The sequence below is a fragment of the Streptomyces sp. NPDC051133 genome (assembly GCF_040682635.1).
Lineage (GTDB): Bacteria > Actinomycetota > Actinomycetes > Streptomycetales > Streptomycetaceae > Streptomyces.
This window is the reverse complement of the sequence record NZ_JBFBBK010000053.1, coordinates 1-56628: the sequence shown is the minus strand read 5'-3', so window position 1 is coordinate 56628 and position 56628 is coordinate 1. Positions and strand designations below refer to the sequence as shown.

Genomic DNA, 56628 nt, shown 5'->3' with positions numbered 1-56628 from the left:
GCGGCCCGAGCCCGCTCCTGCAGACTGGCTCCGGCCATCACGTGCGCCAGCGCAGCGTTGACCGCGAGCAGGGTGATCACCCGAGCGATGCCCTGACCGATCTCCGCCCCGATCAGCTGCCGCGTCGCGCTCCGGTCAGCGGTCCACGCCAGCCGCATCACCTGCGCCAACTGCGCGGGCAGCTGCTTGATCATGCTTCGCAAGTCGACATGCGATCGGGCCTCCTCGTGCCGTGACCAGCCCTGGTCGTAGCGCAGGGGCCCGCCGAACAGGAGCTTCTCGGACTCGGAAACAACCGGCTCGGGATCATCCGCGAGGGCCTTGCTGCTCTTGGCCGCGCCGATCACCAAACCACCCCCGTCAGCGCAGACAGCAGGCTGTGGAACATGGTCGGCAGGGTCCTCACGGTGGTGCACCTTTCTCATCACAACCCGACACCTGAGTGATCGATTGGACACTCAGGGTTATGCAAGGTCGGCAGGATGCCAGCAGGCACTGACAATCGACGGTGACCTGGGGCAGCACCGGCAGCGCCGCCGCTGCCCCCGTCGACCGCACTGAACGGCGCTCTCGGCGTCAGCTCAGCGTGATGCTCCTTGCGATACGGGCAGCGCCGGAGTGCTGTTCCTTGGATGGCTCGGATTCAGGAACCAACGCCTGGCCGAGACGAGCCACCAGGTCCCGGAGAACACGAGCACCACGCCCACTGCGATCGGCGCGTAGTTGAACGTCTCGATGGTCACCGGAGAAGCCTGCGGCAGCATGAACAGCACGGTGATCACAGCGACCCAGGCCACGGCGATCACGCCGACCGGCACAGACCAGCGGCCCAGGTGCCAGGGGCCCCGCCGGAACGCGTCCCCCTGCCGTAGTCGCAGCAGCGTCGGGATGACGTAGGCGATGTACAGGCCGATCGTCGCGATCGACGTGACGGCCGCGTATGCGGTCGAGTTGAACAGGTAGGGCAGGCCCAGGATGAAGGCGCCGCCGGCGGCCAGCCAGACAGCATTGGTAGGCGTGCGGGTTCCCGGGTGCAGCTTGTGCCACGTCTTGGAGAAGGGGAGGGCTCCGTCGCGGGAGAAGGCGTAGATCATGCGACTGTTGGCTGTCACGCTGGCCATGCCGCAGAAGAGTTGGGCACCGATGACGATGAGCAGCATCATCTTGCCTGTGGTTTCGCCGAGGGCGTCCAGGAAGATCTGCGCGGGCGGAACCCCGGTTTCCGATTCGAGGGAGCCGCTGTAGGACTGGATGGCGAAGGTGAGTCCGAAGAGGAGTACGAAGCCGGCGGCCCAGGAGACCAGGATGGAGCGTATGATCCCGCGGGGGCCTTCGACGGATGCGTTCTTGGTCTCCTCGGTCATATGCGCGGAGGCGTCGTAGCCTGTGAAGGTGTACTGCGCCATCAGCAATCCGATGAGCGCGACGTACACAGCGGATCCCCAGCCAGTGTTGTTGACGAACTCGCCGAATACGAACGAGGGGGACTGGTGGTGGTCCGGGATCGTCAGAAGGGCGCCGACGATCACCACGACGCCGATCAGGTGCCACCACACCGAGACGGTGTTGAAGAAGCCGACGATTCGGACTCTGAAGGTGTTCACCAGGGCGTGGAGCAGCAGGATGATTCCGAACAGAGTGATGGTGTGGCCCGGCGTGGCGGCGTAGCCGAACTCAAGGTTCAAGTAGGCGTTGAGGAAGCTGGCGGCGCCGAAGTCGATGCCGGCGGTTACGGCCACCTGCCCGAGCGTGTTGAACCAGCCGGTGAACCATGCCCAGGCAGGCGCGGACTTCCGCGGGGCCAGCTTGTGTGCCCAGAAATAGAGGCCAGCCGAGGTCGGGTATGAGGAGCAGACCTCCGCCATGGCCAGTCCGACGAACAGGGTCATCAGGCCGACAAGCACCCAGCCCCACATGATCAGTGCGGGGCCGCCGGTGTTCATGCCGAACGCGTACATGGTCAGGCAGCCACTCAGAACGCTGATGATCGTGAAGCTGACCGCGAAGTTCTGCCTCCCGCTCATGCTGCGGTCGAGTGTCTGGGTAATGCCCAGCTCGGCGAGGCGCTCCTCTTCCGACTGCGTGATGCTCGGAATCTCTAAGGGCATAGGGATGCTTCCTCCATCGTGAATACGTCTAACTCGTGAGGTGGCACGCTCGGTTGGCGCTCGGAACATCGGCCTTGTGCTCAGGGCTCGGCGACTTTCATCGCCCAGCCGCGATGGCGGAGGAATAACTTCGTGGCGTCGCCGCAGTAGCCCCACGGCACATCAGTTGCGTATGGGCCGATGGCGTCGAAGACATCTGCGGCTTCCAGATGCCGGCCCGCGAACGACAAGGCGTGCGCCAGGTAGTTGGCGTCCTCGTGGAAGGCGGCGTGCGGTCGCTTGGGCGCCCGGCAGTCCCACCAGTTCTCCCACGCTTGCCAGGTCGAAGGATTGTCCGTCCATGGATGAACGGTCAGTCCGTAGCGGTCTCCGTCCACCTCCATGCGCAGGCGGTGGGATTCAGCGAGTGCGACCAGCGGCAGCACGTGCAGCGGCAGCCCTCGGGGGGTGTGGGCGCACCGTTCCTGCGCCCAGTGGAAGACTTCGCCGCCTTTGCCGTGCCAGGAGGGGAAGAGGTAGGTGAGCAGTTCGTGGTGCGCTTCCCGATTCCAGGGATCGCACTCAAGTGCCTGCTTCCACACTTGCTTCACCGTCGCGCGCCATTCGCGGTCTCGGGGCGGCGAATGGAAGCGCGTCAACGCGAGCATGACAACGTATGGGGCTGGGTCGTTCGGCAGTACGTCGGCGGCGGCACCGCAGGTGTTCCACGCCTGCTGCATCCCCTCGGTGGGCCCCCGCCCCGGGCCGTCGGCCATCGACCTCAAGGCCAATACATTGGCCAGCAGAGCCAGAGCGTGAGGGGAGCGAGGTTCTGCCTGCGCCCATGTGTCGGCGAACGTCAACCGCACTCCGATACGGGCGAGGACCTGCAGGCGGAAGATCCGCCTGTCCCAGTCGGCCCCCGTCGAGGCCAGGAGCTCGCGAGCTCCTTCCCAGCGACCCATCGCAGCATCCTCGATCACCCTACGAAGGGCGGAGTCGTCCCGGGCCGGATGCCGGTCGAGGGCAGGTCTGTGCCTACCCATGGCCCGCCCGCCTCGCGTGCTCGACAGATGGGGCGAGCTCCTGAGTCCCGACGAGCGCGGCTTCCCCTCGTGCTTGAACTGCGCTCTTGCCGTCCAGCGTGGGCAGTGAGAGGCGTTGGGCCCCCAGCGGCGCCGCAGCGGTGGCCAGGATCACCGCCCGGCGCGCAGGCACATCGGGTATCGGCATCATCGAAAGTCCTCGGGTCACGTCCGGTGGTGGAAAGACCGTCAGGGCATGGGGGTGAAGGGAGGGGAGCCAACAACCGCGCCTATGCCCCGACGGTCGGCCTAGAAGTCGATCTTTGCGATCAGCTCGACCGCGCCCTGCACGCCCTCTTTGATGCTCGGGGCCGCAGAGCTGCTGGCCAGGAAGAAGCCGAACAGGATGCACACGATGCCGTGCGCGACGTTCAGGCCCGCCTTCTTTATGAGGAGGAAAACGAGCACGCCCAGGAGCACGACGGCGGAGAAGCTAACGACCACAACGGGCCTCCAAGCGGCGGCGCCTGCCGCGGCACGATTGCTGCACCGCCAGATGCCGCTGGGGCATCCGCGTCATGGGCTGATCCATCCGTACGTGTAGGGCCGAAAGCACCTTGGACTCCGGTGGCCGAGATCAGGGATAGCTGAGTCCACAGCGCGAGCGTCGCGTGCTGGGCCCGAAAGATCCGTTCCCGGATGGTTCGTCGGTGCTACGCACTGCGGGAGACCCCAGAGTGGTGGGAAAACTCGCGGCGCGCACATTGCCCAGGTGATATCACTGGAGTGATTTCGGTTTCACCAGGGGCAGTTGGGGCGACACGCCCACGTTCAACCGGGGAGGCAGGAGTGCTTGCGCAGTCGCCGCGACGCTGTGAACGGTGCGGCTGCCAACTAAGCCAGTACAACTCTGGAACGCTGTGCTCGGCCTGCCTCCGCTCCCACAGCCCGACCCCAGCCACTCCCTCCGTTCCAGAACACGTGTGGCGAAACATCGATGTTCAACAAGCCTTAGCGGCATGGGACTTCAGCCAAGTAACCCGCCTAATCCGCCAGCACGGATCTCTGCGCCAAGACGACGTTGCTCAACTAACCGGCCTCAGCCAAGCGTTCCTCTCCATGCTCGAAGCGGGACGCCGACGCCTCACCAACATCGACAAGATCGTCGAGTTCCTTACCGGTCTCGGCGTCCCACCTGAGCTCGCTCCCCTCCCGCGTCCCGCCGTTCAACATTCTCCAGTCGTCAAAGTTGAGTGGGAAAGCCCGCTGGAGATCGCCAAGCGGCTGAATACCCTCACGTCATCCCATGTGGATCCTGGGACGCTGTGCATACTTGAGCAGCAGATCACGGACATCGTGGATCGCTATGAACAAGAAGGTCCACACCAGTTGGTGTCGGTCACGACTGAACTGCGCACGTTCGTCCAACCGTTGTTGGAGGTACAGCAGCCACCCAGGCAGTGTGAAGCCCTATTCCGGCTGGCCGCGCAGGCCTCTGGACTTCTTGGCTACATGGCCGTGAACGCCGGACGCGAGGCTTTGGCGGAGGCGTACTGCACAGAGGCCCACGCGCTCGCGGCCGAGATCGAGGACCAGGATCTGATGATGTGGGCCTTGGGCACTCGATCGTTGAGCGCCTACTATGCGGGTCGCTTCGCCGATGCGCTCACCTGGGCCGAGGCGGGCATAGACATCAATCCTCATAACCCCCAAGCCATTCGCCTCCTGGCAAACGGAAGCGCCCGTGCCCTGGGAAAGCTCGGGGACGCCACGGGCGCCCAGCGCGCCCTCGCCCGGGCAGAAGAGCTCAGCGGACAGCACGTGCTGCCCGACGGGCTCACCTCGTGCATATCCTTCGCCCCCTACAGCTTGGCCCGCACCCTGGCGAACGCCGCCACCGCCCACGTTGCGCTCGGCGACACACCCAAAGTCATTGCGTACGCCGAGCAGATCGACGGGCTCGTAGCGCAGTCCGACTCCGCCTGGAGCCAAGCCTTGGTCCGTCTCGATGTCGCCACCGCCCAGCTGACCGGGTCGCGACCTGACGTTGAGCACGCCATGGTTCTCGGACGGCAGGTTCTCGACGCCGGCGGTGGGCCGCCTATCCGGTCTGTGGTCCAGCGCGCCGGAGAACTCGCTGACCGCGCCACCCAGTGGCGCGACCTGCCGGCCGTACGCAACTACACGGAAGCCCTGCGCGTGTGGCGTTCCTCCCCGCTGACCCGCGCCGTGGCCGATTCTGCCAAGATGACACGCCCAGACGGACAGCCGCGAGCGAGAGGGGCCGCCAGTGCTCTTGACCGCCAGCCCCACGGCGTTTCCCGCCGTCCCTCCGCCCAGCACTGATGATCCCCACATCATCGCCGCGCACGACTGGGAGGCCTTCGGCACCGTTGATCAAATGAACAACCACTGGGACCGGCCAGGCTGGCACGCATCCACGCGCGCTTACTACTGGATGCTCACGTTCGCCGATGCCGTCCCCCTTGCCGAGCAGACGCGAACCTGCCAGCAGCAGCTCGCTTCCCTCGGCTTCGACCTCATCGACGAGGACGGGCTACATCTGACCCTGGGGCGGATCGGCCTGGCCAACGAGGTCAGCGAAGCCCAGCTTCACACACTCCGCGCCCGCGCGTCAGAGCTCCTTCCCGACGCCTTCACCATCAGTGCAGTCCCGATGGCTGCCTCCCGCGGGGCCATCCGCTACAGCGTCGCCCCCTGGACCCCGCTGATCAACCTGCACAGTGCCCTCTCGCTTACGAGCGATCAGTGCGGACTGCCGCTGAAGAAGCCGACCTCTGTGCTGCGCCCGCACATCGGCATTGCCTACTGCAACCGGACTCTGGACGCGCACAAGGTGAGGGAGGCGATCAGGCCGCTGCGTGACCTCCCCGCCATCACAGTGCCGATCGGACATGTTGAACTGGTGGAACTACGGCGCGAAGATCGCGCCTACCGATGGCGCACCCTCGCTGAACTGCCTTTGCGCTGACAGCCAAGACCCAATTGCGCGAGCGACTCCGATCTTGCGCAAACAGGTAGCGGTCAGGCGTCATGGCCGAAGTCTTCGCTGGTGACGCCTGGCACCAGGGTCGTTGAAGCTCACAAGGCCGTGCTCAGCAGCGCGGCAGCGGGGTCTCCGTATTCGTCGCCCCGCTGCGAACAGCGAGGCTGCCAGTAAATGGGAGCAAGGAATTGAAGGACATTGGAGAGCAGCAGACTCTGATCCTCTGGGACATCGACCGCACGCTGCTCTACGTCGGGGACATCGACCGCCAGGTGTACCGCGAGACGTTCGCTGAAGTGGTAGGCCGCCCCGCCGAGCGTCTCCCGGCGCGCGGAACCGGCGTGACCATGCCCCTCGCCATCCGGTCCCTGCTCCTCGACAACGGCGTACCGGAGCACGCGGTCCCAGACCTACTTCCGCGCATGGTGGAGCTGCTGCCGAAGCGGCATGCCGCCCACGCAGACGATCTCCGCGGCCAACGCGTCCTCATGCCCGGCGCGGAGGCTGCCCTCCAGGCCATACACGAGCACGAGAACTGGGTAGCGACAGCAGTCACCGGCAACCTCAAGCCGAACGCTTTGCTGAAGCTTGCAGCCTTCAAACTCGATGCCTACCTCGATACGGAGATCGGAGGGTATGCGTCGGACGATGACCACCGTCCCGCACTCGTCGGCGTTGCGCAGAATCGCGCTCAGGCCAAGCACGGCACCGCCTTCACCCGCACCAACACCGTGATTATCGGCGATTCCCTCGAAGACGTACGCACCGGCTTGCAGGGCGGCGCTGCCGTTATCGGCGTGCCCTCAGGCAAGACCTCCGCCCGGGATCTCAAGGAAGCCGGGGCAGATGTTGTTCTCCAGAGCCTGGAAGACGTAGGGCAGCTACTGGACGCAATCACGTCCCTCGCAGCCTGAACGTTCTACGAACCTCGGCTCGGCTGGCGTGGCGCCGTACCGGCGACATCCCGAGGTCTGATCTCCGCTGCGCCGCCCGACGCAGAGACATGCAGCGTTCTCGGTATGCCTCCGGGCTCAGTCACCTGACCAGCGGAATCCCGCGGGCGCACATCGACAGCGCGAGTGATCGTGAGGTATGCGCCCGGGGCAGTGGCACCTCACTGAAGATGTCGACGGCTTTCTCGGCCGAGCCGGAGACTTTCTACAGTCACGCCCCGCGTTGCACACACTCCCTCTGACGGTAACCGAATCCGTACGTAAGCGTGGGGCGGGCGCGTATGGCGCCGAGGCGCCGATCTTCGGCTGGCTGGAGCGAGGAGGCGAGGTCCGCGGGGCTCTCTTCCGCACCCCGCCCCACCGTCTCGTCCTCACCTCCCTCACCCCCGAGGAGGCCGACGCCCTCGCCGCTCGTCTGGCCAGCCTTGGGCGCTCTCTTCCCGGGGTCAGTGGAGACGGCGACACCGCTGCTTCCTTCGCTGAGGCCTGGCAGCGGTATACGGGTGCGACGCCGTCGCTCCACGAGCGGCAGCGTCTCTACAGACTCGATGCGCTTACCCCACCGGAGCCACTCCCGGAAGGCCGGGGGCGCGTCGCGGGAGAGCAGGACCGCGAGCACCTCATGCGCTGGTATCACGAGTTCGTTGATGCCATTGGCGAAGTTCCCTCCTCCGACGCGAGCTCCTGGGCCGACACTCGCATCGTCAACGGGAGGATCAGGTTCTGGCAGACGCCGGACGGCACCCCCGTCTCCATGGCGGGTGTGACGCCGATGGTCGCTGGCCAGATCAGGGTGACCCCCGTCTACACGCCGGCGCACCTACGCGGCCGTGGCTACGCGGCGGCCGCGACGGTCGAAGTGAGCAGGACTGCGCTGGCCGCGGGCGCGGTGGAGGTCGTACTGTTCGCGGACCTGGCCAACTCCACCAGCAACGGCCTTTACCAACGGATCGGGTACCGCCCGGTGGCTGACTTCGCGCTGTACGACTTCTCGCGTGGCAGGCCAGGAGCGAGTTGAAGGACTCGCAGAGGTTTCGTGACGGGCTGTATGCGAGCACTTCCGCCATCTGAGGCAGCACCGACGGCATTACCCGTGACTTCTTCGACTAACGATGGCGCGAGGGCTCCTATCGAACCCGCTGCCTTGATCTTGCGGGCGTACACACGCGGCTTCGGCCTGCGGACTGGCGCCGTCGACCGCGGTTCGCCTAGCCCGAAGGCGCCGCTGCGGAGCTACGCATTACCTGAGTGATATCACGGCCGTGATGTGCCAACCCCCTGTAGGTCCACCAGAGTTGGGGAAGCACCCGGAACCGCCACGGCCATGAAGATGGCCGAATCGCACCAGCGGAATCCTTCGTGCATCGCATGCAAAGTCGAGGAGTTTCCCGTGGAATTGGGATCGGTGGATATCGCAAGCGAGGAAGGGTGCGGCGCCGGGTGGGCACCCGTCCATGTCGATCGTTCGGGACGTTCGCTGTGGCACGTACCAGGGTCGGGAACATCAGGGGCGGAAACCGGGAGGTACATCAAGAGGTACGCAACCCCGGGCCCGCATGAGCGAGAGTTGCGCGCGCTGCAACAGATGCCGGACGGTCTCGCTCCGCACATCTTGGAGCACTGCCGGAATCCACCGACGCTGATTCTGGAGGAGCTCCCCGGTGTGCCGCTCGACGATCCAGCGGCTGGCCATCCATCCAAGTGGATGCAACAAGTACTGGAGACGGTGGTTGCATCTGTAGGGCTTCCAGGACCGTGGCCCGACGACCCGCCGACTCAAATCAGCGAGCTTCAAGCAGAGTTGGCTGCCGCTCTCGGCTCCCAAGCGCCAGCGAGCATCCAAGCACTCCACAGGGCAATACAGGAGCCGCTGCGAGTGCCCTGCCACGGGGACGCTACCCCTCCCAACGTGCTTGTCGATCCCGAGCAGCCTCGAGCGTGGTTGCTGGACTACGAGTTCTACGGCCCCGGGGACCCGCTGCACGATATCGCCGCCCTATGCCTGACTCCGTCCCTGGACCTGCCAACAGGCACACGCCTGGAACTACTCCGGCAGGGACGTCTGATGGTCGAGGCGAAGACGGAAATGTCTCTGGCCGACCGGATGGCTGGAGCTATCGCCATTTGGACGGTTCAATGCGCGGCCTGGCATCGCCGCCACCGCCCGGCAACGGACGGGTTCGAGAAAGCCGTACTCACTAACGCGACCCATGCAATCGAAGCATCTGAAAGGGGACTGATATGACCAAGACAGTGGGGGACCGTTGCCGATTCCGCCCTCCTGCGGAAGGCGCCACGGTTGTATGGGAGGTCACTAACTACTGCAATCTGGCATGCAAGCACTGCCTGTCAGACTCTTCGCCGCAGATCCCTCGTTCGGACGATCTCAGCACCTCCCGTTTCCTCGACGCCGTGCGAGAAATGGTCTCTTCTGGGGTGACCGAGTTCTACCTGACCGGCGGTGAACCGTTCGCCCGGGAGGATCTCGTTGAGATCATCGCCGCCATTGATCCGAAGGTAGCCGAGGTATACGTCAACTCGAATGGCTACTTCATCACGCAGGAAACCGCCGAAGCTCTGCGCGGGACTGCCCTGCGCCGAATTACGGTGAGCGTGGACGGGCACAATCGGGAGTCACAGGCACTTGTGCGCAACAAGCCGACATCGTTCGACCGAGCCATAGTTGCCGTTGAACGTCTCCTGGCTGCTGATGTCCCCGTCCGGGTATCCCATGTTGTCCACCCCGGGAACGTGGATCACGTGGCCGCGTTCTGCGCTGAGATGGCCCTTCTGGGCGTCGAGGCGCTGGTCATCAACTCCGTGTTCCCCGCGGGGCGGGCTGCCCGTCACCCGGAGCTGGGCCTGTCGCCCGAGCGCAAGCAGCAACTGTTCGATGAACTCACCGAGCTCCAGGTGAAGTACAAGCAGCTTGGCATGCAGATCGACCACAGCCTCGGAAAGCCACAGCCCAGCGATGTGGAGGGATGCCCAGCGGGACAGTCGGTGTTCTTCGTGGCGCCGAACGGGGACCTGGCCACGTGTTCGTGGCTCTACAAGTTGGACCAGGACCGGTTCCGTCTGGGAAACCTGGAAGAAGCGTCCTTCACCGAGTTGCGCGCGGGCGTGGAGCCGATGATGCGACCGGTCCGAGAACTGGCCACAGCTTGCCCACTTCCGCTGCTCACGCTGCCGGTGATCCAGCCGTGACCGCGCAAGCACAGCTGATCTCCAACCAGGCGCATGTGCCAGACGAACAGTGGCGGCGGCGGGCACGTACGACACTGCTCGGCCGCGATTGGCGCGGTCACGAGATGGTCCTGACCCCGATCCGCAGCATCCACACAGCCTTGGCCCGCGGCGGAACGGAATGCGACGGCTGGTGGCGCACTTCCCTGATCGGGGACGCTGCGGTCGTACACGTTCCTCAAGGCACAGCCGCCAAGGACATCGTCTTCGCACTTCCCCAACCGACGCGGATCACGTTCGTCGGCCTGGCCGGCGGCCTGCGGAACCAACCGGTCGGCACCATCGTGGACCCGGAGTCTGCCTTCATCGCAGAACCCTCTCCGGGAGCGCCCAGCCAGTCGACCTTTCCTGCCGACCCGTCGTTCCACGCTCGTAGCCATCCGACCAAGTCACGGCTGCCCGGCGGGGTTGCCGCCACGGTCGGCTGCCTAGCCGACTCCACGCTTCTTCATCACCGGCTCGCGAGCACAGCTGACTGCGTCGACATGGAGAGCGCCCATCTGTTCTCCGCGGCTGCTCTCGCCGGCCACCAGATGCGGTGCCTACTCGTCATTTCGGACCACAACCGCGACGGTGACGTGTTCACCAGTACTCCGGAACGGACCGCTACCGCGGTAGATGACCTATGCCAGTCCATCCAAGAGGACCTGACCGGAGGCCAGTGATGAACCAGACCACCGAGCGTGTCGCGGTTATCACCGGAGGGAGCCTCGGAATCGGCGAGGCAATCAGCACCCAGCTGCTCAAACTCGGCTGGAAGGTCCACATCCTTGCCCGGCGAGCCAGCAGCTACATCCACGCCGATCACGAGGGCTGCCGTACGCACGATGTTGATGTTCGCGACCTCGACGCCGTCAACAGCTCCGCTGACGCTGTGGCGAGCTCCTGCGGACGCGTAGATGCCCTGGTCCTGTGCGCGGGAGTCGGCTACCCGACGCCGCTCCCCTCCGCCAGCCGCGCCCAGTACGACGAACTCTTCGACACGAACGTGGCCGGGTCGATTTTTTCCACGCAGGCGTTCACGCCTCTGCTTCGTGACGGCAGGGCGGTGGTCACGTTCGTTTCCTCCATCGCAGGCCGCAGGGGCTTTGCCGACTGGTCCCTCTACTGCGCCTCCAAGCACGCGCTGGAGGGTTTCGCCGCGAGCATGCGAGACGAGCTCCGGCCACGCCGCATCAGGGTGACGAGCGTCCAGCCCGGCTCAGTCGATACCCCTTCCTACGACCATCTGCGGCCCGAGGAGAAGAAGGAGTTCATGGATCCCGAATCCATCGCTGAGCTGACTGTCGCGGCAATTCAGCTTCCTCCGCAGGCCTGCGTGGAGACGCTGTTCGTCAACAATGCAGTGGGGGATCTGTGATGCCCCGCGAGATCATCGACCTGGACGAGGCTGACCGCATCCACGAGCAGCTCGGCAAGCTCGTCGAATTCCACATACCCGAGGCGGTGGTGGCATTCACCAGCGGAAGCCTGCCCTTTGGCGCCGCTGTCCGCGGAAGCAGCGACATCGACGTCAACGTCATCCTCCCCGCTGGCACGAAGCCTGACGACGCTCTCTTTGACCGCCTGAGCGGCTTCATCGACGATTACCGCAACCTGCATCACCAGCATGGGATGCGCCTCGACTGCCGCTACCCCGGCGAATACTTCACCATCGACCAGGCACACGACGCCGCAGCAGGCCGAGGTATCCCTGTGATCAACGGCAAGCCCGCGCTTCCCCGGGAGTTGGGTGACTCCTACTGGAACAGCAGCGAGGACACCTGGTACCTGGCCTGGATGGGCGCCTTAGCCTTCAGCCGACACGTAGCCGGCAATAGAGACGTCCTCGCGGCACTGCGTGGGCGGGCGTGGGCCACCATCGTGACCCTGTGCCTCCCCGACCTCAGGAGCAGGGACTTCGACGCCGACGACGTCATGGCCCGCGTCCTCGACAAGGACCACCCCAACGGCGGCTTCGGCGTCCATCCCGGCTATCGCAGATTCGCAGAACTGGAAGCCCCTCATTGCCGACAGGCTCTAGCAGATCTGTCCACCTGCGGAATCCTCGCCCGCCAAGAGGAGGACAGCTTCTTCGTCGAGGACGACCAGCTCCTTCGCTGGGCCGCGGGCCTCGCCGCTCGTCACCACGACGGCTTCCACGCCGCTTCCCTGCTCACCGTGACATCCAGCCTGAGGCTCGCCATATGAACACACCAACACTGTTCTCCGACCTTCACGCCGCCCACGACTGGCTGGCCGGCCGGGGACTTCTCCCGCCAGAGCGCCGGAGCGAGACACTGCCCACCCCGCACGTACGTCTCCACGATGGCAGCACAGTGGTCTCCTTCTGCTCGAACAACTACCTCGGCCTCAACCACCGGCCCGAAGTGAAGGCCGCAGCCACCCAAGCCCTGCACGAGCACACCCACGCCACCAGCGAATCCCGCCGCCTCGGCGGCAACCTTGGGCTACTCGAACAACTCGAATACGAGCTCGCCGAGTTCAAGAAGCTGCCCTCGGCCCTCATCACAGCAACCGGGCTGCTGGCCAACATCGCGGCCGTCCACGGCATCCTCGACGCTGGCGAACTAGCGCGCCGCTGGTACGGATCCCCGCCGCCCAGCAGCCAGCCAGTGGTCATCTACGACGAGCTGTGCCACCGCAGCATCCAGATGGGCGCGCGAGAATCCTCTGCCGAACGGGTTCGCTTCCGACACAACGATGCCGAACACCTCGCCGACATCCTCGCCGTGAACAAGGGGCGCGCCATCCTCGTCGTCACGGAGGGGGTGTTCAGCATGGACGGGGACCTGGCAGATCTCCCCCGCCTCGTCGAAGTATGCGATGCGCACGGAGCGGTCCTCATGGTGGACGACGCTCACGGCACAGGCGTGTACGGCGCCGACGGATCCGGCACCGCCAACCACTTCGGCCTCACAGGCCGCGTCCCCCTCCAAGTCGCCACCCTCAGCAAAGCCTTCGGGGGCATGGGAGGAACCGTGCTGGGTGATGAGCGGACGATCGCAATGCTCCGTACCTTCAGCTCGGGCTACCGCTTTACCTCGAGTCTGCCGGCAGAACAGGCGGCAGCGACCATCGCGGCCCTGCGGATCCTGCGAAGCGAGCCGGGAGTACGCGACACTCTCTGGGACAACGTGCGACGGCTCCGCACCGGCCTGGCCCGCATGGGTATCCATCCGCCAGGCGACGGGCCCATCGTCCCCCTCCACATGGGGACACCGCACGCAGCAGCAAAGTTCGAGCAGCTGATGCTCGAAAAGGGGTACTGGTGCGTCGCCGTCACCCCGCCAGCGGTCTCTCCGGAGGCATGCCGTGTCCGTCTCACGGTGTCAGCCATGCACAGCAGTGAGCAGATCGACGGCCTTCTCGAACGAATCAACGACGTCTCGTCACAGGCCCCTGCGCTCATGGGATTGGCGCGTGGCTACGTAGGAAGTGCCACTTGACCTGCCCAGATCCAGCCTTGATCTTTCGTGACGGCTCGCGCGACTCACGGGTGAACCGCTTCGGCCTGCTAGTCGGGGCCGCGGCATTGTCTGCGACAAATCGCGCGCTGGCGCCGTACGAGCAAAGCGATTCCCAACACGCGCTCCAAGAGCTGGTCTTGGCGGTTCAAGGAGCCATTAACCGCGGCGAAGACGCAAGGCGTTTCCGCCTATCCTTGTGCCATGAGTGACGAGATCTACGAGGGTGCCCCGGAACAGATGCGCGTCCGTCTGGAGAAGGTGGCGCGGCTCCGTGAGAACGGCATCGAACCGTACCCGGTGACCTACCCGCGCACGCACACCATCGGCGAAGTCAGGGGAAAGTACCCCGATCTGGAAGCCGACACCGCGACCGGGGAGAAGGTCGGGATCACGGGACGGGTCATGCTGTCACGGATCGGCGGCAAACTCTGCTTCGCCACTCTTCGGGACGGAACCGCTGACATCCAGGTGATGATCTCGCTCGCTGGCGTCGGCGACGAGGCACTCAAGGCGTGGAAGCTCGACGTGGACCTCGGCGACCACATCGGCGTGACCGGCGAGGTCATCTCGTCCAAGCGCGGCGAACTGTCGATCATGGCGGAGAGCTGGGCGATCACATCGAAGTGCCTGCGGCCGCTGCCAGAGAAGCACGCCGGCCTCACCGATCCCGAAGCTCGCGTCCGGTACCGGTATCTCGACCTCATCGTCAACGACGAGTCCCGCAAGATGGCCCACCTCCGCAGCGACACCGTGCGGGCGATCCGGGACTTCTGGCACTCGGAGGGCTACCTCGAGGTCGAGACGCCCATGCTCCAGCGGATCCACGGCGGCGCGGCAGCCCGGCCGTTCAAGACCCACATCAACGCCTACAACATGGAGATGTACCTCCGTATCGCGATCGAGCTGTACCTGAAGCGGCTCGTCGTCGGCGGCATCGAGAAGGTCTTCGAGATCAACCGGAACTTCCGGAACGAGGGCGCGGACTCCACGCACAACCCCGAGTTCACGATGCTTGAGACCTACGGCACCTATCTCGACTACAACGACATGGCCGACCTCACTCAGCGGTCGATCCAGCAGGCCGTCGTGGCTGCTCTGGGCACGACCGTGGTCGTCCACAACAACGTCGAGTACGACCTCGGCGTCGCCGAGTGGCCGCGCAAGACCGTCTACGGCCTGGTCTCGGACGCCCTCGGTGAGGAGATCACACCGCACACCCCAATCGAGGACGTCCGGAAACTCGCTGACGCCCGTGAGATCGCCTGGGACGTCAAGTGGGGGCAGGGCAAGCTGGTCCAGGAAGTGTTCGAGGAGCTTGTCGAGCACACGATCATGCAGCCCACGTTCGTCATGGACTACCCGGTCGAGACCTCGCCGCTGACCCGCCAGCACCGTTCCGAGCCCCTTCTTGCCGAGAAGTGGGATCTGATTGGATTTGGTGCGGAACTGGGCACTGCCTACTCGGAGTTGGTCGACCCCATCGAGCAGCGCCGGCGCCTCACGGAGCAGTCCCTGCTAGCTGCGGGCGGCGACCCGGAAGCCATGCAACTGGACGAGGACTTCCTCCGCGCTCTGGAATACGGCATGCCCCCCACGGGCGGGATGGGCATGGGCATCGACCGTCTGATCATGGCCTTCACCGGCAAGAACATCCGCGAGACCATCTTGTTCCCTCTGGTGAAGCCCAGCTGATACGTCCCGGCGCTCAATCTGTGTGGCCTCTGTGGGAAGCCACCGCAGAGTCCACACTGAAGCAGTCTGCCGGGGAATCTGGCAGCCTCCGGCGAGCACTTAAGTTCCGGAGGTAGCGTCCTTGGGCTGCAGGGTAGGAGCGAGCGGGAATAGCCAGAGGCTCGGCTCCCAACGCCGAGGACCCCGCCCGCTGCCTTCGCGGGGGAAAGCCGAAGGCCGCTCGCCTCATGGAAGCGAGCGGCCTTGCGTACCAGGAGACCTGGTGAAGGTGCGCCGCCAGGGACTCGAACCCCGGACCCGCTGATTAAGAGTCAGCTGCTCTAACCAACTGAGCTAGCGGCGCCTGCTGACGCGCTAATGGTACATAGCTCGCGAGCGCGCTCCGACCAGGCCGCCCGCGAGCCGCAGCTCACAGCCCAGGGGCTTGAGAGGCGCCATGCCGCTCACCAACAGGCCCGCGGGTTGTGCCCCAGCCTGCGTGCCCAGTGCGCCAACAGCACCTAGCTGTCGCGATGACCGCACGAAACGCAGACCTCCCGCATCACCGCGCTTTGAACCATCTCGAACTGCGAGTCTGCTATCTCGCTATCTCCAGCAGGACCGATTCGTACAGGTCCTCAACGAGGGCAGCCTGGTCGGCCCCGAGTGAGGCAAAGCCGTCCAGCTCCGGGGCACTGTTGATCTCCAAGACGACGCACCGTCCATCGCTACGGCCTTCGCGCGGCATGGCGCGCTGGGATTGTGAGCGAACGAAGTGGGGATGATCCGACCCGAGGTCGACCAGGAGATCTACCCCGGCCAAGCGCAGCCCTGCGGTGCGGGCCGCATCGACTGCCACGGCCAGAACATCCGCCGGGAGCACCTGGGACAGGTCGACCACGTCTGCCCCGGTCGCGACATTGGCGGCATCTGTCAGAGGAACGTGCTCGCCGCTGCGAGGTACGCGACGCAGCCCGCCTTCTCGTCTCGCCAGTCGGGCTGCAGCTTCACCGTGTTCCGGAAGCCGCCTCGCCGGCCCAGCAGACCCACCAGTGGCATACAAGTCTTCGAGAAGCAGCTGGATTGAGCGCCTGCCGTCACCAAGGAGTACCGGCGGGGTACGGCTGTACGCCGCAATCGGTGAACCGTCGAGCACCACGACTCTGACGTCCTGGCCACGGACGAAGGGCTGGATCAGGGCGATCTTGTCCATGCGCAAAGCCTCCTTTACGGCGAAACGCAAACCACCCATGTTGTCGACCTTCTCGACCCCCTGACCGCCGTAACGGCTATTGGGCTTCACGATAAGCGGCCAAGAGTGCTGCGAAACGAAGCCGCCGATCTGCGCATCCATGCCGTCGCTACTTCTACGGAGCGGCAAGCTCGGAGGAACCGGGATTCCGGCACTCGCAAGGAAATGGGCGCACGCGTACTTGTCCCGTGCAAGATCTGCGCTACCAGAGCGATTGATGTCAAGGTTGCCGTGACGGAAGTAGGCGATCCGTCCATTAGGGAATTCAAGCCGGGCCGCTTCATGGCCCCACGGCTCGAGTTCCAGCGCAATGCCCAACCTGGGTGCTACGCGGGCAATCACCTGGTATGCAAATGGGAGGTCGGTGGCCGAATGCTGGGAGGTTCCCGCCGCCTCAGGAGTGCTAGCCACGGTCCCGCACCTTCCTAATGGCCGACTTGCAGCGGTGATCGCCGAGGGGCGTGTCCCATTTCGCGATAAGCCGCCGGGGCACCCCGATTGCCTTCTGCATGAGCCCATCCTTGTGACGACGAGGGAACACCGCGGAGGTGTCGCCGATCGGATGCCAAGCGTGACTGACTGGGGCGAATCAAGCACATCACCGCGGTGATATTTCAACGCCTTGCTCGTCGCGCTCGTCGCAGGACTGAGCAGGGCTCAAGGCATCCTCACCTGTCCCGACGGACGGTTCGTCCCGTAGGGTCTGCCTCATGCAGCGCCTGGTGATCTTCGACCTCGACGACACACTCGTTGATCGCCAAGGCTCCTTGACAGACTGGGTTTCGGCCTTCTCCACGCATCATGCCCTGGACGAAAAAGACCGGCCGGATCTACTCCAGTTCGTGCGAGAGCGCGCCTGTCCTGCGACCTTCGAGACCATACGCAAGCAGTACGGTCTCGCACCTTCGAGCACGACGCTGTGGCGTGACTACGTGACCTACATGGTCCGCCCGGTCACCTGCCCGCCAGCCGCGCTCGAAGGGCTGTCCAAGCTCCGACGCGCCGGCTGGAAGATCGCCATTGCTACGAACGGTGACACCCAGATCCAGACTGCGAAGGTGACAGGGTCAGGCATTGCCGATCACATTGATGCGGTATGCACGTCCGAGGCTGCCGGTGCGCGGAAGCCAGAAGCAGCGATCTTCGCGAAGGCCGCCGCTGCCTGCGGAACCGATCTTGCCCAGGGCGGCTGGATGGTAGGCGACGGGGTGGAAACCGACGTGCGGGGCGGCAGCGCGGCCGGACTGCGCACTATCTGGATCAGTGCAGGAAAGCCGTGGCCCGGTGGGGACGTAGCACCAGACCGCGTCACCACCTACGTACAGCAGGCGATCGATCTGCTGCTCACAGAGGCGTATTGAGGGGACGTCGTGTTGGGTTCTGAAGCGATCACGGTTGGGCTGCTGCACCCCGGCAGCATGGGTGCCGCCTTCGGCGCCCAGCTACTTGGGCAGAGCGCGCGTGTGTTGTGGTGTACGGACGGCCGTAGCAGCCGCTCCCGCGCCCGGGCGGAGGACGCCGGCCTTGAAGGCGTCGAGAGCCTTGAGCGGCTGGTGACGAGTGCTGATGTGCTGCTGTCTCTGTGTCCGCCTGCTGCCGCGGTGGATGTCGCGCAGCAGGTGGCTGCCTGCGGGTTCGACGGCCGGTTGTACATCGAGGCGAACGCCATCACTCCGCGCCGTGTCCAGGAAGTCGCAGAACACCTCCCCGGAACCGTGGTCATCGACGGCGCGGTGGTCGGCTCCCCGCCGACGGGCGACAAGCAGCCCACGTTGTACTTGTCTGGGAGCCCTGCGGGCTGTTCTCAGGCCACGGCTCTGTTCGCTGGAAGCGATGTGAAGACCCATGTCCTGGACGACAAGGTGGGCACGGCTTCCGCGCTGAAGCTGTCGTACTCGAGCTATCAGAAAGCATCCCGCGTCCTGGCGGCGCTCGCGTACGGCCTTGCGGATGCCAACGGCGTCGCCGACGAGTTGGTCAAGATCGCGGGAAAACGCGGCGGCAGCTACCTCACCGAGACCAGCTACATCCCCAAGACGGCCTCCCGCGCATGGCGCTGGGGCCCCGAACTTGACGATGCAGCAGCCCTGTTGCGGCAGGTCGGGCTGCCAGACGACCTGATGGAAGCAGCAAGCCGAGTTCTCCAACGATGGTCAGATGCCCGAGACCACAAACTCACCGTCGCCGAGGCGCTCTCGCTCCTGCACGTTGACCACCACCACGAAAGGCACGGCGAACCGTAGCCGTCCGCCACTTCTGTGATCAGACGCTGCGGCGAATCAGGAGATCAATCTCCTGCGCCGCCTCCGTGGGGGAAAGGGTGTCGGTATCGAGCCGCAGGTCCCACGAGAATTCCGAGCTAGCCTCGATGTCCTTGGCTGTAGCATCCCAGGCGGCCAGACGGGCCGCTGTATCGCTGTCACCACGCCCCTCAGAGCGGATCGCGGTGCTCTCCCGGGAGCACCACAGCAACACACTGGTCCACGAGGCGGAGAACCCCTTCATCACCGCCTCAAGACCCGCGACCTGCCCCAGATGCACGACGGGGACACGCTCGCCCTGCATAGCCTCGACAAGGCCCGGACGATCTACGAGGTAGATGTTGCCGTACCTGTCATTGCGGTAGATGACATCCCCACGGGCCTCAAGTTCCGCGAGCTGATCGACGGAACCCATCCGGTAGCCGTGGGTGCGGCCACTGCCGATCTTCAGACGGGTGAACGTTCCATAGCGACACCTGAGTTCGCACAGCGCCGCTGTGATGGTGTCCTTCCCGGATGCAGGCGGACCGTACAGCAGGATGCCCCGGTTCATACGAACACCGTTCCGAAGATCTGCCGAACCTGATCAGTGAGGGATATTGCCGCACCGAGGCGGTTGTCGACCACCAGGTGCGGCACAGCTGGCTTCAGTTCAGGATCAAGAGCCGCGGCGTACTCGTCCCAGTTCTGCAATTTCCAACTATCGCGGGCTGCTGAACGGAAGCTGATGTACTCGTGCATGGTTTCCAGGTCGCATTGGATCCAGATGACCGCCACGGTCACGCCGCGCGCCTCACATCGGTTGATCAGCCGGCGCATCCACCGCTCATCGCTCACCTCTGCGACGAACGGTGCGGTGAGTACCGTGCTGATCGAACAGTCCACGTTGGCGTAGGCGGTCTCCAGCAGGCACTGGTACTCCAGGGGCCGCACCTTCTCCCGATACACCGGGGAATGGCGGTCATTTGGGTCGCTTCCCATCTCGACCAGCAGGCGCTCAACAAGCGGCCGGGTGATGGGGTCCTTGTCGAGGACCGGCCACCCGGTCAGCCGTGAAACGAACCGTGAGAACTCCGACTTCCCACTGCCGGCGTACCCACCCACCATCAACAGCGTGGGCCGATTCGGGTCCCCGCCAGTGTGACGACGCTTCCACGCATCAATGATTCGCTGCTGAATTTCCTGACCACTGTTGTCGGCATCGTTGCCCGAAGCGATCTGGAGTACGGCGCGCTCGACGGCCAGGACGTGGTCGCCGAGCGGCTCCGCCTCGGCGGGTGTGAGCTTGAGCTTCGTCTGCTCACCCGGAAGCGCCTTCCGGAACCCCAGCTCGGGTTCGGTCGCCCGGTAGAGAAGGCAGTAGGCCCTACGGTAGTGAGGGCCGGGGTAGACCTCGCCCTGCTCGTGCTGCCAGAGGGTTTGGAAGTTCGCCGCTGGCACGGTGAGTCCGGCAGCGCGCGCCACTTCGCGTAGTCGCTCACCAGCACCCTCAAGCGTCAGCCCATGTGCCTCGCGCATGGCACGGAGCTGGTCTGGACGCCACCCCGCGCGGCTCTTTCCCACGTCTCTTGCCGCCTGCCCACTGCTCGTCATGATCGGGACCCTAAGTCTGCCCCGCGCGAACCCGTGTGTAAGCGGATGTTGAAAAGTCACGTCGTCCGATGTTGAGCGACTTCGCCAAGCACCAGTGATACTCCGCACTGCCGAACACCGGTGTGATGGAGCCCACTCCGGCTGCGCCACCTGCCGGACCGGGCTGACCATCTGGCGAAGGAGACGATCACGGTGTCGGGGCTGCGAACCACCGAGGGAGCTTCAACTGCGATGGGCACTCGGCGGTGCATCACCTGCCAATGCCGCTTGAGTCGGTACAACAGCGACGACGTGTGCTCCGGCTGCACCCGCACCGGGACTTCGAAGCAACCCGTGGGCCCTGCAGTCCCCTCCCACGTTTGGGCCCGCCAAGACGTAAGAGACGCGCTGTTCGACAGGAACTTCGGCAGGCTGTGCCAACTGGTACGAGAGTACGGCCGTCTCCGTCAGGAAGACATGGCCCACCTGACGGAGCTGAGTCAGCCCTTCCTGTCGATGCTGGAGTCTGGACAGCGGCGCCTGACCAACATCGACCGGATCATCGTGCTCTTGAATGGATTGAACGCCCCTATGGATGTCACCGGCCCCATGCTGCGTCCTACACCGATCGCTTCTGACCTACCTCTCCTCGCGGTTTCGTGACCTCGGATCGGATGTCACTGGGGCCGACTGAGTGCGGGCCGGATCACGGTGAACGACTGTCAGTCCTCCAGGCGGACCGGCATCAGGATCGAGAAAGTGCCCTCGTCGTCGAGTCGGCGGATCGCGATCGGCGCTGTGGGGGCGCCGAACTCCACCATCAGTCGGTCCCGGGCCCCGGCGGCCAGCGCGTCCAGCAGGAACTCACGGTTGACTGCGACGCGGTTCGGGTCTTCGTCACCGTCAGTGCAGAGGGTTACCGTGCCGCCATCCTCCACCCTGAGCACGCTGAGGTCGTGCGCTCCGGCCTCTCCAGAGCGGACAGGACCGGTCTCCAGGGCCTTCCGGAAGGCCGCCACCTCGACGACGGTGCGGCGCCCTGCGGCCTGAGGGAGGAGACGACGGTAGTCGGGGAAGTCGTGGTCGAGGCACTGACCGGCTGCCTGCCTGTCCCCGGCCTCCAGTGTCACGCGGTCACCGTCGACAGTGAGCCGTACGGGTCCCTCGCTGTCCAGTAGCGCCCGCATCGCGTCGACGAGCGGGGTGGGCACGATGACCTGCACTCGGCTCCGGTCGTGCCCGGCGATACCGGCCTGCGCGACGGCCATTCGGTACCGGTCGGTGGCCACGACGTGGAGGTTTTCGCCCTCGATGTCGAACAGGACTCCGCCGAGCATCGGCAGTTCCGGGTCGGTGCTCGTCGCGAAACGGACCGTTTCCAGCGCGGCTGCCAGCTCGGGCGCGTCGATGGAGAGCCGGACGGTGGCGATGCGGAGCGAAGTCATGACGTTCTCCCTGTGATCGAGTAGTACTCGGAGCGCGGAGAACTCACTGCGGGCGTCGGACAGTCCCTGTTCGAGGCGGAGCAGGTGCGCCTTGAGCAGTTTCCGGACCAGATCGGTGTCCGCGCCGGACCAGCTGGCCAGCACCAGCCGGATGTCCGCCAATGGCATCCCGGCCCGGCGCAAGTGGGCCAGCAGCCGGGCTTCTTCGAGCTGCTCGGGTTCGTACCAGCGGTATCCGCTCACTGGATCCACCCAGGCCGGGGCCAGCACACCTGCACGGTCGTAGAACCGCAGGGCGCTCACGCCTAGGCCGCTGTCGCGGGCCATCTCGCCAATGCTGCGCATGTCGTTCTCCACACCCAGGACTCTGGGACCTGCACAAGGTCGAGGGTCAACCCGACTCCGGAGCGGGTTTCGCGATAGCTGTTCTCGTCCAATGTTTCTAGATGATCAGCGAAGCCTTCCTCGATGCCGCTCAAGATCGCCTTGCCCTTGCCCACAGTGGCATAGGGGGAAGCGTCGAGGGCCGCCATTGTGATCGATGCTTTCGTAGCCGGGCCGTACCAGTTCCGGGGCGGTATGCCGGAGAAGGAAGGTTTCGGTCTCCCCGGCGTGCATGTCGACGTACCGGTCGGAGACAAGCTCGACGTGCTGCCTCGCTCGTGGATGTAGCCGGACAAAGTGTCCGGCCTGTTCTAGGCCCGAGAGCGGATGTTGACCATGGCACCGCAGCCCGAATCGCTTCCCGATCTCGAGGCTTGCTCAGCCGCTACCGTGAATGACGGACCCGAAGTGGGGGAGGCAGCGCGCATGCGTGGTCTTGGTGATCACCTAACCATGGGAGAGCGGATCGCGTTTTACCGCGAGCGCCGGGGCTATACGCAGCCCGTGCTCGCCGGCCTCGTCGGGCGCAGCACCGACTGGCTGTCGAAGATCGAGCGAGGCGTACGGAAGCCGCCCAGGATCGACAAGCTCGCTGAGCTCGCTCATGTGCTGCGGGTCCCACTCGGCGACTTGATGGGACAGCCCGTCCTCCTGGAGGACGAGGAGAGGCACATGGACGACGTGCCGGCCGTCCGCGATGCGCTGATGAGTCCTCGGCGGCTCTCCAAGCTGCTGTTCGGTCCCACGGCGGAGCGGCAGTTGCCGCGGCCAGAGCAGGCGCAGGTCTTCGTCGAGCGCAGTTGGGGCGACTATCAGGCTGGCGTCCTTGGCAACGTCATCGCCGCCCTGCCCGGCCTGCTGAGAACTGCCCAGGAGCTGGAAGACCTTCCCCCTGGCGATCAGCGGAGACGCGGCCTCGTCGTCTCGGCTCGTACGCATCACCTGGCGGCAACCACCCTCGCCAAGGTCGGCGAGTCCGACCTGTCGTGGCTTGCGGCAGAGCGCGCAATGCGCGCCGCCGACGAATCCGAGGACCCGCTGTCGCTCGTCTCCGCCGCCCGCTCCGGTACGCACGCACTGCTGGCCAACGGACGCTACGCGGACGCCCTCGAACTCGGAGATGCCGCAGCGGCTTGGCTCGCCAGTCAGGTCCACGACGACGATCCAGCTGCCTTGAGCCTGCTGGGCATGATTCATCTGCGAGCCGCTGTGGCCGCCGCACGTCATCAGGATCGCACCACCGCCGACTCCCTGCTGGAGAAAGCAGATCGGCTCGCCGAACGGCTCGGGTCCGACGAGAACCACTGGCAGACGTGCTTCGGCCCGACGAACGTCGTGCTGCACCGCCTGTCGATCGAGCTTGACCTGGAGAACATCCCGTACGTCGTCGAGCATGGAGGCATCGACGTTTCCCACATGCCGGCGGAGCGTGCCGTCTCCCATCGCATCGACTACGCCCGCGCCCTCTGCCTGAGGGGCCGCGTAGACGAGTCCTTCGGCGAGCTGCGGGAGGCCGAACGAACCTCGCCACAGCTCGTGCGGAACAATCCACGCGTACGCGAGACCCTTCGCGACTTGAGGAAGCAGTCCCCGGTCACGGGCGGCAGCCACTCGTCCGAGCTGCTGGCCATGGCCCAACGATGCAGGGCGGTGCGGTGAGTTCGATGCAGGGCAAGGTGCTGGGCGTCGTCGGATCGAGCGCCGGCGGGATCGAGGAACTGCGTGCAGGGCTCGTGGCCCCGGCGCTCGAACGGGGCTGGACCGTCGCGGTCACGCTCACGCCAACCGCAGGGCAGTGGCTCCGCACGAGCGGGGAGACCACACAGCTCGAAAGGCTGACCGGCCTTCCCGTACGGTCCGAACCACGCCTGCCGAACGACTCCCGGCCCCATCCGCCAGTGGACTGCTACGTCGTCGCCCCGGCGAGCGCCAACACTGTCGCCAAGCTCGCCCTGGGCATCTCCGACAACCAGGCGTTGACACAGGTCAACGAAGCCATCGGGACACTGAACCTCCCGGTGGTTGTCTGGCCCCGGGTGAACGCCGCGCACGCCAGACACCCCGCCTGGGAGCGACACATCAAAGCCCTTCATGATTCAGGGGTGCGCTTGATCTATGGGACCGAGGTATGGCCACTCGCCGAGCCGCGGGCTGGGATGCCGGGACGCCAGTACCCCTGGGAAGCCGTACTCGATGAGGCAGGCAGGGCAATGTCCTGACTGCCCATCAATAATGCTTATAGCTCAAGGAATAGGACCCGGACAGTCTGTCCGGGTCCTTCGCTTTAACTGACGCCACTCTGAGGCATCGACGCCTAACGGAGGGTACGGATGCCCGATCAGAGGTTGAGCGCAACACTCCCCGGCCTGAAGCCCAGGGGTGGCACATCCAGGAGCTGCCCGAACGCGCGCACGGACGCGATAGGTGGCAGCGGCCACGTGTCTTGGCGCTCGCCAGATGCTGCCCTAGCGCCGTCGAGCACGGAGCAGGCTGTGAGCGCCGCGAGAAGCACCCCTACGCAGCAAGCCAGCGGCACCCGGCGCTGCAAGCTCTGCCAATGCCATCTGAGCCGGTACAACAAGGAAGATGTGTGCTCCGGTTGTACCCGCGAGAATCAGCCGACCGCGCGCAGCATCCCCATAGACATCTGGCAGTTACCTGATGTCCGGCAGGCCCTCATCAACCGCGAATTCGGGCGCCTGTGCCAGTTGATCAGACAGCACGGTGGGGTCCGGCAGGACGACATAGCCGCACTCACCGACTTGAGCCAGCCCTTCCTGTCGATGCTCGAGTCCGGAGCCCGCAAGCTGACCAACATCGACAAGATCGTTCAGCTGCTGGATGGCCTACAAGCTCCACCAGAACTCACCGGACCGATGTTGCGGCCTAGCCTGCACCATCCGCCCACTGGCTCCACTCCAACGTCCCTTTCGCGATCCTGAGCCCAAGAGGCTATGCGACGCCGCCACGACGGTAGCCGGCCCACAAACGTCCGCCGCACCGATCCAGCACCCCGTCAACAACTCCAACCAGGTCGCTCTCGCGACCTGCCAGGGCATCGCGAACAGCGTTGCTCAGCTTCCCGCTGAAGCCGGGCTCGATGGCCTCAACGTGTCGAGCCAGCCACTTCCCACCCCCGAGCCACGCGCCATTGACGGCCAGGACCAGCTCTGCCGCGCGCCGAGCCAGCTCGGTCACGATGAACAGCCGCTCCCCGTCGTCGTCACATCCGGCCAGGTCATCCAAGAGATCCGTGATGGCGTATCGCCGGTCCTCCAGCTCATCCACCCGCACCTTCGGCACCCCTGCCGCCGCAAGCCTTCGGGCCTCGGTGGCGATCTTCTCCCCGACACCGTCGCGATCGAGGAGCAGTACGCCTTCCGCGCACATCCATAGCAGCGGCGAACGGCGTTTGCCGATCTCTCGCTCGACGAAGGTCCGCCAGGACTCCTCAGTGTGCACGAACAGCTCCACAGGCCACAGGCCGCGCACCAGGCTCTCCCGGTACGGGGCCGGAGGTCCAGGGAGCAGGACGACTACATCCAGATCGGACATAGGCGTGCGCCGCTCCGTGACGGCGCTGCCTCCGAGGAACGCGGCCCGGGCGGTAGGAAACTGCTCATCGACAACGGCGCGCGCAGCAGCAAGGGGGCTCATGCAACAACTATCCAAACCACGCTGCACATGCGCACCCGAGTTTGCCTCAAGCCGCAGGCACCGGCGGCGTCTGCCGGGGCCGCCGCCCTGTCTGGCAGGCAGGGGAATATCCACACCCTGTGGATAAGGGGGCAGGAGTAGAGCTGCCCGTAATCTCCTGTGACCGTTGCCCGCCGCGATAGCCCCACGTGCTCGCTCTGGGGAGGAAGCGACGCGGGCGACCTCGGCACCCGTCAGGGACGACGAGCAGCTACGACTACGGCTGTCTCAGCGAAGAAGAAGCGGCCGTCGGCCGCCGCCTGTTGCACTGCCTCGTACCACTCCTCGACCTCAACCGTGTCCACCCGTCCGGAACCCCGGAGGGCGGTCGAACGCAGTGCACCCCGGACGTCACCGATGCGGCGCGCCGCATGGCCTGCAAGCTCTGTTGAATGAGTCACCAGCGTTTCCACATGCGTCCGAGCGAGCGGCGAAGCGTCTACAAGACCAGGTAGCTTGCGGCCCATTCGCCCGTCCGAACTGTCCATCCAGGGCGGTGCGTCGTCAGCAAAGGCGTGCAGAATCTTCCTGTCCAACTCGACCGGAGCGCCGGAGACCACGAGCGAGTCGAAGTCAGAGTGAGAGAGCACCATCCGGCCACCAGGCCGTAGGACTCGATGCACCTCCCGGAGGAGCAAGGCCGGTTCGGGCAGACACTCCAGGAGGTTGGAGGAGACAACAGCGTCCACACTGGCGTCTTCGAGGGGCAGCTTCTCCCGTAGGTCAGCGGACGTCAGCTTGACGCATCCGCCATGCTTCCGAAGCCGGTCCCGAGCCTTTGCCAGTGACTCGACTGCGCGGTCGAACCCGATGAGCTGCGCTTCGGGATGCCGCCGCGCGAAGGCAGCGAGAGCGGGACCCGCGCCGCAGCCAAGGTCGACGACGGAGCCCTCCACAGGAAGGTCCGCCAGATCGAGGAACCGGTCGTGCAGGGCCTCGTTCGTCACGGACATGGCTGCCTCCCCGACGTACCGCACAGTGCTCGCCTCATCAGGGACACACCATAGGACGCAGGCGCCACGAGCGGACTCCGGAAGGCTGGAAGCTGATGCCAGCCAGACTTAGGGGAGTTAACTGCCTTGGACAGGCTTTCTCCCCGATCGGACCGCTTTGAGCGTGGCTAGCCGATCACTGCGCTCTGCGGGGCCGTACTGGGGGGCGTGTAGCTCGTGAGCCTTCAACGTCTGGGCCGCGCACTCAGCGGTACGGTCGCCAGAAGCTCATGGTGTGCGGTGGGCGGCTCATCAGGGGCTGCCTCGTCGATCACCTGCGCAGCGCGACGCTCCAGAGCAGCGACATTGGCGGAGTTGTCGATGGTGGCAACGCCGTTGACGGTGACCTTGAGTGGCTCCGCGACGAGTACGGCGATGCGTTCGTGGAGCACTTCGAGGGCGACAGCCTTGGCGGAGCTCAGCCGCTCGTATCGGGCAGTGAGTTCGTCGGCGTCGGTGTTGGGGCCGAGCTGAGCTTGAAGCCAGCGCAGTACGTCGATGTTCACGCATCTCCTCGAAGAGGCGGCGGGGAGGAGGCAAGGAGTCTGCTCCTCCCCGCCGCGCAGGGTCGGCCCTAGGCGGGATTCGCCCTCCGGGCGGATGGCTTGCTGGTCGGAGCGGGCGGCTGCTCGCCCTCCCAGCAGCGCGGATTGGTGATCTGGTCGGCCAAGGCCGCGTCCGTCACGCCCTCGCCGGCGAGCAGCACCACGGGGATGCGCTCGACAGGGTCGAGAACATGGACGCTCGCGGCGAGCACGCCCAGCGACTTCACGGCGGCGCTCACAGGACGGTGGCGGTGATGTGGCAGTCCGGCGAGTACAGGACAGGCATCGCCGCGGCGGCACCCTTGGTCCAAATCTGCACCGGATCATCCTCGACATCACGGGTGATGACGATGCCCGGGGCGTCCTCCCGCTCGATCTGCGGGTTCATTCCGCGGGACAGGGCCAGGGACTCGGTGGTGGTGCCGTACTGGGTCTGGCCCCACTTCGCGCGGTCCGGCGGAAGCATGATCCACCGGTCCTCCGGCAGCACCCGCTTGGATACGTCGTCCTGCCACACCTGAGCCTTGTAGAACGTGACCGGTGGCAGACCGTAGTTGCCGCGCACCGAGTTGATCTGCTGCGGGTTCAGCGTCGCAGTCGGGGTCTGCCCGCCTGCCGGGGTGCCGTAGTAGGCCGCCCTGTAGGCGCCGTTCGACGCCAGATGCGACCACGCCTTGCGGGACGTGAGCACCATCTCCGGTGCCGGTGCGCCGATGGAGTCGAGATAGTCGATCCACCGCAGCTCGTCCGCGATCGGGTCTGCCGCAGGGTCAGACCACGGTTTCGGTGCCGTCGGCATGTTGGCCTGCGGGACGCCGTAGTCGGCCTCGACCGTGAGGCCGTTCTCTCCGGTGAGGGTGAACTTGCCGTCCAATAGGACGTCACCAGCGGCGAGTTCGAGGCGGGAGCGGATTGCTTCGACGTGTCGCTCCACATCGTCGTACAGCAGCTCCACCAGCCGGTCCTCGTCCGCGCCGCGGGAAGCGTCGAGGAGGAGCTGTTCCATCTCGCCGACGAGGAGCTTCTGGCCGAGCGCCGGCAGGGTGCCTTCGGTCTGCGTGGACTCGGCCTGCCGCTTCGCGAACGGCACGCTCGTGTCGTACGCCCGGTACGAGGCGGCGTTCACGCGGCGCTTGCTCTGCCGGATGCGCCACTTCACGTCCTGCACCTTGGCTTCGGCGAACACCGTCTGGGTGAGCAGGAAGTCGCTCGGGTTCGGGATGGTGCGTGCGTAGACCGTGAGGTCAGCGACGGAGACGTTCTTCAGGAGGTCGGCGACACTCACGCGCTCACCGCCCCGAGGAAGCGGATCTGCGCCCCGGCCGGGCTTGCAGCGATCTTGGCCGGGTCAATGCCGCCCGGGATCTTCGCTGTGTTCACGGTGCCGTGCCAGAACAGGGCTGCCGGGACCTTGGTGACGCCGGGAGTGAACGGCGCTTCGGCGTATACGAGGCCGGCGAGCACCTCGCGGCCGTCCTTTGCCGCGGGATCGTATGCGCCGAAGAGCCCGGAAGCGGCGATGCGGCCGACGGGGACGCCTGAGCGGATGTAGCCGTGCGGCTGGGTGGCGGTCGGCTCGACGTAGTGGGTGTTCTTGGTGAGCTTCGTCAGGTCGAGGGTGATGGTTTCCGTGGAGTCGGTGCCGTGCCGGGACGCGAGCCAGTCCCGATTGGCGGTGACGGTCACGGAGGTGGTGTACGGCTGGATACTCAAGCCGCTATCTCCTGGTGATGCGGTGCGGTCGCGCACTCACCGGATGGTGGAGCCGTCCACGAGGAGGAAGCGGGGCGTGGTCCCCGAGCACGTCGTTCGGACCCTGCGAGTTAGTCGGAGGTGGAGATCAGACCGCGGCGACGGGCCATCTCCAGACCTGCCGCACCAGGGGTACGGTCGACGCCTCCGGGGCGGGGCGGCGGCACGGACGCCGGAGCACCACCGGGAGCGGCTGGGCCCGAACTCGCGGAGACGGAGAACAGCTCGGGCCGGCGCTCCTTCAGCTCCTGGACGGCTTCCTCGAGCGCAGAATCGTCTGCATCGACTGTGACGCCAAGGAGCGCCACAGCATCGTCGAGATCGCGGCCTGCCGCGCCCGCGCTCACAAGTACGGAGCGTCGGGAGGCTTCCCGTTCCTTCGCAGCTGCCGCGGTTTCGCGAGCGATGGCAGCCTGCTCGCGTTCGGCGAGGGCCTGCTCACGGCGCTGTGCCTCGGTCAGCTGCTCCTGCTCAACGTGCCGAGCCTGGGTGATGAACTCTTCGAGTGCTGATGCACTGGAAAACCCGAGCTTGTCGACGAGAGTACGGATCGCGGCACGGCCGCCCTGGTCCTTCTCCCGTGCCATCAGGGTGTTCAGGTGCTTCTGACTGAGGCTGAGGGGCGCCTCGTCATTCGAGGGGTCCTCGGAGGACGCACCCAGGACGGGGAGGATCGGGCGGCCGTCGCGGCGGAAGCCAAGCGCGATGTTCGGGTCAGGCAGGGTGCGGGTCATCAAGAAGTGCTGCTCCCAGACGGCCCCGCGCCGGACCTGAGTCTACCGACGTGAACAACAACCCCTTGATCACGTCTCACGGACGACGTGCCAGTACATGCAACTCCGCCCGTCGCCCTATGACGGAGCAGGGGCAACGGGCGGAGGATTGGGCAGTTTGCCGCTACAGATCCCGCACTTGGACGGACGATCCCAGTTCTCGAACTCGTTCCGCGAGAGCTTCAGCGGCATGAGCCTTGACGACTATCTGGACGTTGCCTTGCAGGAAGGAGACGTCGTCGTTGTCGACGAGCTGGTACAGCTCCCTGAACAACTGGCTGAGGGCATCAGCATTACCGGTGTTGTTCAGCATGCTCTGGATGACTGAGAACGCCAGCTGCTTCTCCTGCGGAGCATTTGGCTCCTCAGTGTCTGAAGCCTCCTGGTCCTGCTCCGTGGTGCTCTCGCCGCCGGGAGAGGACTCTGGCTCGGGCGAGGTGTTGTCCTCGTGGGACGGGGCGTCCTCGTCGGTCGCAGGCAAGGGCTTGCCGAGCCTGAGGCGCTGGCTGGAGAGATTGATCTCCGAAACGCCAGTGACGGCGACCTCTTCGTCCTCGCTGTTGACGATCCGAAGCAGGCCCAGGCGCACGGCGTCGAAGAGCGCCTGCCGCAGATCGTCCTGCCCGCCGTGAAGGAGGGGAAGCCTTGGCGTGTTCCAGAACGAATCCCGGAGCTCGTCTAGCGGACGCCCGTAGTCGCTCTCTCGCAGGTTGTGCAGCAGCGTCTTCGCAGTGAACGTGCCCTGGTCGAATGCCCTTTCCTTCTCAACGAGGGCCTTCCACACCGTGGTGCCGAAAAGGGCCGTCTCGTTCTTGTCTCCGAACGTCACCTCATCGACAACACGAGGCGCGTCATCGTCCGGCTGCGCGAGGAAGAGGACATGCTGGAAGGCCCGCTTGATGTGATCTTCGAGGCTGCGCTTCGCATCGTTCCGCTCGGCAGTCGCCTTGGACCTAATGTCAGCGTCGTACTGCGTCTCCGGGACGCCGAGCACCCTCTCCGCCGCCAGATAGTGCGTCGCGACCCGGCGGGCCGCATGCCGCTGCTGCGTGTTGGCCACAACGAAGACGACCGAGGATGCCCAGCGGGTAGGGAGCCTGTCGGCGCCGAGCCCCACCGCCGATTTGATAGCCTCACGCGTTTCGCGATCCGCACCGTTGCGGAGCGTGAACTGGGCAGGATCGAGCACTACCAGGCGTGACACCCGCGCATCGTCGATTCCTGCGCCGGCCAACACCTCCCGAGCGGACTGGCCGTCCTTGGAAGCCCGCACGAACTGCTTGCGGTCGAACGGGCCGGTGTCGGTGAGCCGTTCAGCGAAATCAGCGATAGCCGCGTCACGCTCGGCATCCGTGATGGTGTCCCGCATCGCACGCTGCAACATGAGCAGCGTCTGCTCGGTGGACAAGAAGTAGCGGATCGGCTGGCCCTTTTGCCCGGGGGTCACCTCGATGCTGACCAAGCCCGTCTCGGGGTCGGTCAGTTCACTGATGACGGCGTCAGCGTCCGCGTACATGTACGCCGGGTCAGCGACTGCGGTCGCTGCCTTGACTTCGGCATCCGTCGCACCGCGGCGGCCCTGGCTGCGTCCGGACACGATAGAGGTCAAGAACACTGCTGTGGCGGCGCGTTCGGCGGCACGCGGATTGGAGTGATGCCAGAGCGCCTTGCTATCGGTGGCACGGGCTGTGTCCATGAGACGGGCAGTGCCGCTCGTGTCATTGACGCCGACGATGTCGTTCTGTGCCAGTGACCGGTAGTTGTTCTGGGTCTTCGTGTCGCTGATGAGGCCAGAACCGATAATGGCTTCGCGGACCTGGGTGTTGGACAACGGAAGGTCGCCTAGGCCGATCAGATGCGGAGCCCACTTGCCCTCCTTGCCGCGCTGCTGAAGCGCGTACACGGTGGCAGCGAAGACCCTGATGGTTGAGCGGACCTTCTGGAATCCGGCACGGTTGGCCCACTCGTGCTCCGCCATGTGCATTAGCTGCGGGTGGAAGGGGTACGTGCGGGCCACTTCGTCAGCGAAGTTTGCTGTCCAGGGGGCATGGAGCTGGTCGAAGACCTTGGTCTTCCACTGACCGTTTTCCATGGCCTCCTTGTAGTCGCGGACCGTTGCGTCCATAACTTCCGGCTTCGGCGACTTCGTGAAAATACGCCGGCGCAGGATGGCGGCGAAGTCCTCGTTCTCGTGGACGCCTACACGCTTCCCGTTGCGGTCCAGGAGCTGTTCGAGGTCGGCGCGGCGGCGCGTACCCGCGGGTTCGAGCGAGAGCGAGTCCTTGTCGGACGCGATCATCACGGCCAGCATCGCGGTGTGCGGGGTCTTTGTGACGGCGTCCAGGAGTGCACGCATGAACGCCTGGTCCTGGGCGCTCAGCGTCTCGTCGGCGACACCATCGAGGCCGTTGCCGAAGTAGTTCATGATCTCGTCAACAATGATCAGCACTGGCCGACCGAGCGACGTGATCGCTTCAGAGATCTTTGCCAGGTTGCTGAAGTGCTTGCGGTAGGCGTCGTAACGAGAAAAGTCGCCCTGGAAGAGCCGCCAAAGAAACCGCTCGTAGAGGTTCTTAGCCGCCGGTCCGTCATGCTCATCGGTGGTAACACCGGGCGTCATGTTGTCGCAGGGCAAGACGACGACGTGCGGGTTGTTCAGGTTCTTGGGCAGCGCACGGCCGAGGATGTTTTCGGCCTGCTGGAAGATGGACTTGCCGATGTCGGTCTTGGCCAGCTGAACAGGATCCGAGGCCAGGTGGTAGGCACCAATGCATGCATGCGACTTGCCGCCGCCCATGCCCTGGTCGAGTCGAAGCAGGGCGTTGGGCGACTTGGTGTAGTCGCTTCCACCGCCAAGCCGGATCGCGATTTGGGCCAGGAGGTCCGTCAACGTTCCCGTGGGGTGGGTGATTTCGCCGTAGTACGCGGCGTCGGCGTATTGCGGGCGTTGCTCGCCGGTCCCGTAAACCGCGTGGTACAGGGACATCTGTACGTCGGCGATGGACCCCGAGGCGTTCAGGATCTCAGGGCGGATCCGAAGTGCCTTCCACCACGGCGTCACACCGCTCTTACTCACGCCAACTCCTCGCATTCTGATCGTCTTTGGTGAGGTTACTGCTTCGCGCAGTGTTTAGAACAAGGTGTCCTGGGGGTCCTTGGCTGCGCTCTCGCGAGTGGTGCGGAACTGCGCGGTAGCGATGTTTCGTGCAGCCACGTCGACGCCACGTCGGGCCCGCTGCAGACCGTTCCAGGCGGCGACGTCGGCCTCGCCCTCAGGCAGCCGGTTCGCGAGATAGGAGATCGCGGACCACAGGTACTGATCGTCGTTGTCTCGTGCGGCGGCGACGAGGACCTCGGCGACGGCTTCGAGTCCGTCCGGCCAAGCCTTTGCCATGGCCAGGGCCACATCGATGACGGACGAGTCTGAAGTGATGTTGCTCTTGAACTCCTTGGCCGCCAGGAACCGGCAGCCCTTGTCTCCTTGATGGAGCAGGTTCTTCACGTCGTTCATGTCCAGGTCGCCGGCAAGGACCTGCCACCTGAGTTCCGACTTGGGAGCCAACTGCCGCCCATACAGGCGCACCCACCACAGGGCGAACCGGGTACGGGCATCGAAGGAGTCCAGCGGCAGGGAGACAACCTTGATGTCAGCAGCGTCCTGCACGGCCTTTCGGGCAACGATCAGGAACCGTTCCAGACCGACCTCGTTGCCCGTGACGTCCAGGATCTTCGAGTAGCGGCCCGTGACCTCCATCGCCGGTCCCGCGGAAGCCATCAGCATGTCGGTGTGAGCGAGACCCGATCGGTCCCACAGCTCAACGCGCTCCTTCACCACGTCTCTGACCTGGCTCTCCACGGCACCGAGGCGTCCTTCCTTACGGTCCGGAGGAGCCGGTCGGCAGGCCATCGTGAGCGTGGTGACGATGTTGGCTGCTGTAGCAGAGGCTCCACCGGCCTCAGTCTTCGCTGGCCATGAGCCCGTGAGTACCAATCCAGCTGAGGAGATTGCGTTCAGCAGCCGACGCCAAACTTCGAGATCGCCGTGCCCAAAGACGATGGTGACGACACCATCGTCTGTGACGACTCGGCGGGCCTCTGCGAACGCGCGTGCGATGTTCTCGTCGTAGTGCTGGTGCGTTCGGTGATCGTCGCCCTGGCTTCCACCGCGCTTGACCGTGATGTCGTCTGTCTTCTCCTGGACGCCGCCGGGGTGCATGGTCATCGACAGCATGGGGTCTGCTGTATACATGGCCCGCTTTGCCCACACGTAGAACAGATCGCTGGAGTCGCTGTAGTCGATCATGTCGTCATACGGCGGATCGGTCACTACGGCGTCCATCGACCCGGGCCTGAACGGAAGCGTCGTTGCGCTACCCCGCTGGATCGTTGCGGGAACAGCCTTGGCGCGCTGCCGGATGTTGCGCAGAGTGGTCACGGTCTGTCGAGATAGTGAGTCCCATGAACCGGGGCCGTTTGAGAGGCCGCTCTCGAACCAGTCGTACGAGAACGAGACAGCGGATTGGTTGACGAAGATGTCGCCGACACGCGTGCCGCCGGTGATCTGCAGTCGGGCACCTCGCGTGGTGCGTCGCATCTTGCGCATCATTGCGGCCGTGGCGTAGCCAGCCAGGGCCCGTGCGTACTCGGAGGAGACGCCAGCCCGCAGGCATTCCTCTGTGACCTCATTGATGGCGCGGGCCAGCCGCACGAGCCCGAGTGTCTGCCGTGGTTCGCAGAGGTCCCCATACGTACGGTCGCCGTAGTTCACCGACTGGATGGTCCATGTATTGCCGTCCGGGATCACCTCGTCAGGGCGGGCGGACAGCATGCCGAACGGGGGTTCGTTCTTCAGTGCTTCAGCGGCCTGCTTGGCGGCGGCTACTTCCTCGGCGGTCGGAGAACGGAAGACCTTGGTGCCGTCATCGGGGTCGATGTCGGCGGTGACGAGCAACTCGTCCTGCCGCAGGCCTTCCATGCTGAGCCTGGTGTGTACAGCCTTCGAGTGGACGTGATCGCAGAACGGGCAGACAGCGACGCGACCTGTCGCCGAGTACTTGCTCTTGCCAGCCTGGACTCGTGTGGGGGCACCGGTCGGTGGGCCATCGTGGACGACGGCTTCACAGAGTCCCGTCTTCGGGTCCGCGTGGATACGGAAGCTCTGCCCTGCGTCACCCTTCTTGGGGCGGGGGCGCCTGAGCTCAAGTTCACCAACCAGAGGAAAGCGGCGTCCGCATTCCTGGCAAGGGAGCGAGGAGGCCCAAAAATATCCCCACGGGTAGGCTTCGCCCACCTTGGGATAGAACTCGTCCATGTATTCGCGGAAACGTCGCCCTACTTCGAATAGGAAGTTCTCCACGTCTGCGACGATTCGGTCTTCCTCTTCGCCGATGGTGAGATTCGTGTCGCTTCTGCGCTCGAAGGGGAGATCGGGTTCCTTGCTCCAGTCGCGAAATGCCATTTCGGCGAGCAGGGAACCGCCGAGGGCTGCGAAGGGCGAGTAGTCGATGCCGAAGGCTTCCGCCTGAAGGCGACCAGCCTCCAGGGGGATCATGGCTCGGCCAGAGAAAGGGTCCAGGACTCGGGGAGCCTTTCCGTATTCCTTCTCCAGGATTTCCTGGATCTCCTTGGCCTTCGCCGTATGGCCCTGAAGGGCCTCGCGGACGAGATCCCGTAGCTTCTGCTGCTCAGACTCGTCATCCGGCCACGGCAGCAGGCTCGTCAATACCGCAGCCTTTGACTGAGCAACTGGTCGCTTCGCGAACCACACCCACAGGCTGGACTCCGTGTTCCCGCTGCCCCAGCTCTCTGAGCATGCGTCGCTGACCTCTGCGCAGGGAAACCAGCGTTCGATCATGCGTGTCATGCGGGACTCTCCTGAGTGCGGTCACGTGCGGTTCGCAGGGAGGCGCCAGGGATACGGAAGACTGCGTCTCCGCGGATATCGCCAGCGAACACGTCGATGGGGTCACGGAAGCTGCCGAACAGAGCTCCCCGGCCGTCGTTGCACTGGTCAACTACGTACAGCCAGAACTCGCGTCGGTGCTGCATCGCCATGAGTACCTCGTTTCCGGTCAGCCGGATACCCCGCGACGCGGCAGAGTCCCAGACCCCCTTGACCTCGACGAGCCGTTGTTCCCGACCCCTCCTTGCCTGGAGATCGTAGCCCCGGTTCTCCGTATGGATGTCCGAGACTACCCAGCCGTCTTCCTGGAGCAGGCGCTGGACGTAGCGCATCGCGATGCGCTCGGAGTCCTTCTCCTCGCGGGAACTGTCGACTGCCCCGGCGTAGACACGCATGCGTGCCATGCAGGTGGGTTCGGTGATCTCGACCTTGCTCAGGCGCTCAAGCTCGGTCAGCCGGCCTTGCGCCTGGGCGCGGAGGCGGTTCCGCAGCGCCAGACGTTCGTTGCGGTTCGGGATCTGGTGGGTGAGGTCGACAGGAAGGTTCTCAAGATCACGGCGGGCGGAGGCGAACCATTCGTCGCGGACGTCTTGGTACCTCGTGCGGGTGCCGGTGGCGAGTTCGTTGGCACGTTCCTCAGCGAGCTGTTCGCGGGCAGGGTGCGGAACGCCGCCGGATTTCGGTGTAGGCACCAGGTTGGCGAGCGTTTCCCAACGGACGGGGTAGGCGTCACCTGTTTCATCGACTCGGATGAGCCCGGCCCACGCTGTACGGCGGCGGCCTCCGACTTCGGTGAGAGTGGCCTCGTAGGCATACAGCTCGTAGCCGGTGATGCTCGTGGGGTCTTCCGCAGCGCCTCCGCGGTAGAGGTCGGGGGCCAGGGTGCCCGAGACGTGTTCGATGAGGTCACCGAAGGCGATGCTGCCGGGGCCGAGCGCCAGAGCGCGGGAGGTGTCCGCGTTCCCTGTGTTGTCTTTGAGGGCTTGGCTACTGGTAGCGACGAGAGCACGCTTCTCCCCACCGAGCCCGGCAGGCAGGGCAACGTCTGACGAGATCAGGAGGATGCCGTCGCCGGCAGCCGTGTTCTGGACACGGAGGAGCTCAGCCGCGCCGAGTCGCTTGAGGAAGGCTTCGACGATCGCCGGGTTGATGCGCTCTAGGAGGTCGTTCTGCAGGAGGGTCAGTGCGGCCATGGCCTCGACCTTGCTGGCGAGCTCGGCCTCCTGCGCTCGGGCTTGCCGTGCGCGGCGCCGCAGGTCCGCGATGTTGATACGTCGAGCGGCCTCCTCTGCTGCGTGGCGGCGTTCCACGTCGTCGCCGTACATGGCCTGGAGCCATTCCTCGTAGCGGATGCCGGACAGCTCGGCTACGAGGGAGAGGCTGTCGAACATCTGGCCGTCGAGTTCGTTGGCGGCGGTCACAAACAGATCGAGGAGGCGGTGGAGGGTGGCGCCTTCCCGGGTATCGACAGCGATCAGATTGAACAGCTCGACGTCCCGGGTCTGACCAACTCTGTGGATGCGGCCCATGCGCTGTTCGAGCCGCACGAGAGACCACGGAATGTCGTAGTTGATCAGGACGTGCGCTACCTGCAGGTCGATGCCTTCGTTGCCTGCGTCGGTGGAGACGATGATCTGGAACTCGCCGCGCATGAACTCTGCCCGTACGGCGTCGCGCTCAGAGTTCGGCTGGCGCCCGGAGTACATGCGGGCGCTGTAGCCCTCGTCGGCAAGTCGTGCGGCGATCCATTCCGCGGTGTCGGCGAACTCTGTGAAGATCACGGCCTGCTCGCCGTTTCCCGGACGGATGCCCTCGGGTGCCAGGCATTCGTCGACGAGGATGCGCCACTTTGAGGGGGTGGCGATCCGGTCCTGGAGGATCTGATCCACCTGTTGGACGAGGTCCGAGATCGCCTTGCGCTCAGCACGGACTGCGGTGGAGTCCGCGTTGACGACCTGGGCTTCCTCCCGTCCGGCTTCGTCTTCCCCGTACGGGTCTGCCTGCACGGAGGCTTCAGCAGCGGCGAGGCGGCCCATGTGCTCGTGCCGCCGCCGCAGAGTCTCGCGCAGCGCGTACAGAGAGGAGGCTGTGCGCTTGCCGTAGACCATGCGGGCCAGGGGCTGGGCGTTCTGGAGCATGTAGCGATCAACCAGATCCAGCGCCTGGTTGTAGATGGAGTGCTCCTGCCGGCTCAGCGGAACTCTGTGGTTCGTGGCGCGGCGCCGCTTGAACAGATGGCTTTGCCCGTCGTAGTCGACGAGGTCTTCCTTCATCCGGCGAAGGAAGTGGATCGGGCCAGGGGTGAGCTTCGGCAAGTCCTGCGACTGGTCGGAGCCCGGGTCGGGGTAGATGTCGGGGTCCACGATGTGCAGGAGGTGCCGGAACAGCCACTCGGACCCGCGGTGGGGCGTGGCCGTCATGAGCAGGGTGCGGGGCGCCCTGGACAGGAGCCGCCCCACTCGGTGATAAGTCTGTGCCGTGGGGGTGAGGCGGTGAGCCTCGTCGAAGACGACGATGTCCCAGCCAGCGCGGTCGGGGCGGATTGCCTCCTGGACGGCGCCGTTGACGGCTGCCAGCTCTAGGGACACGATCCACATATCGTGGGTGACGTCGAGGGCGTGTTCTCGCACCGTCTCGGCAGTGATCCGGCGCAGACCGCCGTCGAAAAACCGGTCGAAGTCTGCCTGCCACTTTGAGACCAGGTTGGCTGGCGCAACGATCAGTGCCTTTCGGACCAACCCGTATCGCTGCATCTCGCGCAAATAGAGTCCGGCCATGATTGTCTTACCGGTTCCAGGCTCGTCGGCGAGCATGAACCGAAGCCACGGCTGCGGGAGCATGGCTCCGTACACCGCATTGGCCTGATGTGCGTACGGATTCAGTGGTGACGATGCGAGGAGCGTGCTCTTCGCATTGGTCGCGGCTGCGGACATCCACTGAGTCCACATACCTGCCAGGATCCGAGAGGAAGGGGCGCTGCCGTCCTGTGTCAGGAGCTGGACCTTAGAGACTTCGTCCGCGGTGAGGTCGACACGGTGGAGTTCTTGATCGTCGGTCTCTACGTACAGACGCCATCCGCCGCCGGCAGTCTCCTGGGCGCCGTCGATGGTCACCCAGCCCCGGACAGTCTTCGGCAGGCTCACGCGCTGCCCCTGCTCGAACACCATCACCCCGAACTCGCTACTCTCTGCTCCGCGCCGTATCCAACCGGTATCGACTGCCACGCCTGGCGGCGCCCCCACCCTACCGGGGAGGTCGCACAACAGGGCCGAACGAGGCGAGGCGCGGCCACCTCGGGCCGAGCGACCCGCTACGCAAGATCAACAGTCCACTTCGCCCCCGTATCCTGATCTTCAGGAGCAATGGGGGGAACATGCGCAAGTATCCGCGCCGCACGAGGCTGATCACCATCCTCGCCGGAGGGTGTGCGGTGACCGCCGCCACGGTCTTCCTCGTCGCCGCGAAGGAGGGCGGAGATGGCTGGGATCACACGCTCACCTACTCAGAGCGGACGGTGGTACCTGTTGACGGCGGCCGAATCGAGATCGCCTACGAGTCGGTGGACAAGGCGTCATCGAACATCCCCAATTACGGTGACCGGACTTACACGCCGCACGTATCGGTGACGGCATACAACGATTCCACCGAGGCAAAGACGTACACGGTCAGATTCGATGTGTCGCGGGCGGGTGCCCCTGTGCGCACCAGCAGTAATGCCATAGCCCTGTCTGGCGTATGGCCTGACAGTAGGAGCCGCGGCCAATACGAAATCACCCAGAGGGAACGCAGCGGGAAGCCTGGGGCGTCGGAGCAGGAGATTTACGTCGACAGCCCGACGGGCAAGGACTTCACTCTGGAGATACGAGAAGTGAAGTCAGAGAAGCACTACACGGAATCCGGATCTACTCGCTGACATCATCCGCCTCCGCCTCGGCTGCAGCCGAGGCGATGCGCTTCTGTTCAGCACTCGCCTCGGACCGTCGCCCCGCTCTGATCCGCTCGGCTTCCTGACGGGCGTCCTCGATGGGATACCCGGCGTCTTGCAGCATGCGGATGCCCGTCTCAAGTGAGAGCACGCCTGCGGTGACGCCGCGCACCACCTCCTCCAAGATGGCTGTCCGGTCGGTGGGGGTGTGCGGGCCGAACACGATCTGAGCAGACAGCGGGGCCCCGGCAACCCAGCCCTCGGCGCGGCCGGCCTGGTGAATCCGCTGCACCATCTTCAGTAGCAGCGCGTACTTGTGGGCCCGCGCAAGCCGCATGGAGTCGACCAGAGAGTCGAGAGGGCCGAGGGACAGTTGGAGGGCGTATCCGCTGGGCACGTCGGAAGGATCGACGGTGCCCAAGCTGACGGCCGGGAGCCGGGCGTTGACGGCGGCCCTGTCGCGTACTTCCTCAACACGGGCACGAAGTTCGGCGAGTTGGTGTGAGGTGTCGAGGACGTCCATGCGGCCGCCGTCGGCTAGCGCGAAGATCGTTCCAGGCTCGACCGCGAGCGGCTTGGGCCTGCCGGTTACACGGTCGACCTCGGGGCGGGCTCCGGCCAGACCGATGATGGGTGCGCCCGTGGTGGCGGAGGCGCGCGCGGAGTCGGTGTCTGATTCCGCCAGTTCGTCGAGGGCCTGCATGACCTTCGCGAGCGTCGGCTGCCCGAAAAGCTCACCGTCCGACACCGTGTTGCTGATGTGGACGATCGGGATGAAGTCCAGCCGCAGATCCAACTGGTGTAGAACCTCCCCGTCCCCACGGGTACGGAAGCGGGCCTTGTCGAGCGGTAGCTCGTCCAGAGACTGGCCGTGCCGAAGATCGTCCAAGGACCATTCAGCGTCGGTCAGATAGCACGTGATGGCCGAGGTCCGCCCAGATGCCCAGGGGTAGGTCCGCTCGATCTTGCCGGAGTCAGGGTTGTAGCGATCGCCGCGCTCCACGGCGAGCCTTCCCGCCCCATCGCCGACCGACTGCCGCATGCCCTGCCCGTCCGGTCCTTCATGACTGCGCGTGGATGGCGTGATGGGGCCGAGCTCGTACGTGATCCGCCGAAGCCGCGCCTTCATTCCCCTCTTGGGGTCTTCAGGGAGCTCCCAAGCCAGGTGCACGCGCTGCGGGTAGTCGCCCGGGTCGGCATCGTCCTCGATCACGGGAAAGTAGAAGCCAGGGTCGTATGTCTTGAGGCGTACTCGCTGCTTGTCCGGATCCCAGGCCAACAGGTACAGGCCGTCCCCGAGGAGCACGGCCTTGCGCTCGGCGGCCTGCATACGCAGAGGCAGCAGCTCGGTCTCCGCCCACGCTCGCAGACGCTGCTGGACCTCCGCGGCCGCTACAGCTTCGGGCGCCGGGGTGTCATCGGTGGCGTGCTCGGCGCCGGGCACGATGATCTGCTGCGACTTGCCCAGCAAGTGGGCGAGTGCGGTGTCGACGAACGTCGATGCGTCGCCGAACTCCCGGCGTTCGGAGGCTGCTTCATTGCCTGTGAGAGCGGCGAGTTCGCCGGCCTGGTTGTTGTCGTAGGCCGCCATGAGTTTGTACGCGGCGAGACGACGAACTGCTTCATCGGGCAGCCACGTTGCGTGAAGCTCGGGAGCCAGAGATCGGTGCGGCCGTCCGTCGTGCGTGGCGGACATGATCGGCTTGTAGTTGAGCCACGACCAGGCGTCGGTCAGGAAGGTGCGCAAGCCCACGAGGTTGAGGTCCGTAACGTCGGCCCCGCGCCTTCTTCACCCTAGGTGATCGAGGACCTGCGTCGTTCGGATCGTCCGTGGTGCGGTCTTCCTCCAGACCCGCCTCAGTATCGAGGACGTTGCGGAGCTCTTCCAGCAGTGGGCGGTGGTGCTCGCCCAGAACCTGCTGCCCGCGGTGGGTGCTGGCGTGAACTCCCCAATGCGACCTCGTTGTGCTCATCGTCGACCCGACAGGCGATTGTCGCCGTACGGGGTCAGAGTGCTACCGGTCTCGCTGGGGGCGGCGAGTTGCGTGAGGGCGTGGACGGCGGCGTCCATGCGGTCCGGCGAGTCCATGCCGGCGACCCACGTCACCATCTGCTGCTCCAGTGCAGGCCACTCACCGACATGGTGCACGCGGCCCTGCTCGTAGAGCTGGGCGATCGGCTCTGCTCGAAGTCGCTTGCCCTGCTTGGCAGTCACCGGCAGTACCGCGGGCATCAGCATGCCCTCCGTACGCTGTTCACGCTGCAGGCCCTGCCATGCCTGGTGGAGGATCTGCGTACTCATATCGCCGCCGAAGTTGGACTCGACCACGATGGCGTCGGCCCGCAACTCGATGGCCAGCAAGCATGCTTCGCGGCCCCATGCGTCCGCGCCGCGATTTCCCGAGCGGTCGTCCAGGACGTAAAGGTGTCCATCGCGATCGGACGCTGCTGCGACGATGCCCGTCTCGTCACCGACAGCGGACTCTCCGCCAGCCGGGTCGACAGCGACGACGATTCGGGCCAGGTCGATGCCGCGCAGCTGTGCTGCGCTGGTCCGGTTCTCGGTGATCCACGGCCACTGCCACACGCCGCCGTCCTGCGGGCGCGGCTGCTGCATGTACAGCGACCACCACACCCGCTCGCCGACCGAGCGGCGGATCTCGGCGAGTGCGTCGGCGTCATACCGCTCAGGCCACAGCGGTGCACCGATTGCACGGTTGAGGGCGTCGTCCTCGGACAGGGCGAGAGCGGGAAGGTCAATGACCGTCCACCGGTCGCCCTCATCTGCCAGTACACGGCCGGCGAGGTCGTCCTCGTCCCAGCGCGTTTGAATCAGGATCACCGAGCCGCCCGGCTCGATGCGGGTCAGGAGGACGGCCTGCCACCACTCCCACAGGCGCTTGCGCATCGTGGGCGAGGACGCCTCCTGGGCGTCCTTGATCGGGTCGTCCACCACGGCCAGGTGGGCGCCCTTGCCGGTGAGGCCGCCGCCGACACCGGCCATGACCGCGCCGCCCTCGGTGCCGGCCAGGTCGAAACGGTTCGCCGCGCTGGAGCCGGGGCGCAGGCTAACGCCGAGCTGCGGACCGTACGTGAGGATCGCGTCGCGGATCCACCGACCGTGATCGTCCGCGAGGTCGGAGGAGTACGAGGCGATCATCACCCGGTGCTCTGGGCGCCGCCGCAGATACCAGAGTGGCGCCCAGCGGGCTGCCCTGCGGCTCTTGCCGTGCCGGGGCGGCATGGTCAGCAGCAGCCGAGTCGGCTTCCCGGCCGCGACCTGCTCAAAGGCAGCGTCGATCAGCCCCAGGTGGGGGGCCTGCATCTCCCGGCCGTCGGTCAGCACCGAGGCCATCGCGCCCGGCGAACGGTCCATCGCCAGCTCGCGCTCGACCCGCACAAGCCGAGCCCGCAGTTCAGGAGTCGAGGCTGCGGCTATCTCACGGCGTCGCTGTGCGGGGAGCGACCGGTAGAGCTGGAGGACCGCGGCCTCGTCAGCCCTTGCCATCCTCGCCCGCATCGCCCCCGGCAAGGGCGATCAGCCGCTCCAGCTCGTCCAGGCCCGCAGTCTCCACCTGGACCGCGGCGCCGTCCGGGCCGGACAGTTCGGTGCGGGCAGGTCGGTCCAGGCCGAGGAGGCGGCTGCTGCGCTCGATGATCCGTACCGCACGGTCCACGGCCTGGTAGTCGCCGTTGCGGATCGCGGCGCGGTAGACGCCGAAGAAGAGTCGCTCGAGTCGCTCCACCATGAGCTGACGCAACTCATCGGTGTTGGTGTCCAGGGCGGTGGTGCGCTCGACGAGGGCCTTGGAGACGTCCTTGCAGGCGAGCTCGATCAGCCGTTTGTCGGTGGGAGGCTCCAGCCCGCGTTTGTACTTGTCGATGCCGTACCCCTGCGGGTATGCGACACCGTCAGAGTTGATGGCCGGGTCGGCGGCCAGTTTGCGGCCGATGGTCAGCCAGTCGACGCCGGCGAGCTTGAGGTCGATCGCGTCGGCGCGGCGCTGGGTGATGGCAGCCCGGGTGGCGCGGTTGGGGCGGCCCATGACACAACTCCCTGGGCCCCGCGCCTATGTCCATGATCCCTGACTCAACCGCGAACCGTGCTGACCTGCAGGTTTTCCAATCGACGGGTGATAGGCCCTCGGGTGGGTAGAGGCCCCGTGAATCGTCTGGGGGCCGCAGGCTCACGGGCTCAACGGGCGCGCCGGAGGAGGGGGGTTGCTGCCGCACACAGGCAAGGTGCATTTCGGACCGGTGAACGGAACCGTTGGGGCGCATCGTGCCGACCTGCGGCAATGGCGGGGTAGACGCCGCTGTCAGCGACGGCTGATAGACGTAGCGGATGCCTCATGTCGCACCCATGTCCCCCGAACCGTCATGCCACGGATGGAAGTTGCCGACTGGGCTGGACCCGAAATTGCCGTCGCTGGGGAAGCTGATCGCATGGCAGCGTGGCCGGTGCGCGTTATGCGGGCGACGTCCCATCGCGTGCGTAGTGGACCATGACCACGTTACGGGGCTCGTGCGGGGCTTGCTGTGCTCCACCTGTAACACGATGGAGGGCATGAAGGGCCCCGTGGAGGAGCCGTTCGCCTCCTACCGAAGTCGGCCACCCACGGCAATCATCCGTCTGACGCTTCCCTACCGCTCAGGCGATCGAGAGTATTCCTATCGATGTGATCGCCACCTCGGCTACGTGAGCATTCCTTCCGCGTGGTGCCCCGGGATCAGCGACCTCATCCTGCTTGACGATCCATCGGATCCAGCATCCATGGAGCGTGCAATGGAAGAATACGAGCGTCGGAGTCCAGGAATGGGCGACATTGGCCGAAGTGAACTGGTCGCGTTCGAATGCGTGGGTCGTCTCCGTCAGGATGGCGCCTGTCACGACCAGGTGATGCATTTGGTGGGTGATCCTCCGCCGGGGGCCGTAGTTTTTGCTCCTACTCGCGCTGCTCGGGCACAGAGTATGACCGGCACTCTGGCTTCCGGTCAGGTATTGGATATGCGAAACGAGCCGCGTGGGCTTCCGCGCCGCGGGTCAGCTCCTTTGTGGAGACGGGTCGATCGTTGAAATGGTTCGACACCTCCTTTGGTTATTGATCGTCCTCGGGTGCTCACCAGTTGGCCGGTGAGCACCCGAGAACGCAGCTGGCTCACGCCACCGATCAGGCGAACATCAGTTGCTCCGGGCCGTCGTTCTCGTCTCCATCACCTTCAGGCGGTGGAGGTGCGTCGGGGATGTCGCGGTTGCGGCGCAGCCACCACGCGAACTGCCAGTTCCTGCAGGTCCGGTACAGCCTGGAGCTCCTCCCGGTGGCGTCGAGCGGAATGGAGTGCTCGCCCCATCCGAGGATGGGGCGAGCGTTGGCCAGTCGAACTCCGAGGCCAGGAACGAGGGCGCTCCCCTCCCAGGTCTCGCCGGGAGCATGCTCGAACGCCAAGTGCGCGTTGCGGGACCAGTCCCAGGGGATCGGTAGCGCACACAGGTACCAGGCGACTGGCGGGTTCGCCGCAGGTAGGTGAAGTGTCTGCCGGCGTTGACGGGTGTTGATGTGTGGTCGGTCGGATTCCCCGAACGTCTTGAGGCAGTGTTGTGTCAGGTCGAGTTCACGGATGCCGGCCAGCCACATGATGCGGTAGCTGGCCCTGGCTTCGATATCTATGCGGACTCCGCCCGAGTCCGCCTTCAAGTACATTCCCCTACCCCTCCAGCTTGGAATTCCTATCCTTGATCAATTCTATCAAAATATCCCGAATTTCGCCGTGCTTGTTGTGTCGAAATTCGTTGGGGTAGGGCATATTGAATTCCTCTGAAAATGCCTGGTGGTATTCCTCGATCGTCAGGACTCGGGGGCGCTTGCAGACGGCCTTGACGGTGGCCCTGGTGGTGTCGCTGATCTGTACGTCCTCGAAGTAGCGATACAGCAGACCGAGGAGGGACTCGGGCGTGTGGTAGCGGATCCGCTGCCACTTGCCGCGTACGAACCGCATGTCGACGTTCTCGCTGTCGAGGAAGGACAGTCGGGTGGAGTCGCGGCTGATGGAGTGCTCGGAGTTCTCGTACGCCAGCTCCCGCTCCAAGTTGCGTGTGCCGATGCAGACTTGACCGTCCGCTGCGCAGAGCGCGTTGACGGTGGTGAGCACCCAGTGCTGGTAGTCGAGGGATGTGGTGGCGTTGATGACCGAGTCGAGGACCACCACCTCGTAGAGGCCATTGTCCTTCAAGTCGCGTTCGATGCTGCGGATCTGGCCGACGATGGTGCGGATGTCGACGGCGTACTTGCCCTTCAGGGTGCGATAGGGCTCGTAGTCGTGGATCTTGTAGCCCTTGTCGCGGAGGTGCCGGGCGTAGTCGCCGTGCCCGGCGCCGAAGTCCACCACCCGGTGGGAGGTGGTCAGCCACGGTAGTACGAGGCGCTCCCACACTTCGGACTTGTAGCGAACCTTGTCCGCCTTGGCCTTCGAGGAGTGCTCTCGCAGCCGGTTCGGCTGCACGATGTGCTGGTTCCACACCGGCGCTTGCTCTTCAAGGCCTGTCCAGTCGTAGACGCCGTACTCGCCAGTGAGGTCCTCAACGAGCTGGCCGGCATCGAAGGAGGCACAGGTCCAGGCGAGGATGTCGAATCGTTGGGCCTTGGCGACGGCCGCGTACTCGGCGTTCAGCACGATGCGGCCCTGGTCGTCGATGACCACCGACCCCCAAGGTCCGTGGGCAGCGGTCATGAACCCGATCGCCTGCTGGAACGGCAGGTTCTTCGATGCCTCAACTTCGATGGTCTGCCACGGAATCCAGCACCACTGTCCGATCGGCCCCGGCTCCGCGTACACCACGGACGACTCGGTCTCGACCCGGTTGTGCAGGAGGTTGAACTTGATCTCGTCCTGCAGCCGCACTTTCTGCGGCAGGATCATCGCCGGCGTCGTCGTCTCGCCGATCGCCTTCAAGCCTTTGGTCCTCTGGTGGCCCGCGACCAGCGTCCCGTCGGCATTAAGGATCACGGGCTTCACGACACCGTGGCGGCGTAGCGAGCCCTGCAGTCGGACGAACGACTCCTCGGACAGGCGACGCGGGTTGTAGTCCGCGGGCCGAAGCTTGGACAGCGGGTAGGCGGGGTCGAAGCGAACGTCGAGCGGGTTCACGCGACCGCTCCCTCATCGGCACGGTGCTCCTCGTTGAGGACGTGCCAGCCGAACCCGAGGTCGGAGTCATGGTCGCCGACGAACTGCTTGTACAGCGCGTCGAGCAACTCGACTTCGGCCTGTGTGATCCGCACACGGGTGGACGACCACTGCATGTACCCCCACTGCAGGTAGTCCACCGTCGCCGCGGCCCCGGTATCTGCCCCGTCCGTAGGGAGCTCGATGGGGGCCGGGAGCGCCGTCTCGTCCAGGAGCTGGTCGAGCTGCTCTTGGTCGTAGCCGGTGCCTTGGAGGTCGGGGAGTTCGGTGAGGATGTCCGCGAGGAGCACCGTGTCGTACCCGGCGAGATCGCTGGTGCGGTTGTCGACGATGACGATCTTTGCTGCGGCTGAGTCATCGACGTCGAGCCAGGTGACCGCGATCTTGTCCCAGCCGAGCTGCTTGGCCGCCTTGTAGGTGTGGTTTCCAGCCAGGACCTCGTTGGGACGGCCCGTCAGCGTGCCGCGGTTGACGACGATCGGCCGGTACTGGCCATGCGTCGTCAGAGACTCGGTGATCGAGTCCAGGTCACCGGTGCGCGGGTTGCGGTGATAGGGGGCAAGCTCGTCGACCGGGACGGCCAGGTCTGCGAGCGAGGCCGGTATACGAGAGGCGGTGGACATGCGGCTCCAGCCCCACGCCCAGCATCGAGCCTAGACGAAGAAGTCGTAGAACTCGATCGCGGTCCCGGCGAGCGAGGCTGCCGTGATCCGCGGCGTAGAAGGGGATCTTGCAGCCCTACATCGTGCACACCGTCTCAACTATCCACAGTGATCGAGGGCTATGGGGGCGGGCGGAGGCGATCACCGAGCGCCGCGCACGTCGAGGTGAACGGCGCACGCAACCCTCACACCTGCGCCGTGATAGACCGGATCCGCGCAAGCGGTCGCAGACGCGCCACCCTGAACGGACCGGAGGAACCGTGCCCCGCACCCTGGCCAACGCCCCGATCATGATCCTCAACGGGCCCAACCTGAACCTCCTCGGCCAGCGCCAGCCCGAGATCTACGGCAAGGACACGCTCGCCGACGTCGAGGCGATGTGCGCCAAAGCAGCGGCAGCGCACGGCGGCATGGTGGACTTCCGGCAGTCCAACCACGAGGGCGAGCTGGTCGACTGGATCCACGAGGCCCGGCTCCACCACTGCGGGATCGTCATCAACCCCGGCGCCTACTCCCACACCTCGGTCGCGATTCTGGACGCACTCAACACCTGCGACGGCATGCCCGTGCTGGAGGTGCACATCTCCAACATCCACCAGCGGGAGTCATTCCGACACCACTCGTACGTCTCGCTGCGCGCCGACGGTGTGATCGCGGGCTGCGGGGTGCAGGGCTACGTGTTCGGCGTGGAGCGGGTCGCTTCCCTCGTGGGGGCGGCTCAAGCTGACGCCTAGCTCCTGCGGGCCTAGTAGGTGATCAAGGAGCAGGCTCACTAACGTTGACGTGCTCCAAGAATCGATTGGCGTGTCCGTTCGTGCAGCACAGGCGGGTCAGCTGGTGAGCGGGAAGGCGAGGGCTCTGCCTGCGTGATTACTCTGGCCCCAGCAGCACCACCGAGTGTGGGGGCCGTATCTCAGGCGCTGCGCGCGAACGGCACAGTCAGGGGAGGGAGCACGCGTGCGCTTCACCGTGGTGGAACGGGGCAGGCAGGAACCCAGAGACGCACGCTCGCAGGCGGTGCTGATCAGGGAGCGGTGGGACGACCAGGGGTTCGTCACCATGTTCCATCTCGCCGTCTACGACCGGCACGGTGAGCGGCACGACATCGGCGAAGTCAAGATCGGCACGTTCGGGATGGAGCCGCACTCCGCGGTCCAGGTCCCCGACACCTTCGAGTACCTCGACGACACGTTCTTCTCGCTCGGGCAGGACGACAGCTACTACATGCGGCTGCAGGAGCTCGGGCAAGGCAGCCAGATCCGGCAAGTGGTGCTCTCCGCGCTTCGAGACATGGCGTTCGACGAGGCGATCTACCGTCGGGCCAAACCGGAACCGGTAACGCAGCGGTCCTTGATGCGCTTCCTGAAGGGCGCCGCGGTCGAGCGACAGTTCCGCCGCATCGCCCAGGGCAGCGGCGAACGCGTGCGAGGGTTCCAAGTAGCGTACGAGCCACCCGTTCCAGCAGGGAGCGGACCGAAACCCGTCCGACTGTCGTTCGCGGTCAGGCCGGAATCGCTGCCTCCGACGAACATTCACGTATTGATCGGCCGCAACAGCGTCGGCAAGTCGTTCCTCCTCAACAGCCTCACCCGCTGCATCGTCCACCAGGACGCCACCAGCCAAGAGGTGGGGCGCATCATCGGCGACGAAGGCCGGGACACCTTCGCGAACCTAGTCAGCGTCACCTTCAGCGCCTTCGACGAGTTCCCCCTCATCGACCACGCAGACGTAGCGATCGAACGCTACGCCTACGTCGGGCTGAAGATCCCCAGCAGTACGGGCAGCAAGACGCCGCGGATCAAGACTCCGAAGCGACTGACCGACGACTTCGCCGAGAGTGTGGAGGCCTGCCTCACTGGCGTCCGCGCCGAACGGTGGACGAAGGCACTGCGGACCCTGCAGTACGCCGGCAGCGGCTTCATCGCGGAGGACTGGCTCGAGAGCTTCCTCAGAACCCAAAGCGCCGACAGCCGGCGGCGCAAGGCACGCGGCCTGTTCGCATCCCTCAGCTCCGGCCACAAGGCCGTTCTGCTGACCTTGACCAGGCTCGTCGAGCACGTCACCGAACGCACCCTCGTCGTCATCGACGAACCCGAATCGCACCTGCACCCGCCACTGCTGGCCGCCTTCATCCGCGCACTGTCCGATCTGCTCAGCGAACGCAACGGACTCGCCGTGGTTGCTACACACTCACCTGTTGTGCTCCAGGAAGTCCCAGCGTCCTGCGTGTGGAAGATCCACCGGTACGGCAGCGACCTCGTCGCCGAACGCCCCGTCATCGAAACGTTCGGGGAGAACGTCGGCATCCTGACCCACGAAGTCTTCAGCCTGGAAGTCACCGACTCGGGCTACCACCGCTATCTGAAGGACGTCGTTCGGAAGAACCTCTCCTATGAGGCGGTGCTCGACCGCTTCGGCGGCCAGCTCGGCGGTGAAGCCAAAGCCATCGTGATGGCACTCATCTCCGTACGAGACACGCAAGGGGGCCTGGGGCCGGATCCGGAGGACCGCACCTGATGCGCCCTCTGTCCGTACCGAACCTGTCCACCCGAACCGTCTACCGCACGTGCATCGGTATGGCCCTGCCCAGGCACAGGACCCGGCTGGAAGCGTTGGAGCAGGCTGTTGTCGACGCGGCGGATGAGTTCGAGGCCGCGGCCGAGGCTGCCAAGCTGCACGAGCTGCAGGAGCTCGCGAAGAAGCCGACTGACGCGGCTGACCGCACGCAGCTCACCAACACGTACACGAGCCGCATGGTGCCGGAGGACTCAGCGGGAAACGAGTTCTACACCCTGCTGAAGAGGGTCCGGCACAAGATCTGTCCCCTGTGCGGGATCCGAGATGTCGCAACCCTCGACCATCAGCTGCCGAAGAAGAAGTTCCCGCTGCTCTCGGTGGTGCCGACCAACCTGGTGCCGGCATGCGGGCACTGCAATCGGCTCAAAGGCGAGGACGTGCCGAAGTCGGCCGCAGAACAGACCCTGCACCCCTACTACGACGACGTAACCGACCAGCAGTGGCTCTTTGCCCGTCTCAACGAGAGCGAGAGCCGCCCGCCCGAGATCACGTACTCCATATCTCCCCCAGGGGATGCGGACAGCGTCCTCGCGGCCCGTATCGTCCACCACTTTCAAACGTTCCAGCTGGCAGAGCTGTACGGGGCGAACGGAGGCCGGGAGATGAGCAACATCCGAGGCTTCCTGCGCATCCTTGATGCTGCCGGGAGAGCCACGTACCTGGCGAAGATGGAGCACAGCGTCGCCATGGACAAGGACGCCGGCGGCCTCAACCACTGGCGGAAGGCGCTGTACCAGGCGCTGGCCGGAAACTCCTGGTACATCAACGGCGGATTTGCTCAGTTCTGATGCTTCCGCGTACTGCTAACCGGTGGCGTGCTCGACGGGCGCGCGTGCTGGGTGAACAGTGTGCGGGGTGGGCAGGCTGTCCAACGGGGTGCCGGGCAGAAGGCACACGAAAAGATCCGAGAGCCGAAGGGGGGAGCACAATCGTGGACTTCGTCGGAGAGGTGATCCGGCTGACCCCGCTGGACGACCGCCGCCATCTGATCGACCGCGGCCCGCTGGTGCTGGCCGACATGAAGATCGCGGTGGAGACCGAGCCCGACTCGCGGCAGCAGGTCGCCGAGCGGTGGGGAATCGACCAGGCGGACGACCATCCCGAGGAGTGGCTGGACGTCGACGTGGACGTTACTGAGCTGGGGAAGGAAGCCCCGAGCGCGGCCGTCCTGAGTGGCCTGGTGGTGGCCACCACCCGTACGTCCAAGGCGGCGGTCGAGGTGTGGGGCCCTGCGACGGCCGATAAGACGTGGCCCTACCTCGTGATGCCGTGGGTGGACTTCGAGACCATGGGGGCCTGCGCGTCGGGCCGCGACGGCCGTGTGAGCTTCGGAGGGTTTCTGTTCGACCGCGACTGGGGGTGGCACTTCGATCCGCCCACCGAATCGAACGGGCTTCAGGTGCCCTTCACGCCGCTCCTCGAAGTCCCGGCCGGCGCCTTGTGGGCGACCGGGTTCACTGATGTCCCTCCGCCAGCGGCCACGCCGCGCAGTGAATGGGAGGGGATCATCGAGCGGTCCGAGTGGAAGGGCTACATTCCCGGGCGTCCTCCCGTCGCGAGTCGCTGACTGGAGTTCGCTCCGTGGATCTCTCGGGCGTCCGGCGTGATCCCCGGACAGGTCAGGCGCGAAGCCGCCGGTAGGCGACCTGTACGGCTTCGATGTAGCGGCTGAATTCCTCTGTGGTGTGCTGCCGGTTGGCGGCGCTCGTGTCGCCGTCGCGGAAGAAGGCTGCTCGCTGCGCGGTCGACAGCTCTAGCTGGACGCCGTACCCGGAGAGGTTTCGGTTGCAGATGTTCGTCGGGTTGCGTCCTGCGCGCTCGGCGGCGGCGTCGATGACGGTGAAGCCCGCGTGCTGAAGTGATCGTTTGACCCACAGCTTGAACTGCTCATCGAGACCTCCGACTTCGGTGATCTTGGTGGTGCTGTGGAATCCGTGCCAGGACACGGTGCGCACCATGCTGTTCTGCAGGGCGACGCAGCGGGGCTCGTCGAAGTGGCTTGAGGTGATGTGCAGGACTCGGTTAGTGGAGGTCTTTTTCCTGCCGCGGAACGAGTAGTAGTTGTGGCTGTCTCCTGCGGCAGCGTTCGCAGCCTCGGTGGTGCCGACTTCGATGCCTCCGCCGTGGATGGCTATGTGGGCCAGGTCGGAGCCTGGGGCGGGGCGCAGCTCTCTGGTCCAGTCGACTCCTTCGGTTTCGTGGGCTGCGAGTTCGGCGAAGTCGTCGTACGTGTCGTGGGCTGCGGTGAGGTCTGCTCCGTTGAGCAGGACGCTGTCCATGGTGTTGGCTCCGGAGGTGGTGGCGCTGGCGGAGGTTGCTGCCGGGGGGTGCTGATGTAGCAGGCGTAGACGCTGGCGGTGCCGTCGTCGGCGAGGCGGGCGGTGGCGTCGAATGCGCCGGCGGGGCGGAAGGCGCTGTGGCGGCCGGTCCGGATGCGGTACGCGAGGTTGGTGGCCCGGTTCAGGTTGCCGAGGTTCTCGATGTGCGCCCACTCGTCCGGGTGTTCGCGGAGGGCCTGGGCGGTGTCGTACGCCTCCTGGCTGCGGGTTGGGGCAGGCAGGGGTTCGAAGCGGGCGTGCATTCAGCGGTCTCCGGCGGTCGGCAGGGCGGCTTCGGCGAGTTCCCGGATGCGGGCTGCTGTGCGCCACTGGCTGTCGGAGAGGTGTTCGCACAGCTCGTTGGCCAGGCGGGCGACTTCGGCGAGGACCATCTCGGTGCCGGTGTCTGGCGTGGGGGTGCTCTGCTCGCGGTTCGGGCCGAGGGGCTCGGAGGGTGCTGTCGTGTGGTTGGTCGCGCGAGCAGAGTAATTCATGGCGGATGTTCCCTGGGGTGGTCAGCGGTTGTTGCAGCGGCAGGTGTTGGTGATGGGGTTGAACCAACTGTCGCAGGAGTTGCACCACGTGGCTCCGGGTAGCGGAGGGATCTCGGAGTGCTGCTTGGTGCGATCGCGCACGGGGTCTGCTTCCTTTGTCAGAAGTTGTCGGGGAGTTGGGCGCGGGGGCCGTCGGGGGCGAGGACGTTCACGATGTGGTCGAGGTCTTTGGGCCGCCACAGTGCGGCTTCGAGGCCACAGGCGGCGAGGTGCTTGAGCCAGTCGCGTTGAGCGGGGCGTATGCGTCCGGTGTCGGACTTGAACTCGGCGAAGATGATGCGTTTGGTCTTGGGGTGTCCGTAGACCTCGTCTGGCCATCCGGCGTCACTGCGCTGCGAGTTGTGCGTGTGGTATGTGAGTGTCCAGCCGCGGAGGGCTGCGATCTTGCGGACATGCCGGCGGAACTGTTCCTCGGTCACGCGGCCCGCCTGCGGCGCGGGACATCGGCCTCCAGGAGGGCGGCGAGGTGCGCGGCGGCGTCCGGGTCCGGTCGCGGCTGGCGCCGGACGGCGGGTGTGGCCGGGAGCGCGGGGCGGCGGTGGCGTTCCTTGAGGAGTTCAGGCAGCGGGCGCTTCGTTTCCTCCCAAAGGATCTCCTGCAGGGAGCGGCCGTATCGCTCCAGGACGAGGGCCTCGTACAGGGCGTCGTCGTGGCTCGTGTGCTGGATGTCGTGGTGATTGTTCAGGGCAGGCATGTTGGTTGCTCCATGGGTTGGCCGGGACCCGCAGGGGGGTGCGGGTCCCGGCCGGAGGGGTGGCTCGTATCTGACGAGCCGTTCCGGGCGGGCGGGGCGCGGGGGGTCGCTGCCCGTCCGGAGGTGTGGGTGGATGGTCGGGCCGTGCCAGGGCCTGACATCACTCAGAACCTAACACGAAGATGTGCACTGGCCTATTTCTGGGTCAGTCGACGATGGCGAGTTCGTCGGGCTCGTACGGGAGGGGCTTGGGTGCGCCGGGCCACTGCACCATCACGAGCCTCTGGCCGCTGATGGGGTCGGTGGCGTGTCCGTGCACTTCACCGAAGGGCCGGAGCATGCCCTTGGGGGTCGGTCGGGCGAGTGTCACGCCGGTGTGCTTCTCGAAGTCTTCCATGCCGTTCTCCTGGCTGGTCAGGTAAGGGAGTTGCGGGCGATGAGGGTGAGTGCGTGGCCCCACTGTTCGGTAACGGGTTCGTCGAAGGTGAAGCCTGAGTCGGGGGCTTCGAGTTCGGCGACCCGCCAGTCCGTGCAGGTGCCGGCGGGCGGGTGCTCGAAGTGCTGGATGGTGCCGTCGTGCAGGGTGATGGCGAGGCGGATTGTGCCGCTGGGGCTGATGGTCGCGTTGGTCTTGCTGCTTGCGACCAGGGCTTCCGCGGTGAGTGAGTCTCCGAGGATCACTAAATCTCCATTTGGGTAGTGGCCTATTTTTGGTCAGGCGAGGACTGCGAAGCCTTCGCAGACGGGGCAGGTGTCGCCCGTGCCGGGGCTGGTGCCGTCGCTGCAGGCGGGGCAGGGCAGGCATCGGCCGGTCCCGTGACAGGTGTCGCACTCGCGGTTGCGCTCGTACGGCCCGTGCAGGTAGGTGACGGTGCCCCGGCCCTCGCATTCGCCACATTCCGGGGCGTGGGTGCCGGTGACGGTCATCGCGTCGATGATTGCCGGAGCGGCGAACATTCGCTTCTCCTTTGCTGGTTGGGCCGGTGTGGGTTACCCCCTCACCTCTTGAGTTAATTCTACTATCTATGGTGGGGGAGTCCACTCCCCGCCAGTGATCTCCGACACGCCCCGTCACCGCGTTATGCGGTGAACAGGCACTTCTGCACGGGCTCTGCCTGCGGCTCGGGATCGGCGTCGAGATGCTCTATGTGCTCGGTGAGCGTCCAGTCGAGCCACCGCCACTGGGGGAGGAGCGGCCTCGGTGAAGGGCCGCTACCGCACACCAGGGAGGTGGCGCCTGCCGCTCGGGCCGCGTTCACGACGGGCGTGCGCTCCAGGATCAGCAGGTGCGGTCTGACGCGGTGGACGGTGGTGTCGTCCAGCCACACCTCGCAGTACGGCCTGTCCAGGTACGTGAGCATCGCCAGGCGGTGAATGTCGCCCCAGGCCGGGTGCAGGCCACCGGGTTTGACCCACAACCAGGCGCCCGGCCGGATGTCGCCGGGCCCGCTCGGCGTGTGCGCGTACGGAGGGCGCTGGCGGCGCCTGCGTTTCGGCGGGGCCGGTCGGGACGGCGGGTAGTGCGGGTGCGCCTGGTGGTGCTGGTGCAGTTCTTCGGCGAGCGCAGCCATCTGGTCGGCGTGGCTGTAGCAGCGGGGGCCGGTGTGCCATCGGCGCGGCTTGCTCTTCTCCCAGTACGTCGGCGAGCCGCACTGGCATCGGCCTGCGGTGAGGTACGGCTCGGCTGTATCGCACGGCCAGGTGCCGGTGCAGGTTCGGCATGTCCACGGTGTGGAGGCCGAGTTCGGCAGGTGGGCGTCCGGCAGGAGGAACGGCCGCGGCGGGGTGTACGTCGCCACGGTGTCAGGTCCCTGTGTGCGCGGTCAGAGCGGCGGCCGCGTTCTGGATCTGCCCGGCCGTCCAGGATGATCCGCTGAACTCCAGGCGGGCGAGGACCTCTCCGCCCTCCGTCAAGGTGACGCTGCACGCGCCCCTGTTCAGCTGGAGGTTCAGCTGCCGGCCACGGCTGTGGTCCTGCGGGAGGCGAAGTTGCGACCAGCCCAGTGCCGTCGCGTCGTCGTCGGCGCGCTCTGGGGTGTGGTGGCCGACCGAGTTGAGCAGTGCCTCGTCGTGGCGGCATCGGCTGTAGCAGGTGAGGAGGGCTGCCCGCGTACCGTTCACGACGAAGGCGTGACGAATGGAGGTCTGGCGGGCCTTGGTGCGGACCTCGACGTGCGGCGGGGCCGCATGCGCGGTGCGGTGAAGCCAGAACCCTTCACCGAGCTCGTCCCGGTGCCGGCGGCCGAGCTCCCAGCCCTTGACGTGCAGGATGCGCCGCCAGGTCCATTTCTGTCCGTTGCTGCGGTACTGCGGGTCTTCTGGCTGGTCGGTCATCCAGAGCGCGGTGACAGGCGTGGCGTTGAACCCGGCGTCCGGGTTGACGGTCGTCTCGATACGGACCAGGACGCGCGGGCTGTTGAAGGTGATCTGCTCGGTGGAGGTGTCCAGTTCGGTCAGGACCGGGCAGGTCTCGCAGTCCGGCTTGCGCTGAATGCAGGGTCCGAAGCCGCCCCACCGAGCGCGGCGGGTGTCGTAGCTCTCGAAGAGCGTCGGGTACGAGGTGGGTATCAGGGCGCACTGTGCGCCGCCCGCCGAGATGTGGGCGTTCAGGCTGAGACGGTTGAAGCCCTTGCCGTCGGCGGGTCGTGTCGGTGCTGGCTCAGGCAGGTAGATCGGCATG

The 56628-nt window shown here is 65.6% G+C and carries 56 protein-coding genes and 1 tRNA gene (1 of these 57 only partly in view); 23 read left to right on the top strand and 34 right to left on the bottom strand.

What is annotated here, in order from left to right; genetic code table 11:
* The 4 genes from AB0N17_RS36820 to AB0N17_RS36805 form a co-directional block, all read right to left on the bottom strand.
* Nucleotides 1–347, bottom strand: partial view of an ABC transporter ATP-binding protein gene (locus tag AB0N17_RS36820; RefSeq protein WP_366015994.1) — the start only. Its footprint begins 1693 nt before the window's first position; the window shows 347 of its 2040 coding nt (coding positions 1–347); its start codon is at nucleotides 345–347; the stop codon falls past the left edge of the window.
* Between the two features lie 234 nt (nucleotides 348–581).
* The gene (locus AB0N17_RS36815; RefSeq protein WP_366015993.1) at nucleotides 582–2108 is read right to left on the bottom strand and encodes an amino acid permease; all 1527 of its coding nucleotides are present in this window, start codon (nucleotides 2106–2108) and stop codon (nucleotides 582–584) included.
* An 80-nt stretch (nucleotides 2109–2188) separates the two neighbouring features.
* Nucleotides 2189–3070 (bottom strand): hypothetical protein, encoded by an 882-nt coding sequence (locus tag AB0N17_RS36810; RefSeq protein WP_366015992.1) that lies wholly within the window; start codon nucleotides 3068–3070, stop codon nucleotides 2189–2191.
* 351 nt (nucleotides 3071–3421) lie between these two features.
* Nucleotides 3422–3616, bottom strand: a complete 195-nt coding sequence (locus tag AB0N17_RS36805) for a hypothetical protein (protein WP_366015991.1) — start codon at nucleotides 3614–3616, stop codon at nucleotides 3422–3424.
* Nucleotides 3617–4093: 477 nt separating this feature from the next.
* Between AB0N17_RS36805 and AB0N17_RS36800 the strand changes: the two genes are divergently transcribed.
* The 11 genes from AB0N17_RS36800 to lysX all read left to right on the top strand — a co-directional run bounded on the left by AB0N17_RS36800 (nucleotide 4094) and on the right by lysX (nucleotide 15480).
* Nucleotides 4094–5458: a helix-turn-helix transcriptional regulator gene (locus AB0N17_RS36800; protein WP_366015990.1), complete on the top strand. Its 1365-nt coding sequence runs from the start codon at nucleotides 4094–4096 to the stop codon at nucleotides 5456–5458.
* 55 nt (nucleotides 5459–5513) lie between these two features.
* The gene (locus AB0N17_RS36795; protein ID WP_366015989.1) at nucleotides 5514–6104 is read left to right on the top strand and encodes a 2'-5' RNA ligase family protein; all 591 of its coding nucleotides are present in this window, start codon (nucleotides 5514–5516) and stop codon (nucleotides 6102–6104) included.
* Nucleotides 6105–6316: 212 nt separating this feature from the next.
* The gene (locus AB0N17_RS36790) at nucleotides 6317–7033 is read left to right on the top strand and encodes a haloacid dehalogenase-like hydrolase (protein WP_366016000.1); all 717 of its coding nucleotides are present in this window, start codon (nucleotides 6317–6319) and stop codon (nucleotides 7031–7033) included.
* 178 nt (nucleotides 7034–7211) lie between these two features.
* Complete coding sequence (locus AB0N17_RS36785) at nucleotides 7212–8090, top strand: GNAT family N-acetyltransferase (RefSeq protein ID WP_366015988.1); 879 nt, start codon at nucleotides 7212–7214, stop codon at nucleotides 8088–8090.
* Between the two features lie 306 nt (nucleotides 8091–8396).
* Nucleotides 8397–9317 carry an aminoglycoside phosphotransferase family protein gene (locus AB0N17_RS36780; protein ID WP_366015987.1) on the top strand — a complete coding sequence of 307 codons (921 nt, stop codon included), beginning with the start codon at nucleotides 8397–8399 and terminating at the stop codon, nucleotides 9315–9317.
* Nucleotides 9314–10279: a radical SAM/SPASM domain-containing protein gene (locus AB0N17_RS36775; protein ID WP_366015986.1), complete on the top strand. Its 966-nt coding sequence runs from the start codon at nucleotides 9314–9316 to the stop codon at nucleotides 10277–10279. The genes AB0N17_RS36780 and AB0N17_RS36775 overlap by 4 nt, the downstream gene beginning before the upstream one ends.
* On the top strand, nucleotides 10276–10983 hold the full coding sequence (locus AB0N17_RS36770; RefSeq protein WP_366015985.1) for a hypothetical protein: 708 nt from the start codon (nucleotides 10276–10278) through the stop codon (nucleotides 10981–10983). Before AB0N17_RS36775 ends, AB0N17_RS36770 begins: the two co-directional genes overlap by 4 nt.
* Entirely contained in the window at nucleotides 10983–11678 is a 696-nt protein-coding gene (locus tag AB0N17_RS36765; RefSeq protein WP_366015984.1) for an SDR family oxidoreductase, read from the top strand. The genes AB0N17_RS36770 and AB0N17_RS36765 overlap by 1 nt, the downstream gene beginning before the upstream one ends.
* Entirely contained in the window at nucleotides 11678–12508 is an 831-nt protein-coding gene (locus AB0N17_RS36760; protein ID WP_366015983.1) for a hypothetical protein, read from the top strand. Before AB0N17_RS36765 ends, AB0N17_RS36760 begins: the two co-directional genes overlap by 1 nt.
* Complete coding sequence (locus tag AB0N17_RS36755) at nucleotides 12505–13767, top strand: aminotransferase class I/II-fold pyridoxal phosphate-dependent enzyme (protein WP_366015982.1); 1263 nt, start codon at nucleotides 12505–12507, stop codon at nucleotides 13765–13767. The genes AB0N17_RS36760 and AB0N17_RS36755 overlap by 4 nt, the downstream gene beginning before the upstream one ends.
* A 222-nt stretch (nucleotides 13768–13989) precedes the next feature.
* Nucleotides 13990–15480, top strand: coding sequence for a bifunctional lysylphosphatidylglycerol synthetase/lysine--tRNA ligase LysX (gene lysX / locus AB0N17_RS36750; RefSeq protein ID WP_366015981.1), 1491 nt, complete (start codon nucleotides 13990–13992; stop codon nucleotides 15478–15480).
* A gap of 269 nt (nucleotides 15481–15749) precedes the next feature.
* On the opposite strand, the gene AB0N17_RS36745 is transcribed toward lysX, so the two are convergent.
* Nucleotides 15750–15823, bottom strand: a tRNA-Lys gene (locus AB0N17_RS36745).
* Nucleotides 15824–16057: 234 nt separating this feature from the next.
* On the bottom strand, nucleotides 16058–17230 hold the full coding sequence (locus AB0N17_RS36740; protein WP_366015980.1) for an ATP-grasp domain-containing protein: 1173 nt from the start codon (nucleotides 17228–17230) through the stop codon (nucleotides 16058–16060).
* A 191-nt stretch (nucleotides 17231–17421) separates the two neighbouring features.
* Between AB0N17_RS36740 and AB0N17_RS36735 the strand changes: the two genes are divergently transcribed.
* Complete coding sequence (locus AB0N17_RS36735; protein ID WP_366015979.1) at nucleotides 17422–18072, top strand: HAD family hydrolase; 651 nt, start codon at nucleotides 17422–17424, stop codon at nucleotides 18070–18072.
* Between the two features lie 9 nt (nucleotides 18073–18081).
* Nucleotides 18082–18954 (top strand): DUF1932 domain-containing protein, encoded by an 873-nt coding sequence (locus tag AB0N17_RS36730; RefSeq protein WP_366015978.1) that lies wholly within the window; start codon nucleotides 18082–18084, stop codon nucleotides 18952–18954.
* Nucleotides 18955–18973: 19 nt separating this feature from the next.
* Here AB0N17_RS36730 and AB0N17_RS36725 read toward each other — a convergent pair whose 3' ends face one another.
* Entirely contained in the window at nucleotides 18974–19525 is a 552-nt protein-coding gene (locus tag AB0N17_RS36725) for a guanylate kinase (protein ID WP_366015977.1), read from the bottom strand.
* Complete coding sequence (locus AB0N17_RS36720) at nucleotides 19522–20565, bottom strand: AAA family ATPase (RefSeq protein ID WP_366015976.1); 1044 nt, start codon at nucleotides 20563–20565, stop codon at nucleotides 19522–19524. Before AB0N17_RS36720 ends, AB0N17_RS36725 begins: the two co-directional genes overlap by 4 nt.
* Nucleotides 20566–21021: 456 nt before the next feature.
* Between AB0N17_RS36720 and AB0N17_RS36715 the strand changes: the two genes are divergently transcribed.
* Nucleotides 21022–21207, top strand: a complete 186-nt coding sequence (locus tag AB0N17_RS36715) for a transcriptional regulator (RefSeq protein WP_366015975.1) — start codon at nucleotides 21022–21024, stop codon at nucleotides 21205–21207.
* 59 nt (nucleotides 21208–21266) lie between these two features.
* On the opposite strand, the gene AB0N17_RS36710 is transcribed toward AB0N17_RS36715, so the two are convergent.
* On the bottom strand, nucleotides 21267–22334 hold the full coding sequence (locus tag AB0N17_RS36710) for a MerR family transcriptional regulator (RefSeq protein WP_366015974.1): 1068 nt from the start codon (nucleotides 22332–22334) through the stop codon (nucleotides 21267–21269).
* Between the two features lie 492 nt (nucleotides 22335–22826).
* Here AB0N17_RS36710 and AB0N17_RS36705 point away from each other — a divergent pair, with 492 nt between their 5' ends.
* The 3 genes from AB0N17_RS36705 to AB0N17_RS36695 all read left to right on the top strand — a co-directional run bounded on the left by AB0N17_RS36705 (nucleotide 22827) and on the right by AB0N17_RS36695 (nucleotide 25315).
* A complete protein-coding gene (locus AB0N17_RS36705; protein ID WP_366015973.1) occupies nucleotides 22827–24032 on the top strand; it encodes a helix-turn-helix domain-containing protein in 1206 nt (401 codons plus the stop codon).
* A gap of 5 nt (nucleotides 24033–24037) precedes the next feature.
* A complete protein-coding gene (locus AB0N17_RS36700) occupies nucleotides 24038–24592 on the top strand; it encodes a flavoprotein (RefSeq protein WP_366015972.1) in 555 nt (184 codons plus the stop codon).
* A 273-nt stretch (nucleotides 24593–24865) separates the two neighbouring features.
* Nucleotides 24866–25315: a helix-turn-helix transcriptional regulator gene (locus AB0N17_RS36695; RefSeq protein WP_366015971.1), complete on the top strand. Its 450-nt coding sequence runs from the start codon at nucleotides 24866–24868 to the stop codon at nucleotides 25313–25315.
* A 10-nt stretch (nucleotides 25316–25325) separates the two neighbouring features.
* On the opposite strand, the gene AB0N17_RS36690 is transcribed toward AB0N17_RS36695, so the two are convergent.
* The 10 genes from AB0N17_RS36690 to AB0N17_RS36645 all read right to left on the bottom strand — a co-directional run bounded on the left by AB0N17_RS36690 (nucleotide 25326) and on the right by AB0N17_RS36645 (nucleotide 39200).
* On the bottom strand, nucleotides 25326–26030 hold the full coding sequence (locus tag AB0N17_RS36690; RefSeq protein ID WP_366015970.1) for a nucleotidyltransferase domain-containing protein: 705 nt from the start codon (nucleotides 26028–26030) through the stop codon (nucleotides 25326–25328).
* A gap of 233 nt (nucleotides 26031–26263) precedes the next feature.
* The gene (locus tag AB0N17_RS36685; protein ID WP_366015999.1) at nucleotides 26264–27124 is read right to left on the bottom strand and encodes a methyltransferase domain-containing protein; all 861 of its coding nucleotides are present in this window, start codon (nucleotides 27122–27124) and stop codon (nucleotides 26264–26266) included.
* 122 nt (nucleotides 27125–27246) lie between these two features.
* Nucleotides 27247–27567, bottom strand: coding sequence for a hypothetical protein (locus AB0N17_RS36680; RefSeq protein WP_366015969.1), 321 nt, complete (start codon nucleotides 27565–27567; stop codon nucleotides 27247–27249).
* 68 nt (nucleotides 27568–27635) lie between these two features.
* Nucleotides 27636–27845 (bottom strand): hypothetical protein, encoded by a 210-nt coding sequence (locus AB0N17_RS36675; protein WP_366015968.1) that lies wholly within the window; start codon nucleotides 27843–27845, stop codon nucleotides 27636–27638.
* Nucleotides 27842–28891, bottom strand: coding sequence for a major capsid protein (locus AB0N17_RS36670; protein WP_366015967.1), 1050 nt, complete (start codon nucleotides 28889–28891; stop codon nucleotides 27842–27844). The genes AB0N17_RS36675 and AB0N17_RS36670 overlap by 4 nt, the downstream gene beginning before the upstream one ends.
* Nucleotides 28888–29292 (bottom strand): head decoration protein, encoded by a 405-nt coding sequence (locus AB0N17_RS36665; protein ID WP_366015966.1) that lies wholly within the window; start codon nucleotides 29290–29292, stop codon nucleotides 28888–28890. The genes AB0N17_RS36670 and AB0N17_RS36665 overlap by 4 nt, the downstream gene beginning before the upstream one ends.
* Nucleotides 29293–29429: 137 nt before the next feature.
* Complete coding sequence (locus AB0N17_RS36660) at nucleotides 29430–30092, bottom strand: hypothetical protein (protein ID WP_366015965.1); 663 nt, start codon at nucleotides 30090–30092, stop codon at nucleotides 29430–29432.
* Nucleotides 30093–30255: 163 nt separating this feature from the next.
* The gene (locus AB0N17_RS36655) at nucleotides 30256–33207 is read right to left on the bottom strand and encodes a DUF499 domain-containing protein (RefSeq protein ID WP_366015964.1); all 2952 of its coding nucleotides are present in this window, start codon (nucleotides 33205–33207) and stop codon (nucleotides 30256–30258) included.
* A 54-nt stretch (nucleotides 33208–33261) separates the two neighbouring features.
* Nucleotides 33262–35994: a DUF1156 domain-containing protein gene (locus AB0N17_RS36650; protein WP_366015963.1), complete on the bottom strand. Its 2733-nt coding sequence runs from the start codon at nucleotides 35992–35994 to the stop codon at nucleotides 33262–33264.
* Complete coding sequence (locus AB0N17_RS36645; RefSeq protein WP_366015998.1) at nucleotides 35991–39200, bottom strand: helicase-related protein; 3210 nt, start codon at nucleotides 39198–39200, stop codon at nucleotides 35991–35993. The genes AB0N17_RS36650 and AB0N17_RS36645 overlap by 4 nt, the downstream gene beginning before the upstream one ends.
* Before the next feature lie 206 nt (nucleotides 39201–39406).
* Between AB0N17_RS36645 and AB0N17_RS36640 the strand changes: the two genes are divergently transcribed.
* Nucleotides 39407–39946 carry a hypothetical protein gene (locus AB0N17_RS36640; RefSeq protein ID WP_366015962.1) on the top strand — a complete coding sequence of 180 codons (540 nt, stop codon included), beginning with the start codon at nucleotides 39407–39409 and terminating at the stop codon, nucleotides 39944–39946.
* On the opposite strand, the gene AB0N17_RS36635 is transcribed toward AB0N17_RS36640, so the two are convergent.
* The 3 genes from AB0N17_RS36635 to AB0N17_RS36625 all read right to left on the bottom strand — a co-directional run bounded on the left by AB0N17_RS36635 (nucleotide 39936) and on the right by AB0N17_RS36625 (nucleotide 44004).
* Nucleotides 39936–41705: a hypothetical protein gene (locus AB0N17_RS36635; protein ID WP_366015960.1), complete on the bottom strand. Its 1770-nt coding sequence runs from the start codon at nucleotides 41703–41705 to the stop codon at nucleotides 39936–39938. The genes AB0N17_RS36640 and AB0N17_RS36635 overlap by 11 nt on opposite strands.
* A 222-nt stretch (nucleotides 41706–41927) precedes the next feature.
* Complete coding sequence (locus tag AB0N17_RS36630) at nucleotides 41928–43358, bottom strand: terminase family protein (protein ID WP_366015959.1); 1431 nt, start codon at nucleotides 43356–43358, stop codon at nucleotides 41928–41930.
* Nucleotides 43359–43452: 94 nt separating this feature from the next.
* Entirely contained in the window at nucleotides 43453–44004 is a 552-nt protein-coding gene (locus AB0N17_RS36625; RefSeq protein ID WP_366015958.1) for a hypothetical protein, read from the bottom strand.
* Between the two features lie 299 nt (nucleotides 44005–44303).
* Here AB0N17_RS36625 and AB0N17_RS36620 point away from each other — a divergent pair, with 299 nt between their 5' ends.
* The gene (locus AB0N17_RS36620; RefSeq protein WP_366015956.1) at nucleotides 44304–45035 is read left to right on the top strand and encodes an endonuclease domain-containing protein; all 732 of its coding nucleotides are present in this window, start codon (nucleotides 44304–44306) and stop codon (nucleotides 45033–45035) included.
* Between the two features lie 94 nt (nucleotides 45036–45129).
* On the opposite strand, the gene AB0N17_RS36615 is transcribed toward AB0N17_RS36620, so the two are convergent.
* Genes AB0N17_RS36615 through AB0N17_RS36605 form a run of 3 tightly spaced genes read right to left on the bottom strand, consistent with a single transcriptional unit; the run spans nucleotide 45130 to nucleotide 47766 of the window.
* Nucleotides 45130–45660, bottom strand: coding sequence for a hypothetical protein (locus AB0N17_RS36615; RefSeq protein WP_366015955.1), 531 nt, complete (start codon nucleotides 45658–45660; stop codon nucleotides 45130–45132).
* A gap of 4 nt (nucleotides 45661–45664) precedes the next feature.
* Nucleotides 45665–47104, bottom strand: a complete 1440-nt coding sequence (locus AB0N17_RS36610) for a ParB N-terminal domain-containing protein (protein ID WP_366015954.1) — start codon at nucleotides 47102–47104, stop codon at nucleotides 45665–45667.
* The gene (locus tag AB0N17_RS36605; RefSeq protein WP_366015953.1) at nucleotides 47101–47766 is read right to left on the bottom strand and encodes a ParB/RepB/Spo0J family partition protein; all 666 of its coding nucleotides are present in this window, start codon (nucleotides 47764–47766) and stop codon (nucleotides 47101–47103) included. The genes AB0N17_RS36610 and AB0N17_RS36605 overlap by 4 nt, the downstream gene beginning before the upstream one ends.
* A gap of 299 nt (nucleotides 47767–48065) precedes the next feature.
* Between AB0N17_RS36605 and aroQ the strand changes: the two genes are divergently transcribed.
* From aroQ to AB0N17_RS36585, 4 genes are all read left to right on the top strand, one after another.
* Entirely contained in the window at nucleotides 48066–48539 is a 474-nt protein-coding gene (aroQ, locus tag AB0N17_RS36600; RefSeq protein ID WP_366015952.1) for a type II 3-dehydroquinate dehydratase, read from the top strand.
* Nucleotides 48540–48762: 223 nt separating this feature from the next.
* A complete protein-coding gene (locus tag AB0N17_RS36595; protein WP_366015951.1) occupies nucleotides 48763–50322 on the top strand; it encodes an AAA family ATPase in 1560 nt (519 codons plus the stop codon).
* The gene (locus AB0N17_RS36590; protein ID WP_366015950.1) at nucleotides 50322–51170 is read left to right on the top strand and encodes an HNH endonuclease signature motif containing protein; all 849 of its coding nucleotides are present in this window, start codon (nucleotides 50322–50324) and stop codon (nucleotides 51168–51170) included. Before AB0N17_RS36595 ends, AB0N17_RS36590 begins: the two co-directional genes overlap by 1 nt.
* Before the next feature lie 143 nt (nucleotides 51171–51313).
* Nucleotides 51314–51949 (top strand): hypothetical protein, encoded by a 636-nt coding sequence (locus AB0N17_RS36585; protein WP_366015949.1) that lies wholly within the window; start codon nucleotides 51314–51316, stop codon nucleotides 51947–51949.
* A 52-nt stretch (nucleotides 51950–52001) separates the two neighbouring features.
* On the opposite strand, the gene AB0N17_RS36580 is transcribed toward AB0N17_RS36585, so the two are convergent.
* The 9 genes from AB0N17_RS36580 to AB0N17_RS36540 all read right to left on the bottom strand — a co-directional run.
* Nucleotides 52002–52661 (bottom strand): poly-gamma-glutamate hydrolase family protein, encoded by a 660-nt coding sequence (locus AB0N17_RS36580; protein ID WP_366015948.1) that lies wholly within the window; start codon nucleotides 52659–52661, stop codon nucleotides 52002–52004.
* A 302-nt stretch (nucleotides 52662–52963) separates the two neighbouring features.
* Entirely contained in the window at nucleotides 52964–53194 is a 231-nt protein-coding gene (locus tag AB0N17_RS36575) for a hypothetical protein (protein ID WP_366015947.1), read from the bottom strand.
* 158 nt (nucleotides 53195–53352) lie between these two features.
* On the bottom strand, nucleotides 53353–53673 hold the full coding sequence (locus tag AB0N17_RS36570; protein ID WP_366015946.1) for a VRR-NUC domain-containing protein: 321 nt from the start codon (nucleotides 53671–53673) through the stop codon (nucleotides 53353–53355).
* A complete protein-coding gene (locus AB0N17_RS36565) occupies nucleotides 53670–53948 on the bottom strand; it encodes a hypothetical protein (protein ID WP_366015945.1) in 279 nt (92 codons plus the stop codon). The genes AB0N17_RS36570 and AB0N17_RS36565 overlap by 4 nt, the downstream gene beginning before the upstream one ends.
* Nucleotides 53949–54153: 205 nt before the next feature.
* Nucleotides 54154–54345, bottom strand: coding sequence for a hypothetical protein (locus tag AB0N17_RS36560; RefSeq protein ID WP_366015944.1), 192 nt, complete (start codon nucleotides 54343–54345; stop codon nucleotides 54154–54156).
* A gap of 17 nt (nucleotides 54346–54362) precedes the next feature.
* Nucleotides 54363–54629, bottom strand: coding sequence for a hypothetical protein (locus AB0N17_RS36555; protein ID WP_366015943.1), 267 nt, complete (start codon nucleotides 54627–54629; stop codon nucleotides 54363–54365).
* 33 nt (nucleotides 54630–54662) lie between these two features.
* On the bottom strand, nucleotides 54663–54905 hold the full coding sequence (locus AB0N17_RS36550) for a hypothetical protein (protein ID WP_366015942.1): 243 nt from the start codon (nucleotides 54903–54905) through the stop codon (nucleotides 54663–54665).
* Between the two features lie 122 nt (nucleotides 54906–55027).
* A complete protein-coding gene (locus AB0N17_RS36545) occupies nucleotides 55028–55747 on the bottom strand; it encodes a hypothetical protein (RefSeq protein WP_366015941.1) in 720 nt (239 codons plus the stop codon).
* Nucleotides 55748–55751: 4 nt separating this feature from the next.
* Nucleotides 55752–56628, bottom strand: an 877-nt coding sequence (locus AB0N17_RS36540; RefSeq protein WP_366015940.1) for a hypothetical protein, incomplete at its 5' end; no start/stop codon positions are given.

What these genes read in the sequence shown, in the direction of transcription:
- AB0N17_RS36650 (WP_366015963.1), bottom strand. Translation starts at nt 35,994, where the DNA reads ATGACACGCATGATCGAACGCTGGTTTCCCTGCGCAGAGGTCAGCGAC.
- AB0N17_RS36645 (WP_366015998.1), bottom strand. Translation starts at nt 39,200, where the DNA reads ATGGTGTTCGAGCAGGGGCAGCGCGTGAGCCTGCCGAAGACTGTCCGG.
- AB0N17_RS36775 (WP_366015986.1), top strand. Translation starts at nt 9,314, where the DNA reads ATGACCAAGACAGTGGGGGACCGTTGCCGATTCCGCCCTCCTGCGGAA.
- AB0N17_RS36605 (WP_366015953.1), bottom strand. Translation starts at nt 47,766, where the DNA reads ATGTCCACCGCCTCTCGTATACCGGCCTCGCTCGCAGACCTGGCCGTC.
- AB0N17_RS36735 (WP_366015979.1), top strand. Translation starts at nt 17,422, where the DNA reads ATGCAGCGCCTGGTGATCTTCGACCTCGACGACACACTCGTTGATCGC.
- AB0N17_RS36725 (WP_366015977.1), bottom strand. Translation starts at nt 19,525, where the DNA reads ATGAACCGGGGCATCCTGCTGTACGGTCCGCCTGCATCCGGGAAGGAC.
- AB0N17_RS36765 (WP_366015984.1), top strand. Translation starts at nt 10,983, where the DNA reads ATGAACCAGACCACCGAGCGTGTCGCGGTTATCACCGGAGGGAGCCTC.
- AB0N17_RS36660 (WP_366015965.1), bottom strand. Translation starts at nt 30,092, where the DNA reads ATGACCCGCACCCTGCCTGACCCGAACATCGCGCTTGGCTTCCGCCGC.
- AB0N17_RS36640 (WP_366015962.1), top strand. Translation starts at nt 39,407, where the DNA reads ATGCGCAAGTATCCGCGCCGCACGAGGCTGATCACCATCCTCGCCGGA.
- AB0N17_RS36620 (WP_366015956.1), top strand. Translation starts at nt 44,304, where the DNA reads ATGCCTCATGTCGCACCCATGTCCCCCGAACCGTCATGCCACGGATGG.
- AB0N17_RS36550 (WP_366015942.1), bottom strand. Translation starts at nt 54,905, where the DNA reads ATGTTCGCCGCTCCGGCAATCATCGACGCGATGACCGTCACCGGCACC.
- AB0N17_RS36755 (WP_366015982.1), top strand. Translation starts at nt 12,505, where the DNA reads ATGAACACACCAACACTGTTCTCCGACCTTCACGCCGCCCACGACTGG.
- AB0N17_RS36705 (WP_366015973.1), top strand. Translation starts at nt 22,827, where the DNA reads ATGGGAGAGCGGATCGCGTTTTACCGCGAGCGCCGGGGCTATACGCAG.
- AB0N17_RS36560 (WP_366015944.1), bottom strand. Translation starts at nt 54,345, where the DNA reads ATGGAAGACTTCGAGAAGCACACCGGCGTGACACTCGCCCGACCGACC.
- AB0N17_RS36575 (WP_366015947.1), bottom strand. Translation starts at nt 53,194, where the DNA reads ATGAATTACTCTGCTCGCGCGACCAACCACACGACAGCACCCTCCGAG.
- AB0N17_RS36815 (WP_366015993.1), bottom strand. Translation starts at nt 2,108, where the DNA reads ATGCCCTTAGAGATTCCGAGCATCACGCAGTCGGAAGAGGAGCGCCTC.
- AB0N17_RS36565 (WP_366015945.1), bottom strand. Translation starts at nt 53,948, where the DNA reads ATGCCTGCCCTGAACAATCACCACGACATCCAGCACACGAGCCACGAC.
- AB0N17_RS36625 (WP_366015958.1), bottom strand. Translation starts at nt 44,004, where the DNA reads ATGGGCCGCCCCAACCGCGCCACCCGGGCTGCCATCACCCAGCGCCGC.
- AB0N17_RS36720 (WP_366015976.1), bottom strand. Translation starts at nt 20,565, where the DNA reads ATGACGAGCAGTGGGCAGGCGGCAAGAGACGTGGGAAAGAGCCGCGCG.
- AB0N17_RS36615 (WP_366015955.1), bottom strand. Translation starts at nt 45,660, where the DNA reads ATGTACTTGAAGGCGGACTCGGGCGGAGTCCGCATAGATATCGAAGCC.
- AB0N17_RS36740 (WP_366015980.1), bottom strand. Translation starts at nt 17,230, where the DNA reads ATGGGCTCATGCAGAAGGCAATCGGGGTGCCCCGGCGGCTTATCGCGA.
- AB0N17_RS36715 (WP_366015975.1), top strand. Translation starts at nt 21,022, where the DNA reads ATGGCCCACCTGACGGAGCTGAGTCAGCCCTTCCTGTCGATGCTGGAG.
- AB0N17_RS36580 (WP_366015948.1), bottom strand. Translation starts at nt 52,661, where the DNA reads ATGGACAGCGTCCTGCTCAACGGAGCAGACCTCACCGCAGCCCACGAC.
- AB0N17_RS36795 (WP_366015989.1), top strand. Translation starts at nt 5,514, where the DNA reads ATGAACAACCACTGGGACCGGCCAGGCTGGCACGCATCCACGCGCGCT.
- AB0N17_RS36780 (WP_366015987.1), top strand. Translation starts at nt 8,397, where the DNA reads ATGAAGATGGCCGAATCGCACCAGCGGAATCCTTCGTGCATCGCATGC.
- AB0N17_RS36785 (WP_366015988.1), top strand. Translation starts at nt 7,212, where the DNA reads ATGCGCCCGGGGCAGTGGCACCTCACTGAAGATGTCGACGGCTTTCTC.
- lysX (WP_366015981.1), top strand. Translation starts at nt 13,990, where the DNA reads ATGAGTGACGAGATCTACGAGGGTGCCCCGGAACAGATGCGCGTCCGT.
- AB0N17_RS36590 (WP_366015950.1), top strand. Translation starts at nt 50,322, where the DNA reads ATGCGCCCTCTGTCCGTACCGAACCTGTCCACCCGAACCGTCTACCGC.
- AB0N17_RS36760 (WP_366015983.1), top strand. Translation starts at nt 11,678, where the DNA reads ATGCCCCGCGAGATCATCGACCTGGACGAGGCTGACCGCATCCACGAG.
- AB0N17_RS36700 (WP_366015972.1), top strand. Translation starts at nt 24,038, where the DNA reads ATGCAGGGCAAGGTGCTGGGCGTCGTCGGATCGAGCGCCGGCGGGATC.
- AB0N17_RS36690 (WP_366015970.1), bottom strand. Translation starts at nt 26,030, where the DNA reads ATGAGCCCCCTTGCTGCTGCGCGCGCCGTTGTCGATGAGCAGTTTCCT.
- AB0N17_RS36710 (WP_366015974.1), bottom strand. Translation starts at nt 22,334, where the DNA reads ATGCGCAGCATTGGCGAGATGGCCCGCGACAGCGGCCTAGGCGTGAGC.